The following is a 57,671-nucleotide window of genomic DNA, read 5'->3' as shown; positions in this document are numbered from 1 at the left end:
CGGTCACCGAGGCGATGGAGGCCGTCGACAACCACGCGGCAAACATCGCCGATGTCGTCTCCGCGATCACTGACATCGACGCTGACGATGACGACTTGGAGTTCCCCGCCAGCGGCACGGTCGGCCGCAAGGTGCAGATCGAATTGGCCGACATGGACGTCGAGTCATGGAGCCGCGCCCTCGTGAACGACGGCAAGGTTATACAGCAGCTCCTCGCCTCGATCGGCGGCATCACCCCCGAGCGCGATTCGAAACTCGGCGCGCTTCGCGACCTGATCGCGGGCAAGTTCGCCCAGCCGCTGAATCCCGGCAACCGCAAGGTGCTGATCTTCTCCGCTTTCGCTGACACCGCCGAGTACCTTTACAAGAACCTCGCCCCGGCCCTCAAGCAGCACGGTTACGACGCCGCCCTCGTCACCGGCCAAGGAAACCCGTCCACCACGGTCGGAAAGGGCTACGGGCTCCAGCAGATCCTGACCCTGTTCTCGCCGCGCTCGAAGCAGCGGCACATAGTCATGCCGAAAGAGAAATTCGAGATCGATGTACTGATCGGCACCGACTGTATAAGCGAGGGCCAGAACCTCCAAGACTGCGATTTCCTGGTCAACTACGACATCCACTGGAACCCAGTGCGGATCATCCAGCGGTTTGGTCGCATCGACCGCATCGGCTCGACCAACGAGCGCGTTCAGCTCGTGAACTTCTGGCCCGACATCTCACTCGACGAATACATCAACCTCAAGGAGCGCGTTGAGAACCGCATGGTCGCCGCCAACCTCGGCGGCACCGGCGACGACAACATCCTTGACCCTGATGCCAGTGACGCCGCGTTCCGCAAAGAACAGCTCCGCAAGCTCCAGGACGAGGTTATCGAACTCGAAGACGTCCGCACCGGCGTCTCGATCACCGACCTCGGCCTGAACGACTTCCGCATGGATCTGCTCGGCTACATCAAGGAGTACGGCGACCTGGCCGGCACCCCCAAGGGCCTGCACGCGGTCGTACCCGCTGACCGGGGCAGAGGCTTGAAGCCCGGCGCACTGTTCGTGCTGAGAAACATCAACTCCGACGAGCACATCAATCGCGGCAACCGGCTACATCCGCACTATCTCGTCTACCTCGATGACGAGGGCCGAGTGATCGGCGATCATACCGAGGTCAAGCAGCTGCTCGACTTGGTCCGTGCAGGTTGCCGCAACCGCGACGAACCCGCGTGGGACGTGTGCCGCGTATTCAACGACGCCACCCGTGACGGGGCAGACATGGGCCAGTACAGCCACCTGCTCACCGAGGCGATCCGCTCCATGATCGATGTCACCGAGGAACGTGACGTCGACAGCCTCTTCAGACCAGGCCACACCACCGCCCTCGTGCAGGTCATCGCCGGGCTCGACGACTTCGAGCTAATCGCGTTCCTCGCGGTCGTCGAGGAGCCTTCCAATGGGTGAGTCCGTCCTGTTCCGCTGGCCTCAGAACGCAGCGTTCGGACGTGCGGTGCCGAAGTCAAAGTTCTACGAGCGCGGCAAGGTACGCACCGCTCTGCGCGAGAAGTTCGTCGATGACATCCAGAGCATCACATGGGCCTACAAGCTTGCCGACGACACCATCCGACTGCGTGGTACGACGGCCGTGCCCGAGATCCAGGTCTTTGTGGTCGAGACCAAGGGGGCGGATGTCTCCGACGACGTGCTCACAGCCATCGACAAGACCGTGCACTTCCCGATGATCTTCGAGGTGGCGAGCCGCGACCGGGTACGCACCGTCGCTGCTCACAAGTCGCTTCACGGCAAGACTCCGACGATCGGCACGTACTTCACCACCGACTGGCAGCCCACCGGCTCGCCACGCCGTCAATTGCCCACGGCACTCGATCTGCCGAGCCTCTACGAGGCGATCCTCAGTGCCTTGTTGCCGTTGGAAACGTGGGCCGGGGAGACAGTTTCGGAGGCAGCCAACAGACTGGACCGCGCCCGAAAGATCCAGCGCGAGATCGACGCGCTGGAGAAGAAGCTGCGCACCGAACCACAGCTCAACCGCAAGTTTGAACTCCGCAGCCAGCTCAAGGAACGCGCCGCAGCGCTCACCGAGCTGACCAACTCAGTACCGAGCAAGAAGGAATGACCGTGGACAAGTTGAAGATGCACTCGACGGACCTCACCCAGCGCAATGTTGATGCGGTAGCGGAGTTGTTTCCTAGCGTCGTGACCGAGGCCTTCGACGCTAACGGCAAGCCCGTCCGTGCCGTTGATTTCGACATACTCCGCCAGGAACTCTCCGACCACATCGTCGAGGGGCCGCAAGAGCGCTACCAGCTCGACTGGCCCGGCAAGCGCGCTGCCGCGTTCGCTGCGAACACGCCGATCGCCAGGACCTTACGCCCGGTCCGCGATGAGTCGGTCGACTTCGACACGACAAGAAATCTATTCATTGAGGGAGACAACCTGGAGGCGCTCAAATTGCTCCAGGAGTCGTATCTCGGCAAGGTCAAGCTGATCTACATCGACCCGCCTTACAACACGGGCAACGACTTCGTCTACGAGGATGACTTTGCAGAGTCGACGGCTGACTACCTGGAACGATCCGGTCAGGCGACAGACTCCGGTTACCGCTTGACTGCGAATCCAGACTCAGCGGGCCGGTACCACTCCAACTGGCTCAGCATGATGTATCCGCGGCTGAAGCTGGCAAGGAACCTCCTAGCCGAGGACGGTCTGATCTTTATCAGCATTGACGCCCACGAGGTGCACAACGTGATCAAGATCTGCGACGAGATATTTGGCGCGGGCAGCCACAAGAACACGATTGCCGTTCGCCGCGGGATCAAGAACGTCCAGGCTCAGTTCGAAGACGTCAGCGCGCTATCGCAGGGGCACGAGTATGTGCTGCTTTATGCGCGCAGCGAAGCCGTCCGCCTGCCGAAGTTATCCCTCGCCCACGTGGAGTCCAAGCCAGGGAAGTGGGACACCTTCTGGCGTGGAACAGACCGTCCCACGATGCGGTACGAACTCTTTGGGTCTACTCCAGCTTCGGGGCAGTGGCGCTGGGAGGAAGGCCGTACGAAGCAGGCCGCCCAAAATTACGAGACCTATCTGGCGGAGCAATCCGACAGCACCAGCTTGGACGACTATTACCTCAACCACCTTGCCGCTACCAACGTGAAACTCAACTTCATCAGACTGAACACCGAGAACGTAGTTCAATACTACGTGCCGCCGAGCGGGGGAAAGCTGCTTAGTGACAACTGGATGGACCTCACGCTGAGTGGCAATGAGACCGACGAATTCGACACTGAAAAGAGTGTTGCGCTCCTCTCACGGATCATCGGCTGGGTCACTGGTGACGGAGACATCGTGATGGACTTCTTTGCCGGCTCCGGGACCACTGGGCAGGCGATCTTCTCCGTGAACGCTGCGGATGGTGGTAATCGCCGCTTCATCCTCGTCCAGTTGCCTGAGCGGATCGCAGGGAGAGAAGGCACATCGATCGCTGCGATCACACGCGACCGCCTGAAGAAGGCTGGAACCCGTTACGCGGCTGCCGACGCAGACACTGGACTCAGAGCGCTTCGCGTCGACTCAACAAATATGTTGGAGACTTTCGCCCCCGCGGATGCCCTCGCTCAGGGAGACCTCCTGGGAGGGATCGACAGCGTGAAGCCCGACCGCACTGACGAAGACCTTCTCTTCCAGGTACTCCTCGACTGGGGGCTCGATCTCGCCGAGCCAATCGCGGTCGAGGAGGCCGCAGGTCAGCGCATTGTTTCGGTCGCCGACGACGCTTTGATTGCATGCCTTTCGAATGAGGTCACCGGCGCAGTAGTGGCGGAGATCGCCAGACGCCACCCACTCCGTGCCGTGTTTCTCGACGCAGGGTTCGCAAGCGACGCCGCGCGTATCAACGCCGAGCAGATCTTCCGTGAGGTATCACCCGCGACACAAGTAAGGACGATCTGACCTGATGAAGCTTCAGTTCAAGGTTCAGCAGTATCAGACGAAAGCCGTCGATGCCGTGGTCGGTGCGTTTGCGGGACAGCCGTTTGCCGACGGAGTGAAGTACCGCATCGACCCTGGCAAGGACGCCGCGGCGTCCCTGCTCGAAGACGCGGGTCTGCGCAACGCCGAGATCGCGCTGACGCCGCCGCAGCTCCTGACGAACGTGCGCGGGGTGCAGCAGGCGCGAGGGCTGGAGCTGTCGAAGGACCTGAAGGATCCAGTTAAGAAGTCGGCGGCCCCGATCAATCTCGACATCGAGATGGAGACGGGAACAGGCAAGACGTACGTCTACATCAAGACGATCATGGAACTGCATAAACGGTACGGGTGGTCGAAGTACATCGTAGTTGTGCCATCGATCGCGATCCGCGAGGGCGTGAAGAAGTCGTTCGACATCACCGCCGACCACTTCCAGCAGCTCTACGGCACCAAACCCCGTACCTTCGTATACAACTCGTCACGGCTGCATGAGGTGGAGCGATTCTCGTCCGACGCCGGCGTCCAGGTTATGATCATCAACACCCAGGCGTTCAACGCTACAGGCAAGGATGCGCGCCGGATTTATGAGGAGCTTGACGACTTTCAGTCACGCCGACCGATCGACGTGATTGCTGCGAACCGTCCGATTCTGATCATCGACGAGCCACAGAAGATTGAAGGCGACGCGAAGAAGCCGTCGAAGTCGCTAGCGGCACTTGCCCGGTTCAACGCACTGTTCGCGTTGCGGTACTCAGCCACTCACAAGATCGAGCGCACTAAGGTGCATCGGCTCGACGCTGTGGATGCCTACAACCAGAAACTCGTGAAGAAGATTGCGGTGCGTGGCATCACCGTCAACCACCTAGCTGGCAGCACCGCTTACCTGTACGTTGACGGGCTGGAGGTCGGCAAGGGTGCAGACTTCCCGAAGGCGCGCGTCGAGTTGCAGGTGCAGACCGCGCAGGGGATCAAGCGGCAGGTGAAGCGGCTGAGCCAGGGCATGAACCTGCATGACATATCCGGCGGAATCGAGGCGTACAAGGGTCTGTTCATCCGTGATGTCGATGCGAACCGCGACATCATCGAGCTGAGCAATGGCCACATGATCGGTGCGGGTGAGGTGACCGAAGATGTGGCGGAGGATCAGAAGCGCCGCATCCAGATCCGCGAGGTCATCCGCGCACACCTGGACAAGGAACGCGAGCTGTTCGCACAGGGCATCAAAGCGCTCTCATTGTTCTTCATCGACGAGGTTGCCAAGTACCGTGACTACGACCGCGAGGACACCCTCGGCGAGTATGCGCTGGTGTTCGAACAGGAGTACGAGGCCGTCCTGGCTGACTACCTTGGGCAGCTCGACCTCGACGAGGCCGCCGCCCGGTACCGCAAGCACGTCGAGGCGATCCCGGTGCGCTCGACCCATGAGGGGTATTTCTCAGTCGACAAGAAGACCAGGCGGTTCGTCGATGGGAAGATCGCGGCGCGCGGAGACTTCGCGGGCCAGTCGGACGACGTCGATGCATACGACTTGATTCTCAAGGACAAGGAGAAGCTGTTGTCGTTCGAGGAACCAGTGCGGTTCATCTGGTCGCACTCGGCGCTGCGCGAAGGCTGGGATAATCCAAACGTGTTCGTGATGGGCATGCTCAAGAAGAGCGACAACACCACTACGAGGCGGCAGGAGATCGGGCGCGGCCTACGCCTGGCGGTCGACCAGCACGGCGCGCGGATGGATAACCCCGTCACCGTGCACGACATCAACGAGCTGACGGTCGTCACCGACGAGTCCTACACCGAATTCGTCACCGAGCTGCAGAAGGAGATTGTCGAGTCGTTGTCAGCCCGGCCACGCACTGCGAGCGTCGAGTACTTCGTCGGCAAGGATCTCACGTTCGGCGACGGATCGACGAGCGCCGTTGAAAAGGCGATCGCGCAGGCGCTATACAATCACCTGATCCGTCACGACTACATTGACGACGATGGCCTGGTCACCCAGGCATACAAGGACGCCCGTGCCGGCGGGACGCTCGCCCCGCCAACGTCAGAAGCGCTGAAGCCAATCATCGACTTCGTTTGGCCGCTTGTCGATGCGCTGTACCTCGACGTACCGAAGCCGACCGACGGCCGCAAGCCGAAGAAGATCCCCTTCAACGAGGCTAACTTCAAGAAGCGCGAGTTCCAGGAGCTGTGGAGACGCATCAACCATAAGGCCGTCTACCAGGTCGAGTTCGACTCGGCCGAGCTGATCACAAACTGCATCCGCGTGCTCGACATGTCGCTCAACGTCACCGTCATGCAGTACCTCGTCGAGGCCGGCAAACAGGTTGTCGGTCTCGAGGTCGAGCAACTCGAAGAGCGCACCGGCTTCAAAGTGTCCGAGACCAAGGTCGAGCACTCGGCCGTGTCCGCGGGCTCGATGGTGAAGTATGACTTGCTCGGGGAGGTTGCCGAGAAAACGCAACTCACACGCCGAACTTGTGCGGCGATCCTCACCGGCATCAACCCTGGCACGTTTGCGAAGTTCAAACAGAATCCCGAGCAGTTCATCACCGAGGCCGCCCGGCTCATCAACGAACAGAAGGCGACCGTCATCGTCGAGCACCTCAGTTACGATCCGCTCGACCATAGGTACGACTCCTCGATCTTTACCGAGAGCCAGGCCGCCCAGGATCTCTCGAAGGCGGGCGACAAGCTGAACAAGAGCGTCTACGAGTACGTTGTTACAGAGTCCAAGGTCGAGCGGTCGTTCGTCGAGAAGCTCGACATCAGCGACGAGGTCGTCGTCTACTCGAAACTGCCGCGCGGGTTCTTCATCCCTACCCCTGTTGGTGACTACAACCCGGATTGGGCTATCGCCTTCCGTGACGATGTGACGCAGATCAAGCATGTCTACTTCATCGCTGAGACCAAAGGATCGATGTCGACCCTCCAGCTTAAGGGCGTGGAGAACGCCAAGATCGAATGCGCCCGCAAATTCTTCGCCTCGGTCAGCGCGAAGGCCGAGAACGAGGCGGTGAAGTACGACGTTGTCGACTCGTACGACTCGTTGCTTCAGCTTGTGGGGGCGTGACGTCGGTTGACCGCTGCAACATCGCCTGCTCGTATAGAGCAGCCCGGGAACGTTCGAATCACGCGGCTCAAGATCGAGAAATTCCGGGCTATTAGCTCCGCCGACATAGAACTCGGCGATACGGTTGCTCTCGTCGGGCAGAACGGCTCGGGAAAGTCGTCGATTCTTCGGGCGCTCAACGCGTTCTTCAACTTCGACGATGAGAAGGCGGACTTCGAGAACGGAAACCACGCGTACAGCCGCACGGCGCAGTCCGTGATTGAGGTGACGATCGAAGGGCTGTCGAGCGACCCTGCCCTCCCGCGGTTGGAGTCAAGGAGCGACAAATTGCGTGCCCAGCTCAAGTTCCGAAAACAGCCTGTGTGGAACGTGTTCGAGGGTGGCAAGTGGCAGTCCGCAGTGCCGGGATTCCATGAAGCGCTTCGCAAGCAAGTTGCCTACGCATTGATCCCTACTCGTCGCGACCACGCCGTTGCACATGACCCCGCAACCGGGCTCCTGGAGCGTGCGGTCGATGAGTGGGTTACGTCGAATAGGCAGCGGGACCGTGTAAGCCCACAGGTGGCGAAGCTCGGCGGTCAACTGCAGAAGAATTCCCTGTCTGGTTTCGAGAAGCAACTCCGTAAGGTCGCGCCCGCCGATGGTCCGTTCAGCTTCGCACTGAGTTACTCGTCTCAGCCTGATTACAAGTTGCTCCTGACAAATCTTGCGCTAAGCGTCAACGAAGGTGGACAGTCAATCCCGTTGGCTGACAGCGGAAGTGGGACCCAGAGTATGGCGATCTTCGCGCTGTACGCATACCTCGCCGAGCTGCAAAGCAAGACGTTCGTTCTTGGTATGGAAGAACCCGAACAGAACCTGCATCCGCAGGCTCAGCGGGCACTCATTAACAGGATCATGGGCCTGGGGCTTCAGGTCTTGTTCACCACGCACTCGCCGACGGTCGTTGATTCCCTTGACCACGAGCAGGTTGTCCTGTGCCGTCGAATCAAGGGTAAGTCTCGTGGGCTGGAAGCGCAGATCCGGCAGATTCCGTCCAGCTTCTTCACGCAGCACAAGTTGGATCGCGACGCGTACTACAAGTTCCACCGGCGGCGGAACTCCGAGTTCATTTTTGCTGACTTCGTGACTGTGACAGAGAGCCCCGTCGATTCCGCGGTGATCCTGACTCTGTTGCAGGAGGCCGGGGCCGACCCAGTCGAGTTGGGAATGAGCGTGGTCGCGCTCGACGGCGTGGCTCAGATACCCCACATGTTCCACATCCTGCGCGAACTCGGCATCGCGAGCGCGTTTGTCGTCGATAAGGACTACTTCCTCCCGTACAAGAGCGGGGAGCGCAAGACTAGTCTCGACTCAAGGGGGTACCCGCAGTACAGAGCCGAAGCCAAGGCTGACTCGCTGCTGTCGGCCCTTTTCCCGGAAACCGCGGACCACAACAAGGTGGTCGGGCAGCTCGTAGGCAATCATCAGCAGGCGATGGCCAGCCTCCGTGAGGTTGGGTTCTTCTGCTTCCGTTACGCGATGGAGATTGATCTCGTTGTCGCGCAGGAGACGAGGAGGCGTCTATTTGAGCGGTTGAACCTCCCCGCCGCTGATCGAACGGAGCTGCATTTGCTCACTGCGAAGTCGAAGGTCATCAAGCGTCAGGAGACGTTGCTCCCCGTCTTGACTGGCCTGAAGTCGACGAGCCTGCCGTACTCGTACAAAGGACTCCGGAGTGAGCTTCCGAAGATGGCCAAGGATGCGCGCCAGCAACCCTGACTCGCTGCCACGCTTCTGGAAGATCGAGACTGGGCACCTCAGATCATTTCCTATACCCTAATTGCCAGGTCTGTGTCGGACTCTCCCCCTGATGCTGACGACGTGCCCATCTTCGCCGTCTTGGAGGGCTGTCTAGGGCTCCACGGCGGCGAGGCAGAGCGGCGATCGACGAATCTCACTCGACAGTCGCGAGCAGTTCGGCCGGCCTCACCGCAAGCCCGTGAGCGAGTTTCACGATGACGTCGAGGGTCGGGTTCCGACGCGATCGCTCGAGCCCACTGATGTATGTCCGGTCGAGGCCAACATGGTGCGCAAAGGCCTCTTGGGACGTCCATCCTCTAGCATGGCGCAGCTCCCGGAGGTGTTCTCCGAAAGCGATTCGGTGCGCCAGGTTATTCATATATCAAACGATTCCGCTACGCTGACAATGAGTCCACGGACTATGAGTCACATACGAATCTCCGAGTCGTAACAGCGATCGAATCCGTGTCCAGATGTTCCAAAGATGTAGGGGAGGCCCGATGCCCGAAGGCGAATGGATCGATGTCGCCGCTGCTGCCAAACGGCACCACTGCAGTACCCAGAGCATCTGGCGACGCATTCGGCAGGGGAGCCTTCCAGCACGCATTGACGAGGTGAGCGGCCGCGACGGTCGCCCGGTCATCGAGACCTTGATCCGGGTCTCTGCCTTAAACGATGCGTTCGGATGGACTGCTCACGAGGAGCATGTCCGAAGGATCCGTGCGTCGGCACCGCCGTTGACGGTCGAGCAGAAAGTCGCTATCCGCAACGTCTTCCTCGAACACCTCTTGGAACGTGAATCGAAGCGGAGGAATGGCAGGATTGCTGGCACAACGATCTAGAGGTGGCCACGACTGTCGTCTATGGGTGATTGTCTCAAGGACGGCCAGCGACGCTGATGCCCAGGATCGGTAGGGTGGTCTTCAACGTGTCCGGCATAGCACGACAGTAATGTCCGACCGCAAGGCTATGGTTGTGTTGGAGACCTAAGGACAGCAAACAATTTGCCTCAGTGACGGGCGTGGGGGAGACCAGGTTGCGGCTATGAGAATCCGTCAATTCAGCATCGAGAATTTTCGTGGCATCAAGAAGCTCGACTGGATACTGCCGGTCGGCCAACGCCTGATCACCCTTATCGGTCCGGGAGACAGCGGAAAGTCCTCGATCCTTGAGGCGATATATTTGTTGCTGGGCGACCGCTGGAGCGTCTCGTTCTCTGATGTCGATTTTTACGGAGTCGACCCCTCGGATCCGATTAGGATTCAAGCCGTGCTGACTGACGTCCCTGCGCCGCTACTCAAGGACAACACATTCGGTTTCTGGCAGAGCGGGCTGGCAGTGGACGGCCAGATTCATCAGGAGCCGGAGGATGGCCGTGAGCTGTGCCTCGTGGTTCGTCTGACCGTGGATGAGTCGCTCGAGCCATTGTGGGAGGTCGTCCGGGCGAACGGCGATGGGCGCAACATCACCTCCAGCCAGCGGCGCGAGTTCTCAACCTTTCGGGTCGATGACCGAACTGATGCACAGTTGCGCTGGACGCGTTCGTCCGCTCTCGGGCGTATGTCGGCCAAGGACGGCGCGGCGAGGGAAGCCCTGTCGGCCGCCGAGCGTGCCGCCCGTGAGGCGCTCAGCGGGCATGAAAGCTCTGCGTTGAACGATCTAGTCAAGGAGGTGCAGCACCACGCCAACGAGGTCGGGAGTAGCGACTTCAAGGCTGTTAGGGCTGGCCTTGACGCCTCACGTTCCGGTATGGGGGCCAACTTGGCGCTTTACGAAGGTGTCGTTCCGCTGACGGCCTACGGTCTGGGTAGTCGCCGCTTGGTGAGCCTGGCTGTACAGCAAATGGCGGCTGGTGAGCGGGCGATCGCTGTGATCGATGAGCTGGAGAGTGGGCTTGAACCACATCGGGCTGTTCGGTTGCTCAATTATCTGGACAGTGATCCGTACTCGCAAGTCTTCGTGACCACGCACTCGCCAGTGGTGGTCGAGCAGGCTCCGATCGAGAGCCTGTCGGCGGTCCAGACATCGAACGGCGCGGTGAAGATCACCTCGCTCGGCGATGCGGACGGAGTAATGAGGGCGCTCCGGCGAGCCGCTCCGTCGTCTCTGCTGGCTCGCAAGGTGGTTATCGGGGAGGGCAAGACTGAACATGGCGTCTTGGCCGCCTGCTTCGATGCTTGGGACCGGGAGCGCAACGCAACAGGGCATACAACCTCGGCTGGCGAAGGGTTGGCTATTCAGGATGGCAACGGTGGCGAGAAGGCCGCCAACCGAGCAGAGGCCATGGCTCCACTCGGGTGTTCAGTACTGGCCCTGATTGACAACGACGTCCGCACTGCCGACCCGCACGTGACCAAGGCCGAACGAGCGGGCGCTACGGTTATTCGTTGGGAAGAGAAGCGCTGCATCGAGTCTCAGATCTGCGCCCAGCTCGATACTGACGAACTCCAAGAATTTGTCTCTCTTGGCGTGAGCCATCGTGGTGCCGAGAGCACCGTGCTTGATGACATCAACAGTCGGGGTCGAGCGCAGGTCGGGGACCTGGTGGTGGCGGAATGGCTCGGGACCCAAAGCATCGAGGATGTTCGCGACGTTGTAGCGCTTGCGGCGAGCAAGCGCGGCTGGTTTAAGGACGTGGACTCCGGGCGTGCGCTCGGGGAATGGCTGTTGGAACGGCGCACCTCACCGAATCTTGCAGCCGTGTTCGCCCGACTCGACCAGATCAGGACGTTCGCGTACGGAGCATCGCCGATTTCTGAGGCCCCGGAGCCCACTGATACAGATGGGTAGCGACGAGCTGAGCAGGCTGGCTGCAGAGGTAGTAGCCGAAGCGCCATGCTCGCTGGAGATGCCCGCCGGGACAGGGAAGACGGAGCTCCTGGCGGCCTGCGTCGCCACGTCGGCTCAGCAAGGTGAGAGGTCGCTCGTCCTAACACACACAAACGCGGGTGTGGATGCGATCCGCAGACGCCTGAGCCGTTTTGACGTCCCATCAAGCATGGTGCGGGTCGAAACGATCACGAGTTGGGCGTTTACACTCTCACGGTCGTACCCGGGCATCGCTGGAATTAGCGTCCCTGGAATCCCCAACTGGGAAAACTCTCAGGAGTATGTCAAGGGCGCAGTTCTGGTGGCGAAGACCGCCGCGGTTCGCCAAGTACACGCCATAAGCTTCGGCTGCCTCTTTGTAGATGAGTACCAGGACTGCACGGTTGACCAGCACGAGCTTATAGTTGAGATTTCCGAAGCTATATCTCGAACGGTCATCCTGGGTGACCGTTTGCAGGCCATCTTCGGCTTCGACAAGAAGCGCCCGCTGATGGACTGGGACACCCATGTCGTGCGGCACTACCCGACCAAGATCGTCCCGCACGTGCCGCAGCGCTGGCGCGACCACAACGTCGGCCTTGGGCAGTGGCTGCTCGAAATTCGGCCATCCCTGGTCGATGGAGGCTCGTTTGACTTCTCGAAATACTCGGTCGCAGGGCTTGAGTGGAGGCAGTCTGACTTCAATACTGCTGTACAGGTCGTCAACAAGGCGGCGAACGGACTCTTGAGAACCGGGGAGTCAGTCCTCCTCCTCGACAAGTTGTCACCTCAAGTTGCCAAACACGCCAGCCGACTTGGCGGCTCCTACGCTGTGATGGAGGACGTGGCAGGCCGGTTCATGTCCAAGCAGCTCGCTGATCTCCCTGGCGAGGAGGACTTGCAACTGGCCTTATGGCTTGCTCTCATGGCCAAGAGCTGTTTCGTTGGCTTGGCTGGTCTGGACGGCACTGTACAAGGACGGCTTGAGAAGGGGCGGACCGTCTCCGACCTCAAGCGGAAGGGGTTGCTGCCGGTCCAGGCTGCCCTCGACGACCTCGTCACCCGGCCGACATATGGGCAGCTATGCATGTCGGCTGTCGCAATCCGGGCAACGCCCGGGCTAACGCTCTACAGGCAAGAGGCCTGGGACGACACGTTCCGGGCAGTTGCTAGGGGTGTCGAAGATGGGACGTCCCCGCAGGAGGCGTTGGCGGTCGTCCGTGACCGGCTACGACACGGTGGGCGAGGTGAGCGCAGGCGGATCGCCTCCAGGACCCTGCTAGTGAAAGGGCTGGAGTTCGACCACGTGATTATCGCGAACGTCCAGAACTTCACCGACCCAAGGCAGCTCTACGTTGCGCTGAGCAGGGCCCGGAAGTCGGTTACGGTGATTGGTAGAAGTCCTCGCCTCCAGCTCAGATACGAGTAGCAGCGGGTGGCGGAATCAACGCATCCGGCCCAGTCGGACTCCGAGTGCGAGTCGAGTCCCCATTGAGTCACCAGTCGACAGCGGACTCGAGTCGCTGTGCGTGAACGTATCAATAGTGTGTAGTTGGGGTACTTCGAGCGGGGGCTCAACGTCTACGGTCGGGCCGGGAAGCCGTGCAAGCGATGTGAGGCGGCGGGGCGTGACGGAGTGATCGTGCGGGAGCCTTTCATGAACCGGTCGTCCTACCGGTGCCCGCGGTGTCAACGCGCACCGAAGGGGTTTACGGCGGTCCGGTAGGTAGCCTCGACCAGCTACTTGGTCTCCTTGCGCTGAGCGGCGTGCGGGTGAGGAAGTCCCAAGTCTCCGCTCACCTGGTCGAAAGATACGAGGCACAAGACCCAGGATCATGTTCGCCAAAACCTACGACAACGGGGCAGTTATCGAAGGCCTATCCGTGCTCGTCACAGCGACTGTCTGCGGTTCCTTCGTCATTCTGGTCAGCCGTGGTACCTCCATCATCTGTGTGCATGACCCCGTTTCCCTCCGCGCGTGATGAACGTGGATTTTCCTGGCTATCGGATGCTCGAAGGATCTGAGCCACGGCCTCTGGCAGACGGGTTTGGCGAGTGAGGCGGCTTCCTAGGTCGGAAAAGGGCTTTTGAAGTGGCTCGGAGATATCTACGGAGGGATCACGATATTGACGCGTTGACTCGCTCACGGCGGTAGGCGCGAGAATATTCCTGAGATTCTGCGATATCAAGAAACTATCCAAATTGGCACGTACCGCGTCAGGAAGGCGCAGAGATTCTGAAATCCGAGCCTGAGCCTCGGCGGATAATGGGGGCCCAGAAAGCGCGTTCCGCATGACATCGGAGCGCGCAACCTCGGCCAATATGCCGTTTGTCTTGGTCCAACGTTCATGCGTCTGGCGCTGAATTTCGTCGATAACCTGGCGGTGGATCGTTTGCCAATCGGGGTCCGTGACAGTCTGAGACGCGATCCTGTGCCCGAGATCCTCAAGCTCATCGATGACAGCACCCGCGCACCAAATCTGCCGGCGTTTGCGGTCGGTCAAGGCCCTCAAAATTCCCGCCTCAGCCAGTTTCTCGATCGCACTATAGATCGACGATGTTGCACCACCCAGGACATCTTCGACGTCCTCTCTGGTAAAGAACGGCATCGTCCGAAGAACGTCGAGGATCTCGGAGGCCGCGCTACCGGCGCGCGGGGATTTGCCCGAAACACCGCGATACATGTCGATCCACAGCTGCGGTAGCTCGGCGAGGCGTTGCGCCGAAGCCACGGACTCACGCGCGGAGGTCCGAGCGGCTTGGGCGAATGCTCGGATGATGGGACCCGCATCGCCTTCCCGGTATGCGGAGAGGACGTCGAAATACGCTTCCTTCTTGGCTACAAGAGCTGAGGCAAGCGGTACCACGACCTTGGTCGTGACACCTCGGCGCCGGAGGATCGTGTTGATGAGTACTCTTCCGATGCGGCCGTTGCCGTCGGTGAAGGGATGGATAGATTCGAACTGGGCGTGTGCGACCGCGGCCTGAGCGAGGGCTGGCACATCATCGCGATTCGCAAATTCCAGAAGGTCGTCGAGATAGTCTTTCACCGTGACCGGCGGAGGCGGCACGTACATAGCGTTGCGCGGCGAATAATCCGAACCACCAATCCAATTCTGCATATCCCGTAGTCGCCCGGCGTAGCGCGCCTCCGATGTGTCATCGGCCATGAGGGTTCGGTGAGCGGTCAGGATGTTGGAAAGCGAGATCGGACAGCCATCATCAACCGAAGTAATGAGGCTGTTGAGTGCCTTGGCCGAAGCGACCATAGAAGTTGCGGAGGCGTTGGACTTTTCACCATGCGAGGCTTTTGCAAAGTCCTCCAGGGATGCCTCGATATGTTCTATCTTCGAAGAAGCCACCGATTCGGCCCGCAAAAGCAACGACGATAGAGACGCTAAATGGTGTCCATAAGACGAATCCAGCTGCGTGATCGCCGTGAGCGCTGCATCGGTCCTCATCGCTATGGACGAGGGAATCTTGGGTGAAAAGTCAGCAATCTTTGGTGGCAGGCTGACGGTCGTGTGACGCAACATCCGGTCTTCACGGCTTCCACCTCTTTGGGATTGCCGCCACTCCACGACCCGCTCGCCGTGAGCTTCGATCGGGACCGCGAGGGAGTTCTCGGCCCCGGCTGATGTCTCGTCCATGGTTGGATCCTCCGCTAACTCGGAATACGTCCTCCGCTATTCCGACTTAGCTAGTATAAGTCGGAATAACGGCGCCACCATTCCGAGTTAGCTCCTGCCTCGGTGCCTCCGTAGAGGCCGCCCGCCTCCGCTGCCGCCTCGTTGAGAGGATCGACCGGCTCCCGACGGGACTGCCCTCACACCAGCGGCTTCAGCGACGAGGTGTACTCGCCGGTGCGCGGCCGGTAATACCGCCGGAGCCGGCGCATGCCCTCGTCGATGCTGACCTCGGGCGTCCAGCCGAGAAGCTGGCGGGTCTCGCGCTGATCGAACCAATGAGACGTCGAGAGCTGTTCGGCCAGGAACCTCGTCATGGGAGGCTCATCCGAACCCGGGCGCTTCTCCCAGATCTTCTCCACGATGCTTCCGGCGACCTTGGCCAACGATGCCGGAACCCGCCGTTCGGGAGGCTGGACCCCGGCGGCGTCGCACATCATGGTCATGAGCTCGCCGACCGTTCGAGGTTCGCCATTGCTGATGACCAGCGGCTTGCCGTGGACGGTCTTGAGGCGCTTGAAGTCCCTGACGACGGCCTCGGCGGCGTTGTCCACGTAGGTCGAGTCGATGAGCGCGGCGCCGGCGTCGAGCAGCGGGATCCCGCCGCGGTGGGCCCGTTCGATGATGCGCTCGACCAGTTGGGTGTCTCCCGGGCCCCAGACCAGGTGCGGGCGGACCACCCCGACCAGGAAGTCCTCGGCATCGTAGTCGAGCGCCAGGCGCTCGGCGTAGGCCTTGGAGCGGGCGTAGTTTCCGCGCGCCGCGCTCGGGTCGGCCGGCTCATTCGCCTGCCCCATGAAGGAGGAACCCGCGTGCGAGACCGAGGGCGAGGAGACGTACACGAATCTGCGGATGCCCTCGGACCGTGCACCCTCCAGGAGCAGACGCGTGCCCGTCACGTTGGTCTCGACGTACTCTTCCCACGGCCCGGTCACGGACACCTTGGCCGCGAGGTGGATCACGGCGTCGGCGCCCTCCAGCGCCCGGGCCACGTGTCCCGGATTCGTGATGGACCCGCGGTGCTGCTCGAAGCGGCTGCTGCCTTCCTCTTGCAGCGACTCGCGCACGGCCACCGCATCACGGCGCTGGAAGCACCGGACGGTATAGCCGCGGGCGATGAGCCGCAGGGCAACCCGGGATCCGAGCAGGCCGCTAGCCCCCGTGACGACGACGGTCCGGTTCCTGGACTTGCTCAGCGAATGATCCGCCAGGATCTCGCGACGCGTACTCGGGTTGGGGGCCTTCCACGGGGTGGGCTTGCTCATGGCTTGGAGACCTTTCCACCGGACAGCACCGACGCGGCCCAAGTGGCCAGGCGCGGACGGTCGATCTTGGAATTGTGACGGATATCGGTCGGGTGTTCGCGCACCTGGAGGACCGCGGCCACACGGACACCGGTCTCGGACTCGACCGCGGAACGAACCGCCCGCACCAGGGCGGCAGGCGCCGGGCCATCCTTGATTCGCACGCGCCCGTTCGGATTCTCCGCGCTGTCCCGCTCGACGACGACCACCGGAACCTGGGCGCCCCACGGGCCGACGCCGACCACGGCGGCGCGGCGCACGCCCGTGATGCGTTCCGCCGCGGTTTCACCGGCGACCGGGGTCAGAATGCCCGTGGGCGTCGAGAGGAGATGCGACATCCGGCCTTCGACCCAGAGCCGACCGCTCGCGTCGAAGTGGCCGACGTCGCCCGTGCGGTGCCACCCGGGGATCGTGTCGGAGGCCCGTTCGGTCCACCACAGCCGGTCGTAGTGATCTTTTGAGTGGGGGGCCGCGGCGATGATCTCGCCGGTCACGTTCTGCGTATACGTCGGATTGCCGGTCGCGCGGCCATCCTCGTCGAGGGGCACCACCGCGACGCGCGCACCATAGACCGGGGTGCCCACGCAGACTCCGGTACCGGCACCGTCCACGCCGTTCTCGGGGTCGGAGTCGGCGGCCGCTTCACGGATCTGATCGAGGTTGATGTCCGTGACCGGCAAGCATTCGGTCATCCCGTAGGGGGTGTGGAGCTTCGCATTGGGGCAGATCGTGGCAACGTCCTCCAGGAGAGGGATCGTGATGGGCGCGCCCGCGGAAAGCAGACGGCCCACGCGCTTCATCGCCTCGCGCTCCCGCTCACCGAGGTCGTCCTTGGTGGCTACGACGTTCATCAACGCGGCGGGGCTCGCGAAGACCACGGTCGCCCGAATCGCCTCGACGGCCTGGGCGAGGGCACGGGCGGTCAGCGTTTTCGGCTTGGTCACGTCCATGTCGGGGGTGACCGATGTGGCGCCCAGGGCGGGGCCCAGAAGGGCGAACGGCGCGAAACCCGCCACGAGCCCGGCGCCGGCCGTCAGGTTATAGGTGTTTTGGATCGCGTCCCGCATGGCCGAGAGCTGGCGGTGGGTATAGGCCACGCCCTTGGCCGGGCCGGTCGATCCGGAGGTGTAGAGGATCGCCGCGACGTTATCCGGCTGGGGCGCGTTCCACGGCGTCGACGGCTGCGCGCGGCTGACCTGGTGGGACTCGATGCCGGCCTCGGCCCCCAGGAATTTCAGCGTGCTGGGATGCCCGGTTCCGGCCAGGACCCGTCGCCCGGGCCACCCGGCGGTCTTGGCGGCCAGCAGCGCCTGGGGGATGCCGATCAGGAATTCCGGGGAGGCGCCCTTGAGCGCCCGGGTGAGCCCACGGATGCCGAGACCGGTGTCGGCGATGACGATCACCGCGCCGATCTTAAGGCACGCGTAGATGAGCGTCGTGAGCCGTGACCCGGGCGGAACCAACAGGTTCACGCGGGTTCCGGCCTGGACGCCGAGGTCCCTGAGCACCTCGGCGGTGTGATCGACGCTTTCGGCCAGCTCCCGCCACGACAGTTGGCGACGGATCGTCGCGAGCGGTGCGGAGGCGTGCTTGCCGTTCGAGGTGGGCTTGGCCGATTTGTGGGCCGGGCCCATGTCGACGACCGCCAACGATTCGTCGTCGCGGCGCTCATCGAGTTCGGTGGTCATGGGGCGGTATTGAAGCGCCAAGGGGGAGGAGCGACGATCTTTTTCGCGGGTGATCCGATGATGGTCGATCACGGGCTTCTGCCCCAGGAGGGCCTCGTCGAGCCAGGTGAACATCACCGGGGCGATGTCCTGGTCCTCGGCCACGAGGTGGCCCGAATCGTCGAAGCGATGGAGCGTGGCCGAAGGGTTCCGCTCGAGGATGTCGTCCAGGTAGCGCTGCTGAAAGACCGGGTCCGCCGGGCCCCAGAGGACGAGGCAGGGGAGGTCGTCCTCCGCCACGGCGCGCGCGATGCGTTCCATGTGCGGGTGGGCGCGATGCGAGGGGTCCAGGGGGATGTCGGCGACGAAATTCGCGATGCCGTGGCGGTCGGCCGCCGTGCGGTAAGGCTCGCGGAAGGTCGCCTTGACCTGCGGATCCCACTCTCCCCGGTGGAGGGACAGCGTGACGTCCAAGAAGGTGGTCGTGGATTCGGTGCCGCGGCGATGGATCGCCGGATGCAGGGCCAGCCGCAGGGCGCCCGGGATCTTCTCCTCGGGCGGGTGGTGCAGGGCCGTGTTGGTGAAGATCCGTCCCCGATGCAGACCGGGATGTTCGGCTCCCCACCCCTGGGAAATGAGCCCTCCCCAGTCGTGGCTCAGCGTGACGACGCCTTCGGGGCCGGCGTTCTCGTCGAGCCCGAGCGCGCGGGTGAAATCGCCGAGGTCGTGGATGCGGTCTTCGAGGCTCCGGTCGGTCCCGGTGCGTTCGGAATATCCCATGTCGAGGTGGTCGATCGCGACCACCCGCCAGGGTCGGCTTCCGGCGGTCGCCCCCGCGGAGACCACGTCTCGCCACAGGTAAGACCAGGTCGGATTGCCGTGGACGCACAGGATGGTTCCCACGGGCTCGAGGCCGGAACGTTCCAGCTCGGCGAGGTTGTCGAGGAAGTGCCACGTCCGTTCGGTCCCGGCGTCGACGGGGGCCGTGGAAAGGACCGTGAGGCTGCGGCTTTGGTCACGGGCCACGCCGGGCCAGCGCTTGAGCGGAATCGGCCCGGGTTGCGGCGTGTGGCGTGCTGTCCGGTTCACGGCGACCAATGAATACCTCTTCTTTGCGCTAAGCGGTGGTTACCAGGCGATTTCCATGAGGGCGGTGTTCAGGCCGGAGCCGACGCCCATGCAGAGAACACGCTGGCCGGGTTTGAGGCGTTCCGCCTCGAGGGCAAGGGTCATCGGGAGGGCCGCCGCCGCGACATTGCCCCAGTAGGGGAAGGTCACGGGAATCCGGTCCCGGTCGATGCCGACCGCGTCGATGATTGCGTTGGTGTGCGACGTCGAGATCTGGTGGGTCACGTAGGCATCCATATCTGACCAGTCCCAGCCGTCCTCGTGGGCCCGGTTCCACGCGTCGGTCACCAGCTCCAGGCCGTACTTGAGCAGGCCCGTCGCGTCGGTGCTCATGCCCTGGCCGGCTTCGCCGCCGACGCAGAGATCTTTGTGCTCGGTCCCCGCGCGCGAGATCGAGCCGAGGATCCTGTGGCCTTCCGGATGGCGATCGGCGGGACCGACGACGGCCGCGGCCGCGCCGCAACCCAGGGTCAGCGTCGCGAATTGCGCCAGGACGTCGTCGCGGGTCGCCGCCGGATCGTTGAGCATCTTCAGGGCGGTCTCGTGCCAGGGCGTGGGATCCTCGCCGCAAACGATCAGCGCGTAGTCGATCGCGCCGGCGTCGATCATCGAGGACGCGACGGTGAGTCCATTGACGAAGCCCAGGCACGCGTTGGTCATATCGAAGTTCAGCGCGTGGCGGGGAAGCCCGATCTCGTGGTGGATGCCGACGGCGACGGCCGGCTCGAAATTGTCCCTGGTCACCGAGGTGTTGATGATCAGGCCGATCTGCTCGGCGCTGACGCCGGCTTCCTCCAAGGCCGCGCGCCCCGCCATGGCCGCGCCGTGTTCGAAGGAGCTCTCGGCCGACCACGCGCGGCGGGAGGAGATCCCGGCGAGGCGTTCCAGCAGTCCCTTGGGCATCTTGAGGCGCTTGTACGTGTCCGCGAGCTGCTCGTCGAAGTACGAGGAGGGCAACTCCTCTTCGGCCTCCACCTTGGTAACTGAAAGAAGCGCAGAGTTGCGGTGGTGGATAGACGAGTTAGGGATCAATGAATCGAGCCTTCATCCGGAATTGGGCGTTGTTGTGGCGAGTAACGACTTCGGCACTCGAATGCCCACTCTACAACCCGGGGCGCGCCCGACCGTCCATTTCACCAGCCACGAAACATGACACCGTGCCCGGCACGTTTCCCCGGGCGGGGCGCCGACGCGCGCGATAGAGTGGGCGGTCGGTTGCGCGTGGACGCGACCGAGACATCGCAGGGACACAGAAAACAGGGGAGAGGCATGCACCTGAAGACGCTGACCGTCAAGGGATTCAAGTCCTTCGCCTCGGCCACCTCGTTTGAGTTCGAACCCGGCGTGACCGCGGTCGTGGGGCCCAACGGCTCCGGAAAATCCAACGTGGTCGACGCCCTGTCCTGGGTCATGGGCGAGCAAGGCGCCAAGTCGTTGCGCGGCGGCAAGATGGAAGACGTGATCTTCGCCGGGACCTCCGGGCGCGCGGCCTTGGGGCGGGCCCACGTGTCCCTGACGATCGACAACACCGACGGCGCCCTGCCCATCGAATACTCCGAAGTCACGATCTCGAGGACGCTGTTCCGGACCGGCGGTTCCGAATACGCCATCAACGGCAATTCCTGCCGGTTGCTGGACATCCAGGAGCTGCTCTCGGATTCCGGCCTGGGCCGGGAGATGCACGTGATCGTCGGTCAGGGGCAGCTGGACCGTATCCTCCACGCGACCCCCGAAGAGCGGCGCGGATTCATCGAAGAGGCCTCGGGGGTGCTGAAGCACCGGCGGCGCAAAGAGAAGACTCTGCGGAAATTGGCCTCGATGGAAACCAACGTCTCTCGGTTGGAAGACCTGACCGGAGAGATCGGACGCCAGCTCACGCCGCTCGGGCGTCAGGCCAAGGTCGCGCGGCGGGCGCAACGCATTCAACACGACGTCCGCGACGCGAGGGCCCGCCTGTACGCGGACGACTGGGTTCAGGCCTCCACCGAATTGGACACCGACGCCGAAGAGCTCGAAAGGCTCGCCGAACGGCTCCGGACCCTCGAAGGCGAGCACGATCGCGCGACCGAGGCCATCGCCCGCCTCGAGGCCGACGCCGCGCGCCTGGCGCCGCGGGTCTCGCGAGCCAGAGACACCTGGTACGCGCTCTCGCAGCTGCGGGAACGCTACGAATCGTTGAGACAGCTCGCGCAAGAACGTCAGCGCACGCAGGCGACCCCCGTGGGCCGGGCGCACCTGCGGGACCCGGAACAGCTGGCGGCACACGCCGAGGGGATCTCTCGGGAGCTCGAGGAAGCGGTCGCGTCCTTGGCCGAGGCCGAAGAGGCTCACGAGAGGGCCGGTACCGTCCGCTCCGAGGCGGAAGAAGAGGCTCGGAGCGCGGAGGCGCACCACGCGCACCTGGTCGCCGCGTCCGCCGAACGTCGCGAAAACATCGCGTCCCTGCGCGGGGCCATGGCGACCGCCCGATCCCAACACGAATCCCTTCAGGCCCGCCGCCGCGAGCAGGAAGACGAGGTGGCCGCCATCCAGCGACGCCTGGACGACTACCGTGCCGACCTCGAACGGATGGCGGACAGCTCGGGGCCGACCGACGAGGACACCGCCGCGGCCTCCACGGCCTCGGAGGAGGCCCACGCCGCGACCGAGACGACCCAGGCGGCCCTCGACGAGTCCGCGGCCAAGCTCAACGAGTCCCGCCGGGACATGGACGCGGCCTCTGCCCGGGTCGCGGCCCTCAAGGAATCGCTCCCGGCGGCCGACGCGACCGAGGCCATCGCCACGGAATTCCGCGATCACACGCACCGGGTGCGTGATCGGCTCACCGTGGACCCCCGCTATGCCGCCGCCCTGTCCGCGGGCCTGGGGCCCGTGGCCGATGGGCTGTCGGTCGGGGACCCGGCTCACCTGCAACGGATCTTGACGCACGCCCAGGACAAAGAGCTCGGCGTCGTCAGCCTCCTCCTGGGCGACCACGGTTCCCAGTTCTCCTCGCTCACGGACCAAGGCGATTGGGAGGCCCTCCTCCGCGAACTCGACGAGACGGCGTATCGGGACGTGGTCTGGGCCCCGCGCGCGGTGACCGGGGGAGAGCTCGCCGACCACGTGCGGCATCTGGCGAGGCACTGCCTGATCGCCCCCACCCTGGAGATCGCGTGCGCGCTTCGGGACCGACTCGTCGAGGAGTCGGCCACGCGGCCCATCCCGCCGGACTGGGCGATCGTGCTCCAGGACGGGACGATCCTCCAGGGCCTGCAGGCCCGGGGCGGCAGCGCAGCGGGGGCCACCGGCCTGGAAATCAGTGCCAGGATCGACGCCGCGGAACAGGCCGTCGAGACGATGCGGGAACGGTACAGCCTCGCCGAGGCCGAGCACGAGAAGGCCGCCCAGGACCACCGCAGGACCCGCGACGCGGCCAGGACCGCCCGGGAAGAATTCACCCGGATCAGCCGGCTCTCCAGCGCGAACGCGGCCGCCCTGGCCAAGGCGCGAACCCTGGTGACCTCGACCGAGGAAGAGCTCGACGGGGCCCGCACCCGTCTCGAGGACCTGGTGGGGCGGGAACCCGAACTCGCCGAGAAGCTGGATCACGCGGTCGGCGCGGTCTCCGCGGCGCTCGAACTTCAGGACGAAGACGGCGGGGAGGCCCTCGAACGGGCCGACCAGGCGCGGACGAAAGCCGCCGAGGCCGCGGCGGCCGCCCGATCCCGGGAAACCGAGGCGTTGCTCACGGTGCGCGGAATCCAGGGGCAGATCGACCAATTCCGGCAGCGCAGGGACTCCGCCCGACGTGCCGTAGCCGCCGAGAAGGCCGCGCACGCCGAGGTCGAGCGGCAAGAAAAGCGACGTCGCGCCCAATACGCTGCCACCAGCCGGGTCCTGTCCATGATCGGCACCGTCTGCGAGCGCCTCGAAAACTCGCTCGCCGTCGCCGAGGCGGAACGGGAGCGGCTCCAGACCGGCCGCGCGGCGCTGGAGACCCGGCTCGCCGAGGCCCGAGAACACGAGAAAACCCAGCGGGATTCCTTGGACGCGCACCGGGCCAAGGCGCATTCGGGCGAGTTGGAGCGGGCCACGAGGGAGGCCAAGCTCGAATCCCTCCGGGAGGCCATCTTCGAGGAACTGAGCCTCACGACGGACCACCTCATCGCCGACTACGGCCCCCACCTGCCCATTCCGGTTTTGGACGAGGCCGGGGAGACCACGGGCGAGGAACATTTCGTCCGGGAGGTCCAGGAGCGCAGGCTTCAGCGGGCACGCAAAGACCTCAAAGCCTTGGGCAAGGTCAATCCGCTGGCCCTCGAGGAATTCGCCGCCCTGGAGGAACGGCACACCTACCTGGTGCAACAGCTCGAGGACCTCAAGGCCTCCCGGGAAGACCTCGAGGAGATCATCCGCGACGTCGACGAGCACGTCCGCCAGGTCTTCACCCAGGCCTTCCACGACACCCAGGAACAATTTGTGAGGGTCTTCGCGACGCTCTTTCCCGGCGGGGAAGGCAAGCTGGTCCTCACGGATCCCCACGACATGCTCACGACCGGCATCGAAGTCCACGCCAAACCGGCGGGCAAGAAGGTTAAACGTCTCTCGTTGCTCTCGGGCGGCGAACGATCGCTGACCGCCATTGCGATGCTGGTCGCGATCTTCAAGGCCCGCCCCTCGCCGTTCTACGTGATGGACGAGGTCGAAGCCGCGCTGGACGACCGAAACCTGGGTCGGCTCCTCAAGATCCTCAAGGAACTTCAGGAAAGCTCCCAGCTGATCATCATCACCCACCAAAAGCGGACCATGGAGATCTCCGACGCCCTCTACGGGGTCTCGATGCGCGGCGACGGCATCACGCAGGTCATTTCGCAGAAACTGGCCGACCTCCGCTGAGCCGATCCGGGGGTCGACCTCTCCGGGGCCTCACCGCGACGCGGGAACGAGGCCTCAGGCGCTCTGCCGGAACGCGGAGCGCGGGGTCAACCACATGACCAGGCCCGCGACGCCGAGCATGCCACCCGAGATGAGAAAAGCCGGGCCAAAGCCGAAGCCGTCGATCACGCTTCCCAAAACGATCGGGGCGATGATCTGCCCCACGTCGGCGAAGGCCTGATACGCCGACATCACGTTGCCGCCGGAACGCCGGGACCCGACGATATCCGTCAGCGTGGCCTGCATCGACGGCGTATACAAACCCGTGCTCAGGCCAGCGGCCAAACACAGTGCCCAGAAGGACCACGGATGCTGTGCCCCGCCGACCACGCCCGTGAGCACGGCCGCCAGAAGCAGGCCGACCACCAGGAAGGGTCGCCGCCCGAACCGGTCCGACAGCCCGCCCAAGACGATCTGGGCGAGCGCGGAACCGCCGGCGAAGATGCCCAAGGCGATGCCCGCGATGCTCGCGCCCGAACCGAAGCCCGAGCTCGGGGCACCGGCGGCCCCCGCGATCGACGCGGCGAACAGCGGAATGATCGCCACGCGCGCGCCCAGATTCGCCCAGCCGTGCGCGAAGCTCGCGACCAGCAACGAGCGGTAACTGCCCACGGACCAGGCCTGCCTGAACGTCATCGGCAACAAAACCGAGCCCGTGTCGGTGCGCGCCTCGACCGGCCGAAGCTTCCAGGCGGCCACACCGATCGCGAACATCAGGGCCAGCGCGTAGATCACGAAGGGCGCTCGCATCCCCCAGGCCGCGGTCAGGCTCCCGATCACCGGTCCCATGATGCTGCCCAGCATGAACGACGTCGCGTAGTACCCGGAGACCTTCGCCCGGATGGTCGGGGGAGCGAGCCTGGCGATCAGCCCCATCGCCGAGACGGTGAACATGACCGAACCGATGCCGCCCAATCCCCGCAGCACCACCAGCAGCGCGTAGGACGGTGCGAACGCCGTCGCGGCCGAGGACAGCGCGACCACCGCCAACCCGATCAGGTAGGTCCGACGTTCGCCCACGCGCGACATGATGGGGCCGGCGACCGGGGCCCAGGCCACGCGCATCAGCGCGAACGCGGACATCACCGCGCCGGCCGCCGTGGCCCCCACGCCGAAGGACGTGGCGAATTGCGGCAATACCGGGGCGACCACGCCGTACCCGGCCGCGATCACAAACGCGGCGACGACCAAAACCCGAAGATCGGTCGGCACGCGTACCCGTCCGTTCGACCGGCCGCTCGTCTCAGGGGGCTCCCGGCGACCCGCCGTCCCAGCCTTCGGGGGATTCTCAGAATTCACTCATCGAACCCTACCCGCGAGAGCCGATAGCGGCGATAGACCGCGCAGCGCGGATCGGTGTCGGGAGCACCCACCGTGTGGCAAGCTGGAAGCGTGAACGACACCCTCATCTTGATCCTGTACATCCTTGCCGGCGTCGTGGTCCTCGGAGGCCTCGCCTTCGTCTTCCTCAAGGGCCCGAAGGCGCCCAAGGGAGGCTACCCGGAAACCCGGGACGAAGACGACACAGAGGCAGCCACCTCGGCGCCGACCAAACCCGCCTACGATCGGCCAGCTCCTGTCGCTGGTCGCCTCCAACGCCTCCGCGCCCGCCTGGCCAAGTCCAATTCGATGCTCGGAAAGGGCCTGCTGGCCCTGCTCTCGAGCGAAAAGATCGACCAAGACGTGTGGGACCAGATCGAAGAGACGCTGCTCATGGCGGACCTCGGTTCCGAACCGTCCCAGCGCCTCGTCGAGGCTCTGCAAACCCGCGTCAAGGTCGAAGGCACCGACGACCCGGCCCGGGTCAAGACCATGCTCCGGGAAGAATTGCTCACGATCGTCGACCCCACGATGGATCGACAGCTTGGTCTCGAGGGCGAAGCCGACAACCCCGGGGTCGTCCTGGTCGTCGGCGTCAACGGCGTCGGCAAGACGACGACCGTCGGCAAACTGGCCCGAGTCATGGTCGCCGAAGACAAGAGCCTCCTCCTCGGTGCCGCCGACACGTTCCGCGCCGCGGCGGCCGACCAACTGCAAACCTGGGGCAACCGCGTGGGCGTCGAAACCGTCCGCTCCGAGAAAGAAGGGGCCGACCCCGCGTCGGTCGCCTACGAGGCCGCCGACAAGGCCAAGAAGGACGGCGTCGACACCCTCATGATCGACACCGCGGGCCGTTTGCAAAATAAGGCCGGCCTCATGGACCAGCTCGGCAAGGTCAAGCGCGTGGTCGAAAAGGTATCCCCGGTAACCGAGGTCCTGCTGGTCATCGACGCGACCACGGGCCAGAACGGCATGGTCCAGGCGAAGGTCTTTGCGGAGGTCGTCAACATCACCGGCATCGTCCTGACCAAACTCGACGGGACCGCCAAGGGCGGCATCGTGGTGGCCATCCAGAACGAGCTCGGCGTGCCCGTCAAACTGGTCGGACTCGGCGAGGGCCCCGATGACCTGGCCCCCTTCGACCCCGAAGGATTCGTCGACGCCATCATCGACTAGCCCCACGATCGGCAACCGGCGGCACCGCGAAGTTCCTTCGCCCGCCGCAAAGAAACAGGCCCGGTTCTCCGCAACGGCGGGGACCGGGCCTCTTTGCGCCCACGACGCAGCGGCGACACACGCCCGTAACGAAAGATCGGGCTCCGTTACACCCCCGAAACCTGGGCCGCTGCTCGCGGAAACACCCGAGGACAAGACTGAGCCCAACAGCTACTGTGGGCCGGCCAGGGCCGACCCCTCGGGAAAGGGAAACGATCGTGGATCAATTGACCGCCGGTGACGTCTGGACCATCGTCGCCGCATCACTCGTCCTGTTCATGACGCCCGGCCTGGCGTTCTTCTACGGGGGAATGACGAGGGTCCACGCGGCCCTGAACATGATCCTCATGAGCTTCGTGTCGATCGGCCTCGTCGGCGTGGTGTGGGTCTTGTGGGGCAGCTCCATGGCGACCACCCCGTCGGTGATCCCGGGCATCGTCGGCAACCCCGCCGGCGACTTCGGCCTCGTTTCCTCGCTGAAGACGGGCGACCTGCTGTCGGTCGGCTTCTCCGCAACCTTCGCGATCATCACGGTCTCGCTGATCTCCGGATCCATCGCCGACCGCACCAAATTCGGCACGTGGTGCGCCTTCGTGCCCCTCTGGATCACCCTCGTCTACGCGCCCCTGGCCTTCATGGTGTGGGCCGACGGCGGCGTCTTCACCGAACACGGGGTCATCGGCTCGGTGCTGGGGGAGGCCATCGACTTCGCCGGCGGACTCGTGGTCCACATCAACGCCGGCGTCGCCGGGCTCGTCCTGTGCCTGATGCTCGGCGTCCGTAAGGGATTCGGAACCGACCCGCAGCAACGCCCGCATAACCTCCCGTTCGTCATGCTCGGCGCAGCGATCCTCTGGTTCGGCTGGTTCGGATTCAACGCCGGTGCCGCGACCGACGCCGCACAAGCCGGTCGCATCTGGGTCAACACCCTCGTCTGCCCGGCGGCCGCGATGCTCGGATGGCTCCTGACCGAGCGCCTCCGTGACAAGCACCCGACCACCCTCGGCGCCGCCTCCGGAATCGTGGCGGGACTCGTGGCCATCACACCGGCCTGCGCCAACGTGGACCCGGGCTGGGCGATCGTCCTCGGCTTCGTCTCGGGAGCCGCGTGCGCGCTCGCGGTCGGCCTGAAATACCGGTGGGGCTACGACGATTCCCTCGACGTCGTCGGCGTGCACCTCGTCGCGGGCATCATCGGCACGGTCGCCCTGGGATTCATCGCGACGCCGGAGACCGGGCAGGCCGGCCTCTTCTACGGCGGAGGCTTTCACCAGCTGCTGGCCCAAACCGTCGCGACGGTGCTGACCATGGCCTACACGGCGATCATGACCTTCGTGCTGGCCTGGGTCCTCAAAAAGGTGATGGGCTTCCGCATCAGCGACCGCGAGGAGCTCATGGGCATCGACGTATCGGCTCACCAGGAATCGGCCTACGCCTTCCTGGCAGGCATGGCGGAGACCCACGAATCGGAGACGGCTCCGGAGGCCGCGGGGCCGAACTCGGCGGGCAGGAGCGAGCTTTCCGGCGTGGCCGGTCCGGCGACTCGACCCGCGGATCGCGAACCGGTCGGGTGAGGAAATCCCGGCCGGCGGCGCGGTGAGATCGTCGCGAACGGGTAGCCGCATTCGTGTCTGTCCGGGGAATCTGCGAGCCAAGCTCTGATCCTCCGGCGGACCGTGACGCGGCTACCCGTTCGCGGCGTGGAAAAAATGCCGGGTGCCGCGACGGCCGGTGCTAGTCTTGTAAGCCGACCGACCACCCGCGGCGACCGGCGAAAATCTTCGTCGCGCCCGGAGACCTCTGCACTGAAAGTAGACCACGTCACGTGTTCAATTCCCTCTCCGACCGTCTAGCTTCGACCTTCAAGAACCTCCGCGGCAAGGGCCGGCTCTCGGAGGCAGACGTTGACGCGACCGTTCGCGAGATTCGTCGTGCCTTGCTGGACGCCGACGTCGCCGTGCCGGTCGTCCGTGCCTTCACCGCCTCGATCAAGGAACGCGCCACCGGGAGCGAGGTCTCCGAGGCCCTGAACCCGGCCCAGCAGGTCGTCAAGATCGTCAACGAAGAGCTTCAGGGAATCCTCGGCGGCGAGACCCGCCGCATCAACATGGCCAAGACCGGCCCCACGATCATCATGCTGGCCGGTCTGCAGGGTTCGGGTAAGACCACCTTCGCGGGCAAGCTCGGCCGGTGGCTCGCGGGCCAGGGCCATAAGCCGTTGCTGGTCGCCTCCGACCTTCAGCGCCCCAACGCCGTGACGCAGCTCCAGGTGGTCGGTGAGCGTGCCGGCGTGCCGGTCTACGCGCCGCACCCGGGCACCACGAGCGAATTCGACGACCCCACCGGCGACCCCGTGCAGGTCGCCCGGGACGGCGTCACGACCGCCCGAGCCAAGCTCCACGACGTCGTGATCGTCGACACCGCGGGCCGTCTGGGCGTTGACCAGGAACTCATGAAGCAGGCGCGGGACATCCGCGACGCGATCGTTCCCGACGAAGTCCTGTTCGTCATCGACGCCATGATCGGCCAGGATGCCGTCAACACGGCTCTGGCCTTCAACGAGGGCGTCGACTTCACCGGCGTCGTGCTGTCGAAACTCGACGGTGACGCCCGCGGCGGTGCCGCGCTGTCGGTGGCCTCCGTGACCGGCAAACCGATCATGTTCGCCTCGACCGGTGAGAACGTCACCGACATCGAACAGTTCCACCCGGACCGCATGGCCAGCCGAATCCTGGACATGGGCGACGTCCTGACCCTCATCGAGCAGGCGGAAGCCAGCTGGGACAAGGCCGAAGCCGATCGCATGGCCAAGAAGTTCCAGGATCGTGAGGACTTCACCTTCGAGGACTTCCTCGCCCAGATGCAGCAGATCCGCAAAATGGGCTCGATGAAGAAGATGCTCATGATGATGCCGGGCGCCGCGCAGATGCGCCAGCAGCTGGAGAACTTCGACGACAAAGAGATCGACCGGATCGAGGCGATCGTCCGCTCGATGACCCCGCACGAGAGGGTCGCCCCGAAGATCATCAACGGTTCCCGCAGGGCACGCATCGCGCGGGGCTCCGGCGTCACGGTATCCGAGGTGAATCAGCTGATGGAGCGCTTCGCACAAGCCCAGAAGATGATGAAGCGCATGGCCTCCGGCCAGGGAGTTCCGGGTATGCCCGGTGGAATGCCCGGCATGGGCGGGGCCGGCGGCGCCAAAAAGAACCGCAAGAACGTCAAGGCCAAGGGCGGCAAGAAGGGCCGTTCGGGCAACCCCGCCAAGCGCGAGGCGGAGCTCAAGGGCCAGACGCAGAAGCCGGCCCAGAAGAACGGCTCGAGCTTTGGAAAGAGCCAAGACTTCGATATGGATTCGATGAACCTGCCGAAGGGCTTTGAGAAATTCCTCGGGGACAAGTAGACCTGTCAGTATGGTTGATACTTACCTCTCCGAAGAGGACTTCAAGGCATTCGTCGAGTCCCTCCCGCGACGCCGCCTCGCCGCGGGCGCGCTGATCACCGACGAATCCGACCGCCTGCTCATCGTCAAGCCCAATTACAAGGACGGCTGGTCCCTTCCCGGTGGCACCGTCGAGGCCGGCGAGGCGCCCCAGGAAGGGTGTTTCCGCGAGGTCCTCGAGGAAGTCGGCCTGGACCTGCCCCGGGGGCGCATGTTGCTGGTCTTCCACGGCCTGAATATGGGCGGCTGGGGAGACTCCGCGTATTTCATCTACGACGGCGGAACGATCTCCTCGGAGGCTCCGATCGTGCTTCAAGAAGAGGAACTGACCGAATACCGATTCGTCCCGTTCGCGGACGTGGACGGATTCCTGAGCCCGGGATTCTCGGCACGCCTGCGTCAGGCGCACGAGGTTCGCGGGTCGGATCGGGTCATCGAACTCAGCTCTCACGGCTGATTCGCAGAAACTGAGCGCCGGGTGCGCACGCCCGTCACGGGCGAGCGCGGGTACCGTGAGGATCATAGAGACCGCCGAACAGGGAAGGGGAGAATCATGACGTCACAGCGTCCTGCCGACAAGGCGCCGGAGCCGGGAGGCATTTCCTGGCAGTGGGTCCCCGTTCGCCTGGATCTGCATCGTCAACTCAGCGAGACCACCGATGGCGGGGTCGTCGTGACCGGCGCCGGGGTCGACGCCGAACGCGAGCGCATCCTGAAACTCATCCGGGAGCAGGCGGTTCCGGCCCTGTACACGATGGGCGAGCACAACCTGCGGCTCATGGTCCCCGTGCACATCCGCAACGAGGTCACGCACGTGGCGCGGGCGGATGAAGACGGTGGTCTCAGCCTCGGGGGAGAGCTCGGCGAGTTCATGGAGACCATACTGGCCTTTCCCGGCCTCGAATACGCCTCGTGGCAGACCGGCGACGGCATCTCGGGCAATCCCAGCGCCGTCGGGATGTTCGAGGCCTCGTCTCGCCAGGTGCAGCGCGCCGTGGCCCACGCGGGTCCGGAAGGCTGGATGGATCTGGCCTCGGCGGGAGACCGGTGGGTCATCGTGACCTCCGAGCATTACGAAGACCTTTTGGCCCTGGTCGATGAGCTGCCCCACCGCGCCGTCGTCCTCGACACGGACGGCGAGCACCGCGCCGCCACGTTCTGCCCCACGGTCGGGGATCCCCTGACCCTGTCCTGGGGCCCGGTGCGCGGAGCCGTCGTGACCTATCCGAGCGACTCGCCCGCCGGTGCCCTCCAGTCCGAGATCGCCGGCCAGGAGGAGATCGACGTCCGTGACGCGGCCCGTTCCCAAGCGGTCGAAAATCTCACGGAAGCGTTCGGGCTGGACGACGTCGGCGCCCGTCGCCTGGCCCAATATGCCGCGGACGACCACGGACGGTTCGCCCCCGAATCCGTGCTGCAACTACTGGGCCTGAGCGACATGCCGGCCAAGATCATCGATGGACGCAAGGCGATGTCTGACCAACCGGGATACGAGCGCATCGAGCCTCAGGGGCAGGCCATGACCGCCGACCAGGGGCGTGAAGCCCTCGAGGCCGCCCAGCAGATGGGGGCGGCGGCCCGCCGAAGCGGCTGGGTCATGGCGGCCGCGGCGGGTGCCGGCATCGGCGCGTGGCTGCTGCGTCGAAAGCGGTAGGCGTGGGGCGCGGCTCGCGGTGGGCGGCCCTTGGCGGGTGGCTCAACGATGCGGAAGCGCCGCATTGGGTGCGACCGCGCCCGAAGGCTTCCTCCCAGCGCGCCGACGTCCTCCTGGCGCTGGCCCTCAGCGTGTTGAGCGTGTTGCTGACCGGCCTGATGCAGTCCTTCGGTGGTCCGCTGGGAGAGAGCACCTATTCCGGCATCGACTACGCCTCCGCGGCGTTGATGCCCCTGAGCCTGCTGGCACGTCGGCGATACCCCCTGTGGACTCTGGTGATCGCCACGATTCTTTTTCTGGTGCTCTCGAGCCTCTCCCCGCCGGTCGCGACCTCGTGGGTGTTCCAGGCCTGCTATTTCTCGGCGATCTATACCGCCGTGGCCTGGTCGCCGACGCGTCGGCGCACGTGGATCGTCGTCGGCCTGGTCATCGCGGGGTTCTTGGCCATGATTGCCCTGCCCTGGTTCCTCTCGTCTCCGGTTGAGTCCGAGCTACAGGAGAAGTTCCACGGTGCGCAAGGGCCGCTGGATCCGCTGCTGGCCTACGGGCTCTTCTCGGCCCTGGTCAATATCGCCTACGTCTGCGGCGCGGCCGCCTTCGGGAGGAGTTCCTGGAAGGGCGCGTTGCGTCGCACGCGTCTGGCGGGGCAGGCTCGCACGATCGAGAGCCAAGCGAAGATGCTGACGCGCCAGGCGGTCGTCGAGGAGCGGTTGCGGCTGGCTCGCGACCTGCACGATTCGGTGGGGCATCACTTCACCGGCGTTGGTCTCCAGGCCGCGGGTGTGCGAAGGATCTTGGAACGTTCGGTGCAGGACGGGCGCATCGCGGTGGACGAAGAACACGCGAGCCTGGTCCGCGAGTCCCTGCGAGCGGTGGAGGACAGCACCCGCGAAGGCATCGGCGAGCTGCAGACGGTCCTGGGCGTCCTCCGCGCCGAAGACGAAGGATGGGAACCGGAGGCCACGCGCCCCGAGGCATTCCGCGATCTCCCCGCCCTGGTGGCCCGCTTCGAGGACCTTGGCCTCACGATCCGGGTGTGGGTCAGCGGAGAAGGCGGTACGGCGTACGGCGAGGTCGAGGACCATCCCTTGGACAATGTCCGGCAGGCCCTGTACCTGATGATCCAGGAAGCGTTGAATAACGTGTTGAAGCATTCCACGGCCCGGGAGGCCAAGCTGGAGATCGTATCCCGGTCCGCCGCCGAGGAGCTCGAGGTCCGCGTGACCGATCCCGGTCCGGCCCGGCTGGACACCGACCCGCGGCTCGTCTCGAGCAACGGGGTGGGCCTCCGCGGAGTGGAGGAACGGGTCGTCGCGTTGGGCGGTCACTGCAGTTATGGCCCCAGGGAAAAGCACTCCGGCTGGACGACGTCGTTCACGATCCCCTGGCCGATCATGTCGGAACTCGACGGGGAGGACTCACCGTGACGCGACCCTTGAAGGTTTTTCTCGTCGATGACCAGAAGCTGGTTCGCTCGGGCTTCTCCCTCGTGCTCTCGGTCGAACCGGGCATCGAGATCATCGGCGCCGCCGCCAACGGACAATCCGCGCTGGACCAGTTGCGCCACGAACCGGCCGACGTCGTGCTGATGGACATCCAGATGCCGGGGATGGATGGGCTCGAGGCCACCCGGCACATCGTCGCCGAGGGACTCGGACGAGTCATCATGTTGACCACGTTCAACCGGTCCGACTACCTGTTCGGGGCCCTGGAGGCGGGCGCCAGCGGCTTCCTGCTGAAGACGGCCGGCGCGGAAGAGGTGGTCGCGGCGATCGAGGCGGTCGCGGACGGACACGCCCTGCTGAGCCCCGAGGTGACGCTTCCGCTGATTCGTCGCATCGTCGATCCCGCCGAGCCCCCGGGGCAGGACGGCGAGAACCGGGCCTCGGAACTCAACGGGTGCGATTCGCCCGACGATGCCAGGGCGCTGGCCGAGCTGTCCGACCGCGAGAAAGACGTCCTCGTCCTCATGGCGAAGGGGAAATCCAACGGCGAAATCGCCGAGGAACTGTTTCTGGGGCTGGCGACGGTCAAGACGCACGTGTCCCGCATCTTTGCCAAGACCGGCAGCCGGGATCGGGTCCAGGCGGTGATCTTCGCGTTGCGGACGCGGTTGGCCGGTCTGGAACGGCCCCACGAGACGTGATGCACTCGACCACGCCGGGGCCGAGAACATGCTGGTCTTGCCTCGTCAGGTCTGGCATACTTGTCGGGTACTCAATGCGCGCGGCCCCTCTCACCGTGTGACATTAGGTCCGCAGGATTCAGATCGACGACCCCGCCCCACGGGTGTGTGTGGCTGAATCCGACCTTGTAAAGATACAGGAGAGTCCACACAAGTGGCTGTTAAAATTCGTTTGAAGCGTCTGGGCAAAATCCGCGATCCTCGCTACCGCGTGGTCGTGGCCGATTCCCGCACCAAGCGCGATGGTCGTGCCATCGAGGAGATCGGCATCTACCAGCCGACCGAAAACCCCTCGTTGGTTCGGATCGACTCGGAGCGTGCCCAGTACTGGCTGTCCGTCGGCGCTCAGCCGACCGAGCAGGTTCTGGCATTGCTCAAGCTGACCGGCGACTGGGCCAAGTTCAAGGGCGAGGGCGCCGCAGAATCGACCGTCAAGCCGGTCGATCCCAAGCCCGAGTTCCAGGTTCCTCAGAAGGATTCGGTCATCATCACCGAGGCCATCACCAAGAAGGGTGATGCCAAGGCTGAGCAGACCGAGGCTTCCGAAGAGTCGGCCGAAACCGCCGAAGAGTCTGCCGAATAATCATGTTGTCCGAAGCCTTGAAGCACCTCGTGCAGGGGATCGTTGAGCACCCCGAGGACGTCGAAGTTCGTTCGCGTTCCGGCCGGAGAGGGCAGACCCTTGAGGTCCGCACCAACCCGGAGGATCTCGGCCGGGTTATCGGCCGAGGGGGACGGACCGCCAAGTCGGTTCGTACCGTGATCAACGCCCTGGCCGACGGCGAACAGGTTCGGGTGGACGTCGTCGATACCGATCGACGTCACTCATAGCATGAACGGCACAACGCCGTGACGACGGGCCCGCGTCCACCCCTGTGGTGGAGGCGGGCCTGTTATATTTCCGGGAGTACCCCGTGGCCACACGGCCACACGAATGAAGGAGACCACCGCGGTGAAGGTGCACGTTGCCCGTATCGGCAAACCCCACGGGATCAAGGGGGAGGTCACGGTTCAGCTGTACACCGACACCCCGGAATCTCGTCTGGTCAAGGGCGCGACCTTCGCGGTCGAGCCGGCGCATCCGCTCGCGCCCCGAGGGACGCTGACCGTCTCGAGCGCGCGGTGGAATAAATCCATCATGGTTTTGGGCTTTGACGAGGTCCGTACCCGCAATGACGCCGAGTCGTTGCGGGACCATCGCCTGGTCATGGACACCGAGGTCGAAGACGACGAGACCGACGGCTATTACGAACACGAGCTCGAAGGATTGGACGTCTACGTCGTCGACACCCCCGAACAGACCGAACTGACCGAGCCGGTGGGAGTGGTGGCGGGCCTCCAGACGATGCCCACGCAGGATCTGCTGCTGGTCACGCTGCAGGACGGCACCGAGGCCCTCGTTCCGTTCGTCGAAGACATCGTTCCCGACGTCGACCTCGACCAGGGGTTTGTGGTGTTGTGCCCGCCTCCGGGCCTGCTCAGCCTGAATTCCGACGAGGAGGACGGCTCGCCGCGATGAATCCCCGGTACGACGTCGTGTCCATCTTTCCCGAATACCTCCAGCCGCTCGAGCTTTCCCTCATCGGAAAGGCGCGTCGGGCAGGCCTGCTCGAGCTGACGATTCGTGACCTCCGCGAGTTCACGACGGATCGGCACCGCACGGTGGACGACACCCCCTATGGCGGCGGGGCCGGAATGGTCATGAAGGCCGAGCCTTGGGCCCAAGCCCTGGAGGCCATCCAACCCTCCGAGGCGGAGGACCCCGAGGCGAGGCCCGTTCTGGTGGTTCCCTCGCCGGCCGGCGAGGTCTTCACGCAACGCACGGCCGAGGACTTCGCCCGCGAGGAGCACATCGTCTTCGCGTGTGGGCGGTACGAAGGGATTGACGAGCGGGTCCTCGAATGGGCCGCCGACCGCTTCCGTGTTCGCCCCGTGAGCCTCGGCGACTACGTCCTGAACGGGGGAGAGGTCGCCGTCATGGCCATGGTCGAGGCCACGGCCAGGCTCCTGCCCGGCGTGATCGGGAATCCCGAGTCTCTCATCGAGGAATCCCACGCGGATGGACTGCTGGAGTACCCCGTGTACACCAAGCCCTCCGTCTGGCGAGACCGCCCCGTTCCCGAGGTCCTTCTCTCCGGGAACCACGCGGCGATCGCCAGGGCGCGACGCGACTGGCAGCTGGAACGCACGTCCCGCCGACGTCCCGACCTCATCAAGGACCTGCCGGAGGATGCCTTGGACCGACGCGATCGAACCCTGCTCGACGAATGGGCCCGGGAACGTGAGCAGGACGACACGGTCTAATCCACAACGAGCCCGGTCAGCGTGGATCTTCCGCGACCCGTGTGGCAAAATGGTGGATTGCGCCGTCTCCGGGCACGCCCCTGCCGCAGGGGGAAGAGCGACCTGACGGAAGACGGCACTCGATCGCCAATCGCGATGGGGTGAAACATCTCTTCGGAAGCATTCGCGCCACGAGCGCGGAAGCCTCCGTCGTATCAATCAGTTGGTGGCCTGCGGCATTGACTGAGGAGAAAATATCTCATGCAGACTCTGGATTTCATTGACCAGAAGAACCTCCGCACGGACATCCCGGAGTTCGGCCCCGGCGATACCCTCGATGTTCACGTCAACATCACCGAGGGTAACCGCTCCCGTGTCCAGGTGTTCCGTGGCTACGTCGTCGGCCGTCAGGGCGCCGGCGTGCGCGAGACCTTCACCGTCCGCAAGGTTTCCTTCGGCGTCGGTGTCGAGCGTACGTTCCCCCTGCACTCCCCGATCTTCGACAAGATCGAGGTGCTGACCCGCGGTGACGTTCGTCGCGCCAAGCTGTACTACATGCGTGACCGCCACGGTAAGGCAGCCCGCATTCGTGAGAAGCGCGAGTCCAAGTAAGGCTCGACGCGATCATGATGTCGGCCGACTCATCGGCCCACGCCGCCAAGCGCCGGTTCCCCCTGGGGAACCGGCGCTTGGTCGTGGTGGCGCTGGCCATCGCCATCCTGGTGATCGTTCTGGTCCGTGGATTCCTCGTGGATGTCTTCTACATTCCCTCCGGATCCATGGAGCCCACCCTGGAACAAGGGGACCGGGTCGCGGTGTGGAGGGTCGGCGCGGGGGATCCTCACCGGGGTGACGTCGTCGTCTTCGACGGGTCCGGATCCCTCTGGCCCTATGACTCCGGGGCGAACCCCCTGACGCGGTTCGTCGATGAAGTGGGCTCGTGGGCGGGTATGAGCCAGCGAGACGGCATCTACGTCAAGCGCGTCATCGGTGTCGCCGGGGACCACGTGCAGTGTTGCGGGACCGACGGCAAGGTGACGGTCAACGGCCAGCCGCTAGACGAGTCCTACGTGATGCCCGGCGACAAGCCCTCCGAGACCCCGTTCGACGTCGTGGTTCCGGAAGGCCGCATGTGGGTCATGGGGGATCATCGATCGGATTCGCGGGACTCCCGTGCCCTGATCGGCGCGCCCGGCGGGGGACTGATCAGAACCGATAAAATCGTCGGACGCCCCGTCGCCGTGTTGTGGCCCTTCGAATCCATTCACCGAATTCGACGCTGACCGCGCTCGACGAAAGTAGACTTGGCTCAGACTTGAGCACGTGAGCAAAGGACACCTCCATGGCATCTGACCAGAACGCCGCATCCGACGATTCATTGAACGGGTCGTCGGTCGACGATTCCCGGCCCGCCCGTCGCCGGGCGTCCAAGAGTCAGAAGAAGGAACAGCCCGAGGGCATGTGGCCGAAGATCAAGGAAGTTCTTCTGGTCATTGTCTACGCGCTCATCATTGCGTTCATCGTCAAGACCTTCATCATCCGTGGCTTCTATATTCCGTCGGGATCGATGGAGAATACCCTTCAGCTCAACGACAGGATTTTCGTCAACGTCGCCGGCAACTACTTGTCGGATCCCGACCGCGGCGACATCGTCGTCTTCAAGGACAGCCAGCACTGGATCCCCGAGAGCCAGGCGCCCACCTCGTCGAACCCCGTGCGCGACGCGTTGTCCTTTGTGGGTGTCCTGCCGGATTCATCTCAGAACTACCTGATCAAGAGGGTCATCGGTAAGGGCGGCGACCACGTGACGTGTTGCTCCTCCGACGGCAAGGTCGAGGTCAATGGCAAGGCCCTCGACGAGTCCTCCTACCTGTACCCGGGCGCGAAGCCCTCGGACTTTCCCTTCGATGTGACGGTTCCCGACGGCGAGTACTTCGTGATGGGCGACCACCGCAATGCCTCCGCCGACTCCCGCTACCACATCCAGCAAGGGACGGAATTCGTCAAGCGCGACGACATCGAGGGTCGGGCCTTCGTCACGGCCTGGCCCATCAGCCGGTGGACCTGGTTGGATTCCGCGGACGGGGTCTTTGCCGACATCCCCGGCCCAAAGTCGAGCGATAGCGGCGAATAGTGACCCTTCGGCACGACGCCCGGGATCGCCGCTCGGGGCCGGATCTTGCGGTCGAGCAGGAGCTCTTTGCGCAGGGATACGCCGGGGTCATCGGCATGGACGAGGTCGGGCGCGGCGCCCTGGCCGGCCCGGTGATGGTGGGTGCCACGTGGGCGTCTCCGGAGATCGTCCTGGCCGTTGACGGACTCACCGACAGCAAAGCGCTCAGCGACGCCCGACGCCGGAGCATGGTCTCCGAGATCCTCGGCTGGGTCGCGGCCGCGACCGGTAGCGCGTCCCCGCGGGAGATCGACGAGCTCGGGATCACCCAGGCCCTGCGCCTGGCGGGCATGCGGGCGCTTGACGCGCTGTCGGCCCGCGTCGGGGAACGGACGATGCTCGCCTCCGCGGTTCTCCTCGATGGCCGCGACGACTGGCTGACCCGCACCAGGGACCTCTTTGCCGAGATGGAACCGGATATCCTCCGGGACTATCGCGCTGGGGGCCCCTTGTGGGATCTGCCGGTTCGCACCGAGATCAAGGGCGACTTCCGATGCGCCACAATCTCCGCGGCGAGCGTGGTCGCGAAGGTCGAGCGTGACGACCTCATGATTTCCTGGGCCGAGACGCATCCGGCATACGGGTGGGAGCGCAATAAGGGCTACGGGGCCGAGATCCATCGGCTCGGTATCGAAAGATGGGGTCCTTGCCCCGAGCACAGGCTGTCGTGGTCTTTAGGGGCCACGGAAGACCAGGTGGCCAGGGCGCGGAGGCATCGGGCGTCCTGAGAGATGGGCTTCGCGCAGCCCATCACGTTTCCCACGACGCCCGTTGATCGGGCACACGGCATCGACCGCGTCCGTGTCGGGAGCGGCTCTCCGGTCAGCTCACGCGTCGCGCCCGCAGGACGACGTCGTGGACGTGGTGGGCCGAGACCGCACCGGCGGGACGCTGCCGACGCTCGTTAACCTCGATCTCCCAGTCCGGCGAGGCGGAGAGCGCCTTCGCGAAGTCGTAGGTGCCGACGAAGGCCTCGTGGTCGAAGGGCCTGGTGGCATCCTGCTCCGCGTGGGACAGGGTCTCCCGGATATCGCTGACGTCGTGGTTGATGATCAGCAGGCATCCGCCGGGGGCCACCGCGTCGAGGAAATTCGCCGTCCCGCGTGCGTCCGGGGTCCGGGGGATCGAGGCGTAGGCGGCGGTGACCAGGTCATACTTGGCCCCGGCGAAGGGGTCGGCCGCGTTGGCGTCGGCCTGCAGCGTTTCCACCGGCACCGAACGGCGCTGTGCCTCGGCGCGGATGCGTTCGATGGCCCGGCTCGAGATATCGCTCGCGGTCACCCGCCAGCCCTGTTCGGCGAGCCAGAGGGCATCACCGCCTTCGCCGGCGCCGATGTCCAGAGCCGTGCCCGGGGTCAGGCCCGTGACCTCGGCAACGAGGGAGCCGTTGGGGTTTCCGCTCCACTGGAGATCTCCGCTGTAGCGGCCGTCCCAATCGGCGGCGTGGGCGACGGGACGTGCTGCGGCCTCGAGATCCTCCTGGGCCAGATCGAAGCTGACCATCGCCCCGACCCGCGTGCCGGCGGCGGCGGTGGGGAGCACCTGAAGCATGGGTTCGGCAAGGGTTCCGGCCGCGTAGAGGCCAGGCACGGCCGTTGCGCCGGTCATCGGATCCGCCTCGACGTAGGTCGCGACGCCGCTGGGATGCTCACTAGCCGTCAGGCCCAAGCCGGCGAAGGGGGAAACATGCGCGTGTGGACGGGTGCTGACGAGGACGGTGTCGGCGGCGATCTCGGAACCGTCTGCCAGCTCCACGGCACGTAGCTGCCCCGCCTCGTCGTCGAGGATTCGCTCGACGGGCCCCTGGGTCACCGTCACTCCCGCGGACCGGAGGGTCTCCAGTTGCGGGTCGTCGGCGGGGACGCCCGCGTGCACCACGACGGTGAGCTGGTCCGTGAGCTGGCGTAGCAGCGGCAGGGCGTGCAGGCCAACGGGCGAGGTCACGAGCGCGACGATGCGTCCATCCCGTGATTCGTAGCCGTGGCAGAAGGGGCAGTGGATGACCGACGTGCCCCAGTGCTCGGCGAGACCGGGGATGTCCGGAAGCTCATCGGTCAGGCCGGTGGCGGCGACGACGCGGCGTGCACGGAGTACATGACCGCCGCTCAGATCGATGCGGAAGCCCTCGGGATCGCGGGCGACGTCGAGGGCTCGCCCGGTCAACACCTCTGCGCCGTAGGAGCGCACCTCTTCGCGGGCGATCCGCAGGAATTCCTCCGGCGAGCGTCCTTCGTGGCCGAGGTAGCTGTGCATCGCCTCGGCCGGAGCGTTGCGCGGTTCGGCGGAGTCGACCACGATCACGGACCGACGCTGTCGCGAGAGCTGCAAGGCGGCCGCGAGGCCGGCGGCGGATCCGCCGATGATCGCGACATCGGCGTGCCGGGTGATGGTGGGAGGGATGGAGTGTGAGGCGCCGCCGTGGTGGTGGGCCTGGTCGGCGCCGGGCTGGTTTTCGTGGTGCTGTTCGCTGGAGGTCATGGATCAACCATAGCGATTCTCACGGATATAGAATAGGCTCTTGCAGTATTCGCAAGGATCGCCAGAATCGCAGGAGGAGCCCCGTGTCCGAGATCGAACAGGTCGTGCGCACCCGGCTGCGCAGCCTCCGCCACGCGCAGTCGCTCTCGCTCGACGAGCTGGCCGAGCGCTCCAACCTCAGCCCCTCGACGATCAGTCGGATCGAGACCGGCAAGCGCGCGATCAGCCTGGATGTTCTTCTCCCGTTGGCCCGGGCCCTGCGCACCGACGTCGAGACCCTGCTCGAGAACGAGACCGACGACGACGTCGTCATCAGGCCCGTGGCGAGCCAGGAGGGCTCCCGGACCACGTGGATGCTCTCCAAGGCGACGGGCAACATCAAGGCCCTCAAGGTCCGGCTCGAGCCCGCCACCGCGGCCCCGGAGCAGCGGGTGCACCCGGGTCACGACTGGTTCTTCGTGCTGGAAGGCAGGGTCCGCCTTTTCTTGGGGGAGCGTGCGGTCGTCGTCGAGGCGGGCGAGGCGGCCGAATTCGGCACGATGACCCCGCATGCCTTCGTCGCGGAAGGGGGCCCTGCGGAGGTGATCATGGTCTTCGACCAGGAGGGCCACGTCGTGCATCGCCATGACGGCGAGGAATGAAGGGGACGATTTCGGGCGCAACCATCGTGTCGCGTCCCCGACCGGATCAGGGACAATGCGTCGAGGGTTTGGCCGTGCAGGGCGCTAGGCGGCGATCATCCACACGAGGGCGGCGAGATTGGCAACCGCGGTCAGTGCTGGCCCGTACGTTTTGAGAGGGTCGCGGATACGCGCCCCGATGCCGGCGTCTATCGCTTGCACGAGTACCATCGCTACCGCCACCGCGGCGGCAAACCCCGCCGAATTCACGAAGAACGCCGCCAGCGCTACCGCGAGCAACGCGGTACTCCGCGCGAGGGCGTCATCGGACGCGTTCTTCGATGCCGGAACGGCGGTGTGGAACGCCGCCACCGCGTATCCGAAACTCACGGCCGCACTGATCACGGTGATGGCTACACAAACCCAGTACGAAAGACTCATTATTTGAGGCTACAGCGGCTCCGCATCCGGTAGGCGCCTCCTGACACGAATTTCCCGCGGGGAATCAACCGGGTCTTCCAACCGCGTCCAGAGGCGCTGGACGGCGGGCATGGCCGGAGGCGCCGTACACAGGCCATCTCGGCTTGGGGAATCGGCTGTCTTGTCCACCATCACGCGATGTTTGCGCCGGTTCTCGATGGGGCCGAGCCCCGGACGGGGCATCGTGGGCGCATGAATCATTGCAGCAGTGAACGGATGAAAGTAGGCCTGTGGGGAGAAGAAACGGCCGCGGCCGTTCTTCGGGCTAAGGGATGGTCCATCCTCGACCGCAACTGGCGGCCGCAGCGCGCCGGATCGGGTGTGCGCGGGGAGATCGACATCATCGCCCGACGCGGCCCGCAAATCATCGTGTGCGAAGTCAAAACCCGGTCGAGCCTGAGCTTCGGGCATCCGTGCGAGGCGGTGGATGCCGCGAAGGCCGCCCGATTGTGCCAGCTGGCGGGGGCCTGGTGTTCCGCTACCGGCCAGCGTCGGGACCAGGTTCGCATCGACGTCATCGCGATCGTCGGCCATGAGCGGCGCTTTTCCGTGGAGCACCTGGAGGGGGTGCTCTGATGGGGTACGCGCGGACCTTCACGGTGGCCCTGTTGGGGCTTTCGGGTCACCTGATTGAGGTCGAGGCCGATATCGGGCAGACCCTTCCCGCTTTTGTCCTGTTGGGTTTACCCGATACGTCGCTCAAGGAGTCGCGGGAGCGGATTCGATCCGCGGCGAAGAATTCTGGTGTTCCATTGGTGCCCCGAAAGCTCACGGTGAGCCTGACGCCGGCGAGCCTGCCGAAGGCGGGCACGGCCTTCGACCTGGCGATTGTGGTGGCCGCGATCCAGGCCGCAGGTCAGGCACGCCCCACCGATCGGTGCGTGTTCCTTGCCGAGGCCGGCCTCGATGGCTCTCTTCGGCCGGTTCAGGGTGTGTATCCGGCGGTCAGCGCGGCGGTCGAGGCGGGCCATCGAACGGTGGTCGTCGCCGCCGAGAATGGCTCTGAGGCCAGGCTGGTCGAGGGGGCCGAGGTGGTGGCCTTCGAATCCCTGGCGGACGTGCTGAGATGGTGCGGTGCGGAGGATTCTCGACTCCGTTGGCCCGGCGAGCGGACCGTGTCCCTGACGAACCCGACCCCGGCGCGTCCGCTTCCTGATCTCTGTGATGTGGTGGGGCAGGAGCAAGGGCGTTGGGCCCTGGAGATCGCCGCGGCGGGAAACCACCATCTGGCCATGTTCGGCCCACCGGGAACCGGTAAAACGATGCTGGCCGAGAGGCTGCCCGGAATTCTTCCCGTCCTCGACGAGAGCGCTTCGCACGAAGTGACGTCGATTCATTCGATAGGCTCACCGGGGGCCCGGCTCAATCGGCTCATGACCGAGCCTCCCTGGGAGGCCCCCCACCACACCGCCTCGACCACGGCGATCGTTGGAGGCGGAAGCGGCCTTCCCCAACCGGGCGCCGTCTCTCGGGCCCATCACGGCGTGTTGTTCCTGGACGAGGCCCCGGAGTTCCGCCGCGGGGTGTTGGACGCGCTGCGCCAACCCCTCGAATCAGGGTCCGTGACACTGAGCCGCGCCAAGGGCAGCGCGAAATATCCGGCCAAGTTTCAGCTGGTCATTGCCGCGAACCCGTGTCCCTGCGGTCGGTCGATGAGCATAGGGGAGACCTGCACGTGCGCGCCCAGGGAGAAACGCTCCTACCTGGGAAAGATCTCGGGGCCGCTACTGGATCGGATCGACCTGCAACTGAGGGTTCCAAAGTTGTCGTGGAGCGAGATCAACGCGGGCACCGCCCCGGAATCCTCCGCGACCGTGGCGGCCAGGGTCGCTCAGGCCAGGGCTCGTGCCAGGGAAAGGCTTCGCAAATTGGGCATATCGTCGAATTCGGAAATCCGGGGCAGCCACCTCCGGGACCAGCTTCGCCTGCCTCCGAAGGTCCTCACGGGCCTCAAACGGTTGCAGGAACGAGGAGACCTGACGTTGCGCGGATGCCATCGCATCGAGCGCGTGGCCTGGACCCTGGCTGACCTCGACGGCGCCGAGTCGCCCCGCCGGGATCACATCGACGCCGCCATCGGATTGCGCACCGGAAGGGGATGGGAAGCATGACGCGCTCCTACGAGACGGACGAACACACGGCGCCCCGGGCCGTTACGAAGGCGTCGACATCCGTGAACCGTGGGTCGGGGGCCGTCGGTCGGGCGGACGAGGCCCGGGAGGCCCGTATCCAGCTCATGCATGTGCTCGAGCCGCAGGACTACCTCGGCATGGCCCTGATCGGCGCGCTGGGCCCGGTCCCCGCCGCGGAGATCGTCTGCGGGCGGAAGCCCTCGCCAGCGGAGATCGACAAGGTTCGGATGACATCTCCGGAACTATCGGACAAGGCGGAGCCGGAAGGCCTCGATAAGGCCTGGGAACGGTGGAGGCACCGAAAGCCGCTTCGGAACCCGCTGGCGACGGAGCGCACCATGAACGGGCGCGGCGCATGGCTGGCAACCCCGGAGGACCCGGACTGGCCCTCTGCGCTGCGGGACTTGGGGCACCTTGCGCCCATAGGACTGTGGGGCCGCGGGGACCGGGCCGGGCTGTCCGCGCCGAGGTCCCGCAACCTTTCGGTCGTCGGTTGCCGGGACGCCACGGCCTACGGCGTGGAGGTCACGAACCATCTCGTCAGTTCCGTGGCGGGCGACGGTTATGCGATCCTCTCCGGCGCGGCATTCGGCATCGACGCCGCGGCCCATCGCACCGCACTGGCGGTCGGCACGTCGTCACCGACCACCATCGCCTTCCTGGCCTGTGGCATCGACCGGTCCTATCCTCGTGCCCACCACGGTTTGCTGGAAGACATCGAATCAGCGGGCCTGATCCTCACCGAACTGAATCCGGGGGCCAGCCCCATGCGACATCGGTTCCTCCAGCGCAATCGACTGATCGCCGCGCTGTCCGAGGTCATCGTGGTGGTCGAGGCCCGGTTCCGTTCGGGGGCGCTGAACACGGCGCGTCACGGCCTGGAACTCGGCAGAACGGTCGGCGTCGTCCCCGGGCCGGTCTTCAGCGATCAGTCGGCCGGCTGCCACCGTATGGTCTCCGAGGCCCCGGTGGAACTGATCACGTGCGCGGAAGACCTGCGCGCCCTGCTGCCGGCCATACCGGGCGGCGATGGAGCCTCGGGCCGGGAAGCCGGGTCAACGAGCGGTCCTGAAACCAACGACCCCGTCTTAAGCCAGGAACAGGCCCTGGTCCGAGACGCCCTGCCCGCGGGGCGTGGTGTGGCGCCGGAACGTCTCTGTTCGGTGGCTTCGCTGCCCATCCGCACGGTCATGGCGTCGCTGGCACACCTCGAGATGGTGGGCTTGGCACGGTGTGAGGGTGGGCTGTGGCGCATCACGAGATGAAGCATTCGCCCTGATCGCCCTGAGGCGACGGTACAGTGAGGAGACCACGCAGCCCATGGCTGCCGAATCATCGTGGAGGAGACCAACCGGTGCTGGTGAAGACCGACGAACACGACGTGCACGTCTACGTGACCGCCCAGCGAAAAGCCGAGGACATTCAACGCGCGCTCCAGCGAAAGGGAGTGCGGGTGGAACACTGCCCGGCTTTGGTCACCACGGAGGTGGACCGCGACGAGGATCTCATTCGTGCCAGTAGGCGGATCGCCACTTCACACCCTGACATCGTGGTCGTGACCACCGGCGTTGGGTTGAGGGGTTGGCTTACCGCGGCCGATCGTCACGAGTTCGGGGTCGAGCTGCGCGAATCGGTGGGGCAGGCCCGGGTGCTGGCCCGCGGGGCCAAGGCCCTCGGCGCGCTCCGGGCGGAGGGCATCCCGGTGGATTGGGTCTCGGAGGAAGAGACCGCCGACGACGTCGCCCGGCACCTGTCCGGGATGGAGCTGACCGGACGCCACGTGGTCGTCCAACATCATGGCACCGGAGCCGACGGTCTCGATGAACTCATCGAATCCCGCGGCGCCGTCGTGGAACCCATCGTGGCCTATAAATCCGTGCCGCCCACCGACCCCGCGCCGCTGAGGCGGAGCATCGAGGCCGCCGCGCAAGGCTCCGGCACCGGGGTCCTCTTTACCTCGGCGGGTGGGGCCGAGCAATGGCTGGCCCACATGAGCGACGCCGAGCTGTCGGCTGTCGGCCGTCGCATCGACGAAAGGGAGACGGCCTTGCTCGCGGTGGGGGACGTGACGGCCCAACCCCTGAAAGAGGCGGGTCTTTCGGTTCGAGTGCCGCCGCGCTTCCGGCTCGGAGCCCTGCTTAAGCTCGCGTCCGCATGGGCCGCCGAGTATTCCTCGCGCGGCCAGGACCGGGGGTAATCAGTGCGCGAAGAACATCGCCACGATCTCGGAGAACTCGGGGAGGCCTTTGCCGAGGCGCTCGGCGAGTACGAGGACTATCTCCGATACGAAAAGGCACGCAGCCCCGAGACGCTTCGGGCCTACACTTCGGATCTCACCGAGCTCTTTCGTTTCGCGCAGTCATCCGGCTTGGGCTCGCCCTGGGAGATTGAGCTCGATCATCTCCGGGAATGGCTCGGCCGCGGATTCGAGCGTCGAGAGGCCCGAACCACGTTGTCGCGCAAGGCCTCGAGCGCTCGGTCGTTCTATGCGTGGGGGCATGGCCGAGGAAAACTCGCCACCAACCCCGCCCTGAGGATCCAGTCCCCTCGGGGCCACCGAAGCCTGCCCAAGGTCCTGAGCTCACAGGACATGGAGAATCTTCTGGGCCTGCTGGAAGAGGACCTGCGGGAAGATCCCGATAACGCCTTGGCATTGCGCACGAACGCGGTCATCGAGCTCCTCTACGGATCCGGGGTCCGCGTGGCGGAGCTGTGCGGCCTCAACCTGTCGGACGTTAATACCGAGCGTCGAACGATCACAGTCACGGGCAAAGGCAATAAGCAAAGAACGATTCCCGTGGGCGCCCCGGCGATCCGCGCGATCGACCGGTGGGTCAGGCACGGACGAATCCAATGGGTCAAGACCGCCGAAAACGCCCTTTTCGTGGGGGTTCGCGGAAAACGGGCGGGCTCCCGGCAAATCCGGGAAGACCTCAACACGGTATTGGATCGCGCGACGAGTTCGGGGGCCACGGGCGCGCATGTTTTCCGGCACACGGCGGCCACCCACATGGTCGACGGCGGGGCCGACATCAGGGCCGTGCAGGAAATGCTGGGCCACTCGACCCTGGCCACCACCCAGATCTATACGCACGTCTCCGTCGAGCGACTATCCAAGACCTATCGTCAGGCACATCCCCGCGCATAGTTCGGCACGGGTTCACGACGGATCCGGATCGGCCCGGTCCATCCCGTGTGGGCCCTTTGCGAGATGAGCTTTATGGGGCAGAATACTAACCATTGAGTCGAGGTTGCTACGCCGATGCTCATCACGCAGATCGTAGGGGAAGACGTATCTGTCGATGACATGGGAGCTATCGTGAACACGACATCAACCCGAGGGGTTTTGCACGTACACGCAACCCCTCAGGCGCTGTGCCCGCACATCCGTTGGGCGCTGGAGTCCGTGGCCGGCCGGTCGGCGGACCTTGAGTGGTACCCGCAGGAGGCCTTGCCGGGCACCGTGAGGACCACCCTGGAATGGCACGGACCGCAGGGGACCGGCGCTCTCCTCGCCTCGGCCCTTCAACGGCTCAGGAACCTCCGTTTCGAGGTGACCGAGGAAGCTAGCCCCGGTGCAGACGCCGGGCGTTGGGCCTATACCCCGGAGCTCGGAATCTTCTACGGCATGACGGATTCCCTCGGCAACACAGTCATCACCGAAGACCGCGTGCGATACGCCTACGAAATGGCCAAGGGCGACCCCGCGGCGCTCCTGGGGCAGTTCTCGCTGGCGTTGGGAGAAGCCTGGGACACCGAGCTGGAGCCCCTGCGGGAAACCACCATCACGCCCAGCAACGTCCGTTTCCTTCACCGCGTCGGTTGATTCCTCTCGGCGCCCGCCGCACACGGACCCGGTGACCCGACCGCAGCGGTGTCGAGCCCTTTGACTCTCCGCGAGAGATTCCGCGCATGGAAAAGCCCCGGTGGCCAAATGGCTCACCGGGGCTTTTCCGCGTCACCCGATACGTCGTTCCTCCAACGACGAGCGTCGGTTCGAGTGCCTAGCTGACGCTTCGGAAAGCTGCCACGGCGTTGTGCCCGCCGAAGCCGAAGGAGTTGGACAGCGCCACGATATCGCCGGACGGCAACTCGCGCGCCGTCGTGACGACGTCGAGGTCGATCTCGGGATCCTTATTTTCCAGATTGACCGTGGACGGGGCCTTGCGATCGCGCACCGACAAGACCGTCATGACGGCCTCGAGAGCGCCCGCGGCGCCCAAGAGGTGACCGGTCATCGACTTGGTCGCAGACACCGCGATGTTGTCCGTGTGATCGCCGAAGGCCACGCGCAACGCAACCGCCTCGGCCGGGTCGCCCACGGGGGTAGAGGTCGCGTGCGCATTGACGTGGACGACGTCGTTGACCGCGATGTCGCCGGCCTCGAGGGCCTCGCGGATGCTGCGTGCGGCACCGGTCCCCTCGGGATCGTTGGCGGTGATGTGATGGGCGTCCGACGAGACCCCGGTTCCCGCGAGCTCCGCGTAGACGGTGGCTCCACGGGCCTTGGCGTGCTCCTCCGATTCCAGGATGAGCGCCGCGGCGCCCTCGCCCATGACGAAACCGTCACGGTCGACATCGTACGGACGCGAAGCCGCCTCGGGATCGTCGTTCCTCTTGGAGAGCGCCTGCATCTTGGCGAAGGAAGCGAGAGTCATGGGATGGATGGCCGACTCCGTCCCGCCGGTGATGACGACGTCGGCCTTTCCGCTACGAATGAGCTCGAGCCCCACGTGGAGGGACTCGGTGCTCGAGGCGCACGCGGAGACGACGGTCTGCGCGGCGGCACGAGCCTTGTGATTCAGCGAGATGGCCGCGGCGGCGCCATTGGGCATCAGCATGGGAACGGTCATGGGCAAAATGCGTCGCGGACCGCGTTCGCGCAGGGTGTCCCAGCTGTTCAGCAAGGTCCACACGCCGCCGATGCCCGTTCCGAAGGAGACGGCTAGCCGTTCGGGATCCAACTCGTCGGCCTGGTCGGCGTCACCTGCGCTGAACCCGGCATCCTTCCAAGCCTCCCGGGCCGCGATGACGGCGAATTGTCCGGACGGATCGAGGCGTTTGGTCTCGACCTTCGAGATGAACTCGGACTCCTCGACAGGTTGGCTGACCCGTCCAGCGATATATACCGGGATGTCGTACTCTGCGACCCAGTCTTCGGTGATGGCCTTGACGCCGGACACACCCTTCAGAGCGTTGTCCCACGTTTCGGAAACGGTGCCACCGATGGGGGAAAACGCACCCAGTCCGGTGACTACTACTTTCTGACTCATCTCACGTCTTTCTTGTCTCCGCCCACATCGATGGGCTGGGTCCGCACCGGACGACCTGTTCGTGGGCGGAAATGAACGGTTGGGGAGAAGTCAGGGCGCGGTACCGGGGGCACCGCGCCCATCACACGACTACTCGGAGGCGTTCGCGATGAAGTCTACGGCGTCGCCGACGGTGGTCAGGTTCTTGACCTCTTCGTCCGGAATGGTCACGCCGAACTTTTCCTCGGCGTTGACGACGATAGTCATCATCGAGATCGAATCGATATCGAGGTCCTCGGTGAAGGACTTCTCGAGCTGAACATCGGCGGTCTCAACGCCGGTCTCTTCGTTGACGATCTCTGCGAGGCCGGAGAGGATCTCGTTCTTATCAGCCATGATGTACTCCTTAATTGTGTGATCACGCACCGGATCAACGATGCGCGCGTTGTCATGCGGTTTCGTGAAAACCGTTGTATCCCGATCGAACGGGCATGAACCATTTCTTACTTTATCGTTTTGACGCCGAACGCGCCGGTAGCTGGGCCTTCTCACACGGGGCAAATTCTAGGACCCGGAGGAATCGTGGCCCTCCACGTCACGGAAGGATGACGACCTGAGCGGCAAAGACCAGCCCCGCACCGAATCCGATCTGCAGGGCGGGCTTTCCCGACAATTCGGGCTGCTCGTCCAGGAGCCGCCGCGTGGCCAGGGGGATGGACGCGGCCGAGGTATTGCCCATCTCGGCGATATCTCGCGCCACCGAGACATGCTCCGGGACCTTGAGGGTCTTGACCATCTGATCGATGATTCGCATATTCGCCTGGTGGGGAATGAAGGCGCCGAGAGCCTCGGCCGAGATTCCCGCGCGGTCGAGCGCCTCCTTGGCAACCTTCGCCATTTCCCAGACGGCCCAGCGAAATACCGAGGGGCCGTCCTGGTACAGGGTCGGCCAGACCTTTTCCTCGGCCTCGACGGGGTTGGCGACCCAATCCCTATTTCGCAGTTCGAGCATGGAATGCGTCATATTGATGGTTTCCCATTTGGAACCGTCGGAACCCCACACGGTGGGGGAGATTCCGGGCTCGTCCGAAGGGCCGACGACGGCCGCACCCGCGCCGTCCCCCAGCAGGAACGATATGGAGCGTTCGCCATTGTCGATAAAGTCCGAGAGCTTTTCGGCCCCAATGACCAAGACGTGCCTGGCCGCCCCGGCCTTGACCAAGGCGTCGGCCTGGGCGATTCCGTAGCAGTAACCGGCGCACGCCGCCGAGATATCGTACGCGGGGGCTGGCGTCGCACCGATCGCATCGGCGAGCTTGGCCGCGAGTGACGGCGTGGCATAGGGATGGGAGACGGTCGAAACCACCACCGCGTCGATCTGTTCGCCGGTCACACCGGCATGTTCCATGCCGTCCTTGGCCGCCTCAAGGGCAAGGTCGAATACCGACGTGTCGGCGTCCGCGCGACGGCGGGTGCTGATTCCGGTGCGTGAGCGAATCCACTCGTCCGACGAGTCGATCCACTGGCAGACGTCGTCATTGGTGACGACCACGTCGGGCCGGGCGGCACCGACTCCGAGGATGCGGGTGTACTTCTCGACGGGAGCCGACTTCAAGGTGACCACGATTATCTCTTTTCCATCGGTTCGAGCTACTTGCCGAACGCGTCTTCCAGTTGCTCGGGTGTATTCAGCGCCGTGCCGGGGACGCCCTTCATGCCGCGCTTCGCGAGGCCGATCAGGGTTCCGGCGGGCGTCAGCTCGACGAGCTGATCCACGCCGGCATCCAGCATGGTCTGCATGCACAGATCCCAACGGACCGGACGGGTCACCTGGTCGACGAGGCTCTGCACGGCGGCCGCACCGGACGTCACGGGCTTGCCGTCCTTATTGGACAGCAGGGTGGTCACGGGCTCGTCCGGGGCCAGGTCGTGGGCGAGTTCCTGAAGTTCGGCGACGGCCGGACGCATGTAGGAGGTGTGGAAGGCACCGGCCACCTTGAGGGGAATGACCCGGGTCTTGGCGGGGGGATTCTCGGCGAATGCCTCGAGATCCGCGATGGCTCCCGCCGCCACGATCTGCCCGCCGCCATTGGCGTTGGCCGCGGTGAGACCCGCGGCGTCGATCGCCGCGCGGACCTCATCCTCGGAGCCGCCGATCACGGCCGACATTCCGGTCGGCTCGGCGGCGGCGGCCTTGGCCATTCCGGACGCGCGGACCTTGATGAAGCGCATGGCATCCTCGGGGGTCAGGACGCCCGAGAGGGCCGCGGCGGTGATCTCACCGACCGAATGACCGGCCCAGAGCACGCGCTCTTCGCGTACCCGCTCGGTCAGCAACTCTCCGGCCACGATTCCCGCGGCCACGATGAGCGGTTGGGCAATCGCGGTGTCCTTGATGGTTTCTTCGTCGGCCTCGGTTCCATAGTGGATCAGGTCGAGGTCGGCGGCCGTGCCGAGGGCCGTGAGACGTTCGGTCACTCCTTCGACCTCGAGCCAGGGAGTGAGAAAACCGGGTTTTTGGGAGCCCTGTCCTGGGCAGAGAATTGCTAACACGCTGTACAGCTTTCCAGAATCGTAGGTTTCAGTCACATTCAAAGACAAAAGGCGCCGCGGCCGAATCGGGAGGATTCGGCCGCGGCGCCTTCACGGCAACTCAGGAGTCGCCGCCGGCATTTCCGCTGGTGCCAGCGTTGACGTCGAGCAGATCGTACTTTTCGATCGCCTGGGACGGAACGTCCTTGTCGACCTCTCCGCGGCGGGCGAGCATTTCGAGCGCGCGCACGACCATGGAGTGGGCATCGATCTTGAAGAACCGGCGTGCGCCCGCACGGGTATCGGAGAAACCGAATCCGTCGGCGCCCAGGCTGGCAAATTCGTTGGGCACGAACTGGCGAATCTGGTCCGGAACCTCCGAGACGAAGTCGGAGGTGGCCACGATCGGGCCGACCGCGCCTTCGAGCTGCTGGGTCACGAAAGGAACGCGGGGTTCGGCATCCGGGTGCAGCATGGACTCGCGCTCGGCGGCCAGGCCGTCGCGTCGCAGTTCGTTCCACGAGGTCACCGACCAGACATCGGCCGAGACGTTCCAGTCCTTGGCGAGGAGCTCCTGGGCCTCGAGGGCCCACGGAACACCGACGCCGGAGGCGAGCAGCTGGGCTCGGGGACCGTCGACCTCGGCGGGCTTGAGCAGGTAAATGCCCTTCAGCAGCCCCTCGACGTCCAGTCCCTCGGGCTCGGCCGGCTGGATGATCGGCTCGTTGTAGACCGTCATGTAGTACATGACGTTGTGGTCCTCGTCGCCGGTCCCGTACATGTGCTCGAGACCGCGCTTGACGATATGGCCGATCTCGTAGCCGTAAGCCGGGTCGTAGTGAATCACGGCGGGGTTCTGCGAGGCCAAGATGGGGGAGTGACCGTCCATGTGCTGGAGGCCCTCGCCCGTCAGGGTCGTGCGGCCGGCCGTGGCGCCCACGATGAAACCGCGGGCCAACTGGTCGGCGGCGGCCCAGAAGGCGTCACCCGTGCGCTGGAAACCGAACATCGAGTAGAAGATGTAGATCGGAATCATCGGCACGCCGTGCGTGGAGTACGAGGATCCGACGGCGGTGAATGCCGCGGTGGCACCGGCCTCATTGATGCCCACGTGCAGGAGCTGGCCCTGGGCCGACTCCTTGTAGGCGAGCATCAGCTCGCGGTCCACCGACAGGTAATTCTGACCGTTCGGGTTGTAGATCTTCTGCGACGGGAAGAACGAATCCATGCCGAAGGTTCGTGCCTCGTCGGGAATGATCGGCACGAGGTGCTGACCAAATTCCTTGTCGCGCATGAGGTCCTTGAGCAAGCGGACGAAGGCCATGGTCGTGGCCGCCATCTGCTTTCCGGAGCCCTTCTTCGCGACCGCGTAGGCCTTATCCGAGGGCAGGACCAGTTCGCGCTGCGAACCGTCGCGGTAGGGCAGGAATCCGCCGAGTTCCTTGCGACGCTCGAGCATGTACTTGATCTCCGGGGCGTCCTTGCCCGGGTGGTAGTACGGCGCTCCGTAGAGATCCTTCTCGAGCTCTTCGTCGGTGATCGGGATGCGCAGGCGATCGCGGAAGATCTTGAGATCCTCCAGGGTCAGCTTCTTCATCTGGTGGGTCGCGTTGCGGCCCTCGAAGTGGCTGCCCAGCCCGTAGCCCTTAATGCCTTGGGCCAGGATGACGGTCGGGCGTCCCTTGGTCTCCATGGCCTGCTTGTACGCGGCGTAGACCTTGCGGTAGTCGTGGGCGCCGCGCTTCAGGGCCCAGATCTCTTCGTCGGACATGTCCGCGACCATTTCCTTGGTCTCGGGGGACTTGCCGAAGAAGTGCTCACGGACGAATCCGCCGGATTCTGCCTTGTAGGTCTGGTAGTCGCCATCGGGGGTCTCGTTCATGATCCGAACGAGCTCGCCGTTCTGGTCCTTTTCGAGCAGGTCGTCCCACTCGCGGCCCCAGAGAACCTTGATGACGTGCCAACCGGCACCGCGGAAGAACGCTTCAAGTTCCTGAACGATCTTGCCGTTGCCGCGAACGGGGCCGTCGAGGCGCTGAAGGTTGCAGTTGACCACGAACGTCAGGTTGTCGAGCTTGTCGTTGGCGGCCAGCTGCAATGCGCCGCGTGACTCCGGCTCGTCCATCTCGCCGTCGCCGAGGAATGCCCACACGTGCTGCTGCGAGGTGTCCTTGATGCCGCGGTTATCCAGGTACTTATTGAACTGGGCCTGATGGATGGCGTTCAGCGGGCCGATGCCCATGGACACGGTCGGGAACTGCCAGAAATTGGGCTGGCATCGGGGGTGCGGGTACGACGGGAGGCCGTTGGCCCCCTTGGTCTTCTCCTGGCGGAAACCGTCGAGCTGGTCTTCCGTGAGGCGACCTTCGAGGTACGCGCGGGCGTAGTTGCCGGGGGAGGAGTGGCCCTGGAAGAAGACCTGGTCTCCTCCGCCGGGGTGATCCTGTCCGCGGAAGAAGTGGTTCATGCCCACTTCGTAGAGCGTCGCCACGCCGGCGAAGCTCGAAATGTGTCCGCCAACGCCGATCTCTGGGCGCTGTGCGCGGTGCACCATGACGGCCGCGTTCCAGCGCATCAGTGCGCGGTAGCGGCGCTCGATCTCTTCGTCACCGGGGAACTCGGGTTCCTGGTCGACGGGGATCGTGTTGACGTAGTCGGTGGTGGTGACGGTGGGGACCTGAATGCTCTTCGCGCCAGCGCGTTGGAGCAGTCGCCGAATGATGAACTGAGCACGTTCGGTGCCCTGAGCTTCAACCAAGGCGTCAAAGGCCTCGATCCATTCGGAGGTCTCTTCATGATCCTGGTCCGACAGGCCCAAGGTGAGGGCGCTGAGGATGTGGTCATTCGTCTCTGAGGGAGCCACGTGGAACCTCTCTTTGTCGATGTGAGGAGAAAGCTCGCACCCCGAGATTGGGGTGAATAGGGCAGGCACAACTCGTCCCACTCTGGGCTTTACCCAACCTATGGTGTCACACCGGCATGGTGATTGATGAACTTTTCCGGTCTCCACCATGGTACTTGCCCCGGCACGCGGGGCGCGTTACCGCCTTCGACCAGTCACCATTCTTCGCCTAAGTGTCAGGAATCACGAGGAATTGGACGCCACTTGATAGAGTGAGTCTCACGCGGTGGCCTCGGGTCAACGCGGCGCTGGCGAGTCGCCGGCGTGGACGACCTCGGGAACGCCCGGGGCAAACCAACATCAGGAGGCAAATACGTGAGCGAGACCAAGACCGCCGGCGATCGTCCGGCTGTCCTGCTTGGTTTCAAGGATGGGGATCTCATCCAAGAGTTCGGCTACGAGGACGATGTCGATTTCGTCCTTCGGGAGGACCTGGAAGACGTCACCGGTTCTGAACTTCTCGACGAAGAAGACCAGGAAGTGGTGGACGCCGTCCTCTTCTGGTGGCGCGAAGGAGACGGAGATCTCGTCGACGCCCTGGTCGATTCCCTCACGACGCTCGACGAAAACGGCGTGGTGTGGGTTCTTACCCCGAAAGCCGGCCGCGACGGCCACGTGCCCCCGGCGGAAATCCAAGAGGCCGCCCCGGTGGCCGGACTGAAGCTCACGACGAGCGCTCAAGCCTCCGAAGACTGGGCGGCCACGCGGCTCGTGACGACGCGATTCTGAGCCTTTCCCCGGCGCTGTGGTGAACTTCACTGGCTGGGGAACCGCCTGAATTGTTGCCGGACTTTCCGTTGCATGTACTGTAATCAATCAGATCGGGTGCTGGCTGCTGAATAAGTGGCCCACTCGGTTGTCAAGGGTCTTTAGCTCAGCTGGTAGAGCGCCACGTTTACACCGTGGATGTCATCGGTTCGATCCCGGTAGGACCCACCATTGTTGTCCGCCCTCTGCGATCGTCGGCGAAATCTTGAGGTTCTGTGTCCGAGGTGCCCGCGCGACGGCGTAACCTGGAGTGCATGGCAGTTGATAGCACTTCTCCCCAGAATCCCGCGGAAAACGTTGGCAAGGCCCAGATCGGTGTGACCGGTTTGGCCGTGATGGGCGCAAATTTGGCCCGCAACTTGGCTCGGAACGGGTACACCGTTGCCCTCCACAACCGGACGTCGGCAAAGACCGATGACCTCCTGGCCAAGCACGGCGGTGACGGAAACTTCGTTCGGACCGAAACGTTGAAGGAGCTGGTCTCGTCCCTCGAGCGGCCGCGACGCATCCTCATCATGGTCAAGGCCGGCGCGCCCGTCGACTCGGTGATCGAGTCCCTGATTCCGCTCCTCGACAAGGACGACATCATCATCGATGGTGGCAACTCGTACTTCAAGGACACCATCCGCCGTGAGAAGGAATGCGCCGAGCACGGCCTGCATTTTGTCGGTGTGGGAGTCTCGGGCGGCGAGGAGGGGGCCCTCAACGGCCCGTCGATCATGCCCGGCGGCTCGAAGCAGTCTTACCAGTCCCTCGGCCCCATGTTGGAAAAGATCTCCGCCAAGGCGGACGACGGCGCTCCCTGCTGCGCCTGGATCGACACCGATGGCGCCGGCCACTTCGTCAAGATGGTCCACAACGGCATCGAGTACGCGGACATGCAGGTCATCGGTGAGGCCTACGACCTCCTGCGTTCCGTAGCGGGCCTCGAGCCCCAGGAACAGGCCGAAGTCTTCAAGAAGTGGAATGAGACCGATCTCAATTCCTACCTGATCGAGATCACCTCCGAGGTGCTCTCTCAGGTGGACCAGAAAACCGGCAAGCCACTGGTGGACGTCGTCGTCGATCAGGCCGGTCAGAAGGGCACCGGCCGGTGGACCGTTCAGTCGGCCCTAGACCTCGGCTCGCCGGTCTCCGGGATCGCCGAGTCGGTCTTCGCCCGGGCGCTGTCCTCCTCCAATACCCAGGCCCGCGAGGAAGCCCAGGACAAGCTGTCTGCGGGTCTCATCGCCTCGACGGGCGTGGCGCAGGGCGACCCGGAGTTCATCGAGGACGTTCGCAAGGCGCTGTACGCGTCGAAGCTCGTCTCCTACGCCCAGGGGCTCGACATGCTGTCCTCCGCAGGCGAGGAATTCGGGTGGGACCTGAAGCTCGACACCATCGCCTCCCTGTGGCGCAACGGTTGCATCATCCGCGCCGAACTCCTCGGTGAAATCATGGCGGCCTACAAGGGCGAGAACGCTCCCGTGAACATGCTGCTGGCCCCCGGGTTCGTGAAGATCCTGGAAGACCTCCTCCCGTCGTGGCGTCGCGTGGTCTCTAAGGCGACGGCTCTCGGCGTGCCGGTGCCTGTCTTCGCTTCGTCGCTGTCGTACTACGACGGTCTTCGCCGGAAGCGCCTTCCCGCGGCCCTAATCCAGGGGCAGCGTGACTTCTTCGGCGCGCACACCTATCAGCGGGTCGATGAGCCCGGAACCTTCCACACGCTGTGGTCCGAGGACCGGTCGGAAATCCAGACGGACTAAGACCGGCCGCCGGCCACGGCGACGCCGGTGACATACACACATGCCGGTGCCCCTCGCGATCGCGAGGGGCACCGGCATGTGTGATTTTTCGTGGGCCTAGATCCACATGGCCGGATCGATGTAGGTCACCGGGTCGACCAAGGGGGCTTTCTTCTCC

The 57,671-nt window shown here is 64.7% G+C and carries 47 protein-coding genes, 1 tRNA gene and 1 pseudogene (2 of these 49 cut by a window edge); 35 read left to right on the top strand and 14 right to left on the bottom strand.

The window, feature by feature from the left end:
• The 5 genes in view from CURSPS6_RS04805 to CURSPS6_RS04785 are tightly spaced (at most 6 nt apart) and all read left to right on the top strand, a layout consistent with a single transcriptional unit that may run on beyond the window.
• Positions 1–1,448, top strand: partial view of a helicase-related protein gene (locus tag CURSPS6_RS04805; protein WP_030014526.1) — the 3' portion only. Its footprint begins 1,825 nt before the window's first position; the window shows 1,448 of its 3,273 coding nt (coding positions 1,826–3,273); the start codon falls outside the window, past its left edge; the stop codon is at positions 1,446–1,448.
• The gene (locus CURSPS6_RS04800; protein WP_030014524.1) at positions 1,441–2,121 is read left to right on the top strand and encodes a DUF4391 domain-containing protein; all 681 of its coding nucleotides are present in this window, start codon (positions 1,441–1,443) and stop codon (positions 2,119–2,121) included. The genes CURSPS6_RS04805 and CURSPS6_RS04800 overlap by 8 nt, the downstream gene beginning before the upstream one ends.
• Positions 2,122–2,123: 2 nt before the next feature.
• Complete coding sequence (locus tag CURSPS6_RS04795) at positions 2,124–3,953, top strand: site-specific DNA-methyltransferase (RefSeq protein ID WP_051687639.1); 1,830 nt, start codon at positions 2,124–2,126, stop codon at positions 3,951–3,953.
• A gap of 4 nt (positions 3,954–3,957) precedes the next feature.
• Positions 3,958–7,041, top strand: a complete 3,084-nt coding sequence (locus tag CURSPS6_RS04790; protein WP_030014522.1) for a type III restriction-modification system endonuclease — start codon at positions 3,958–3,960, stop codon at positions 7,039–7,041.
• A gap of 6 nt (positions 7,042–7,047) precedes the next feature.
• Complete coding sequence (locus CURSPS6_RS04785) at positions 7,048–8,802, top strand: ATP-dependent nuclease (RefSeq protein ID WP_030014521.1); 1,755 nt, start codon at positions 7,048–7,050, stop codon at positions 8,800–8,802.
• Positions 8,803–8,977: 175 nt separating this feature from the next.
• On the opposite strand, the gene CURSPS6_RS12940 is transcribed toward CURSPS6_RS04785, so the two are convergent.
• A complete protein-coding gene (locus CURSPS6_RS12940) occupies positions 8,978–9,202 on the bottom strand; it encodes a helix-turn-helix domain-containing protein (RefSeq protein WP_030014520.1) in 225 nt (74 codons plus the stop codon).
• Positions 9,203–9,323: 121 nt separating this feature from the next.
• Between CURSPS6_RS12940 and CURSPS6_RS04775 the strand changes: the two genes are divergently transcribed.
• The 4 genes and pseudogenes from CURSPS6_RS04775 to CURSPS6_RS12775 all read left to right on the top strand — a co-directional run.
• A complete protein-coding gene (locus CURSPS6_RS04775) occupies positions 9,324–9,665 on the top strand; it encodes a hypothetical protein (protein ID WP_030014518.1) in 342 nt (113 codons plus the stop codon).
• Between the two features lie 202 nt (positions 9,666–9,867).
• Positions 9,868–11,613 carry an ATP-dependent nuclease gene (locus CURSPS6_RS04770; RefSeq protein ID WP_030014516.1) on the top strand — a complete coding sequence of 582 codons (1,746 nt, stop codon included), beginning with the start codon at positions 9,868–9,870 and terminating at the stop codon, positions 11,611–11,613.
• Positions 11,606–13,060 carry a UvrD-helicase domain-containing protein gene (locus CURSPS6_RS04765; protein WP_051687638.1) on the top strand — a complete coding sequence of 485 codons (1,455 nt, stop codon included), beginning with the start codon at positions 11,606–11,608 and terminating at the stop codon, positions 13,058–13,060. The genes CURSPS6_RS04770 and CURSPS6_RS04765 overlap by 8 nt, the downstream gene beginning before the upstream one ends.
• 126 nt (positions 13,061–13,186) lie before the next feature.
• A pseudogene (locus CURSPS6_RS12775) lies at positions 13,187–13,357 on the top strand (DNA-formamidopyrimidine glycosylase); the annotation flags it as partial.
• A gap of 151 nt (positions 13,358–13,508) precedes the next feature.
• On the opposite strand, the gene CURSPS6_RS04760 reads toward CURSPS6_RS12775, so the two are convergent.
• The 4 genes from CURSPS6_RS04760 to CURSPS6_RS04745 all read right to left on the bottom strand — a co-directional run bounded on the left by CURSPS6_RS04760 (position 13,509) and on the right by CURSPS6_RS04745 (position 20,448).
• Positions 13,509–15,281 carry a Fic family protein gene (locus CURSPS6_RS04760; RefSeq protein WP_082470083.1) on the bottom strand — a complete coding sequence of 591 codons (1,773 nt, stop codon included), beginning with the start codon at positions 15,279–15,281 and terminating at the stop codon, positions 13,509–13,511.
• Between the two features lie 176 nt (positions 15,282–15,457).
• Positions 15,458–16,582 (bottom strand): NAD-dependent epimerase/dehydratase family protein, encoded by a 1,125-nt coding sequence (locus CURSPS6_RS04755; RefSeq protein ID WP_082470082.1) that lies wholly within the window; start codon positions 16,580–16,582, stop codon positions 15,458–15,460.
• The gene (locus tag CURSPS6_RS04750) at positions 16,579–19,377 is read right to left on the bottom strand and encodes an alpha/beta fold hydrolase (RefSeq protein WP_235503672.1); all 2,799 of its coding nucleotides are present in this window, start codon (positions 19,375–19,377) and stop codon (positions 16,579–16,581) included. The genes CURSPS6_RS04755 and CURSPS6_RS04750 overlap by 4 nt, the downstream gene beginning before the upstream one ends.
• Positions 19,378–19,416: 39 nt before the next feature.
• Positions 19,417–20,448, bottom strand: coding sequence for a 3-oxoacyl-ACP synthase III (locus CURSPS6_RS04745; RefSeq protein WP_030014507.1), 1,032 nt, complete (start codon positions 20,446–20,448; stop codon positions 19,417–19,419).
• A gap of 237 nt (positions 20,449–20,685) precedes the next feature.
• On the opposite strand from CURSPS6_RS04745, the gene smc reads away from it, so the two are divergent.
• A complete protein-coding gene (gene smc, locus CURSPS6_RS04740; RefSeq protein ID WP_030014506.1) occupies positions 20,686–24,294 on the top strand; it encodes a chromosome segregation protein SMC in 3,609 nt (1,202 codons plus the stop codon).
• 54 nt (positions 24,295–24,348) lie between these two features.
• On the opposite strand, the gene CURSPS6_RS04735 is transcribed toward smc, so the two are convergent.
• Positions 24,349–25,545, bottom strand: a complete 1,197-nt coding sequence (locus tag CURSPS6_RS04735) for an MFS transporter (protein WP_152978057.1) — start codon at positions 25,543–25,545, stop codon at positions 24,349–24,351.
• A 180-nt stretch (positions 25,546–25,725) separates the two neighbouring features.
• Here CURSPS6_RS04735 and ftsY point away from each other — a divergent pair, with 180 nt between their 5' ends.
• The 15 genes from ftsY (at position 25,726) to CURSPS6_RS04660 (ending at position 39,333) form a co-directional block, all read left to right on the top strand.
• Positions 25,726–26,829 carry a signal recognition particle-docking protein FtsY gene (gene ftsY / locus CURSPS6_RS04730; protein ID WP_030014503.1) on the top strand — a complete coding sequence of 368 codons (1,104 nt, stop codon included), beginning with the start codon at positions 25,726–25,728 and terminating at the stop codon, positions 26,827–26,829.
• Positions 26,830–27,086: 257 nt separating this feature from the next.
• Positions 27,087–28,442: an ammonium transporter gene (locus CURSPS6_RS04725; protein WP_268750747.1), complete on the top strand. Its 1,356-nt coding sequence runs from the start codon at positions 27,087–27,089 to the stop codon at positions 28,440–28,442.
• A gap of 251 nt (positions 28,443–28,693) precedes the next feature.
• Positions 28,694–30,271, top strand: a complete 1,578-nt coding sequence (ffh, locus tag CURSPS6_RS04720) for a signal recognition particle protein (protein WP_030014499.1) — start codon at positions 28,694–28,696, stop codon at positions 30,269–30,271.
• 10 nt (positions 30,272–30,281) lie between these two features.
• Entirely contained in the window at positions 30,282–30,767 is a 486-nt protein-coding gene (locus CURSPS6_RS04715; RefSeq protein ID WP_030014498.1) for an NUDIX domain-containing protein, read from the top strand.
• Positions 30,768–30,863: 96 nt separating this feature from the next.
• A complete protein-coding gene (locus tag CURSPS6_RS04710; protein ID WP_030014497.1) occupies positions 30,864–31,964 on the top strand; it encodes a hypothetical protein in 1,101 nt (366 codons plus the stop codon).
• Positions 31,940–33,391, top strand: a complete 1,452-nt coding sequence (locus tag CURSPS6_RS04705) for a sensor histidine kinase (protein WP_152978056.1) — start codon at positions 31,940–31,942, stop codon at positions 33,389–33,391. The genes CURSPS6_RS04710 and CURSPS6_RS04705 overlap by 25 nt, the downstream gene beginning before the upstream one ends.
• Entirely contained in the window at positions 33,388–34,110 is a 723-nt protein-coding gene (locus tag CURSPS6_RS04700; RefSeq protein WP_030014494.1) for a response regulator, read from the top strand. Before CURSPS6_RS04705 ends, CURSPS6_RS04700 begins: the two co-directional genes overlap by 4 nt.
• Positions 34,111–34,303: 193 nt before the next feature.
• A complete protein-coding gene (rpsP, locus tag CURSPS6_RS04695; protein WP_030014493.1) occupies positions 34,304–34,732 on the top strand; it encodes a 30S ribosomal protein S16 in 429 nt (142 codons plus the stop codon).
• 2 nt (positions 34,733–34,734) lie between these two features.
• Positions 34,735–34,980, top strand: a complete 246-nt coding sequence (locus tag CURSPS6_RS04690; RefSeq protein ID WP_030014491.1) for an RNA-binding protein — start codon at positions 34,735–34,737, stop codon at positions 34,978–34,980.
• Positions 34,981–35,101: 121 nt separating this feature from the next.
• On the top strand, positions 35,102–35,668 hold the full coding sequence (gene rimM / locus CURSPS6_RS04685; RefSeq protein WP_030014490.1) for a ribosome maturation factor RimM: 567 nt from the start codon (positions 35,102–35,104) through the stop codon (positions 35,666–35,668).
• Entirely contained in the window at positions 35,665–36,453 is a 789-nt protein-coding gene (gene trmD / locus CURSPS6_RS04680) for a tRNA (guanosine(37)-N1)-methyltransferase TrmD (RefSeq protein WP_051687636.1), read from the top strand. Before rimM ends, trmD begins: the two co-directional genes overlap by 4 nt.
• Positions 36,454–36,693: 240 nt before the next feature.
• Entirely contained in the window at positions 36,694–37,044 is a 351-nt protein-coding gene (gene rplS, locus CURSPS6_RS04675; RefSeq protein WP_030014487.1) for a 50S ribosomal protein L19, read from the top strand.
• A gap of 14 nt (positions 37,045–37,058) precedes the next feature.
• On the top strand, positions 37,059–37,715 hold the full coding sequence (gene lepB / locus CURSPS6_RS04670; protein WP_051687635.1) for a signal peptidase I: 657 nt from the start codon (positions 37,059–37,061) through the stop codon (positions 37,713–37,715).
• Between the two features lie 59 nt (positions 37,716–37,774).
• On the top strand, positions 37,775–38,566 hold the full coding sequence (lepB, locus tag CURSPS6_RS04665) for a signal peptidase I (protein WP_035810194.1): 792 nt from the start codon (positions 37,775–37,777) through the stop codon (positions 38,564–38,566).
• Entirely contained in the window at positions 38,566–39,333 is a 768-nt protein-coding gene (locus CURSPS6_RS04660; protein ID WP_035810192.1) for a ribonuclease HII, read from the top strand. The genes lepB (CURSPS6_RS04665) and CURSPS6_RS04660 overlap by 1 nt, the downstream gene beginning before the upstream one ends.
• A 94-nt stretch (positions 39,334–39,427) precedes the next feature.
• Here the strand turns inward: CURSPS6_RS04660 and CURSPS6_RS04655 are convergent, their stop codons facing one another.
• Positions 39,428–41,083: a bifunctional NAD(P)/FAD-dependent oxidoreductase/class I SAM-dependent methyltransferase gene (locus tag CURSPS6_RS04655; protein ID WP_082470078.1), complete on the bottom strand. Its 1,656-nt coding sequence runs from the start codon at positions 41,081–41,083 to the stop codon at positions 39,428–39,430.
• 83 nt (positions 41,084–41,166) lie between these two features.
• Here CURSPS6_RS04655 and CURSPS6_RS04650 point away from each other — a divergent pair, with 83 nt between their 5' ends.
• Complete coding sequence (locus tag CURSPS6_RS04650) at positions 41,167–41,724, top strand: helix-turn-helix domain-containing protein (protein WP_030014481.1); 558 nt, start codon at positions 41,167–41,169, stop codon at positions 41,722–41,724.
• An 84-nt stretch (positions 41,725–41,808) separates the two neighbouring features.
• Here the strand turns inward: CURSPS6_RS04650 and CURSPS6_RS04645 are convergent, their stop codons facing one another.
• Positions 41,809–42,144: a hypothetical protein gene (locus CURSPS6_RS04645; RefSeq protein WP_235503671.1), complete on the bottom strand. Its 336-nt coding sequence runs from the start codon at positions 42,142–42,144 to the stop codon at positions 41,809–41,811.
• Positions 42,145–42,375: 231 nt separating this feature from the next.
• Here CURSPS6_RS04645 and CURSPS6_RS04640 point away from each other — a divergent pair, with 231 nt between their 5' ends.
• The 6 genes from CURSPS6_RS04640 to CURSPS6_RS04615 all read left to right on the top strand — a co-directional run bounded on the left by CURSPS6_RS04640 (position 42,376) and on the right by CURSPS6_RS04615 (position 48,141).
• Entirely contained in the window at positions 42,376–42,759 is a 384-nt protein-coding gene (locus CURSPS6_RS04640; RefSeq protein ID WP_030014478.1) for a YraN family protein, read from the top strand.
• Positions 42,759–44,294 (top strand): YifB family Mg chelatase-like AAA ATPase, encoded by a 1,536-nt coding sequence (locus CURSPS6_RS04635; protein ID WP_030014476.1) that lies wholly within the window; start codon positions 42,759–42,761, stop codon positions 44,292–44,294. The genes CURSPS6_RS04640 and CURSPS6_RS04635 overlap by 1 nt, the downstream gene beginning before the upstream one ends.
• Positions 44,291–45,580, top strand: a complete 1,290-nt coding sequence (gene dprA, locus CURSPS6_RS04630; protein ID WP_160319773.1) for a DNA-processing protein DprA — start codon at positions 44,291–44,293, stop codon at positions 45,578–45,580. Before CURSPS6_RS04635 ends, dprA begins: the two co-directional genes overlap by 4 nt.
• Positions 45,581–45,669: 89 nt before the next feature.
• Entirely contained in the window at positions 45,670–46,512 is an 843-nt protein-coding gene (locus CURSPS6_RS04625; RefSeq protein WP_051687632.1) for a uroporphyrinogen-III synthase, read from the top strand.
• A 3-nt stretch (positions 46,513–46,515) separates the two neighbouring features.
• A complete protein-coding gene (locus CURSPS6_RS04620; protein WP_030014472.1) occupies positions 46,516–47,463 on the top strand; it encodes a tyrosine recombinase XerC in 948 nt (315 codons plus the stop codon).
• A gap of 171 nt (positions 47,464–47,634) precedes the next feature.
• Positions 47,635–48,141, top strand: coding sequence for a DUF3145 family protein (locus CURSPS6_RS04615; protein WP_030014470.1), 507 nt, complete (start codon positions 47,635–47,637; stop codon positions 48,139–48,141).
• Between the two features lie 178 nt (positions 48,142–48,319).
• On the opposite strand, the gene fabF is transcribed toward CURSPS6_RS04615, so the two are convergent.
• From fabF to aceE, 5 genes are all read right to left on the bottom strand, one after another.
• Positions 48,320–49,588, bottom strand: a complete 1,269-nt coding sequence (fabF, locus tag CURSPS6_RS04610; RefSeq protein WP_030014469.1) for a beta-ketoacyl-ACP synthase II — start codon at positions 49,586–49,588, stop codon at positions 48,320–48,322.
• Between the two features lie 129 nt (positions 49,589–49,717).
• Positions 49,718–49,963: an acyl carrier protein gene (locus CURSPS6_RS04605; RefSeq protein ID WP_030014467.1), complete on the bottom strand. Its 246-nt coding sequence runs from the start codon at positions 49,961–49,963 to the stop codon at positions 49,718–49,720.
• A 199-nt stretch (positions 49,964–50,162) separates the two neighbouring features.
• Positions 50,163–51,197 carry a beta-ketoacyl-ACP synthase III gene (locus CURSPS6_RS04600; RefSeq protein ID WP_030014466.1) on the bottom strand — a complete coding sequence of 345 codons (1,035 nt, stop codon included), beginning with the start codon at positions 51,195–51,197 and terminating at the stop codon, positions 50,163–50,165.
• A gap of 20 nt (positions 51,198–51,217) precedes the next feature.
• On the bottom strand, positions 51,218–52,120 hold the full coding sequence (locus CURSPS6_RS04595; protein ID WP_030014465.1) for an ACP S-malonyltransferase: 903 nt from the start codon (positions 52,118–52,120) through the stop codon (positions 51,218–51,220).
• Positions 52,121–52,220: 100 nt separating this feature from the next.
• Positions 52,221–54,962, bottom strand: a complete 2,742-nt coding sequence (gene aceE, locus CURSPS6_RS04590; RefSeq protein WP_030014463.1) for a pyruvate dehydrogenase (acetyl-transferring), homodimeric type — start codon at positions 54,960–54,962, stop codon at positions 52,221–52,223.
• 354 nt (positions 54,963–55,316) lie between these two features.
• On the opposite strand from aceE, the gene CURSPS6_RS04585 reads away from it, so the two are divergent.
• From CURSPS6_RS04585 to gndA, 3 genes are all read left to right on the top strand, one after another.
• Entirely contained in the window at positions 55,317–55,730 is a 414-nt protein-coding gene (locus tag CURSPS6_RS04585) for a DUF3052 domain-containing protein (protein ID WP_030014462.1), read from the top strand.
• 134 nt (positions 55,731–55,864) lie between these two features.
• Positions 55,865–55,940, top strand: a tRNA-Val gene (locus tag CURSPS6_RS04580).
• An 83-nt stretch (positions 55,941–56,023) separates the two neighbouring features.
• Positions 56,024–57,514 (top strand): NADP-dependent phosphogluconate dehydrogenase, encoded by a 1,491-nt coding sequence (gene gndA, locus CURSPS6_RS04575; protein WP_051687631.1) that lies wholly within the window; start codon positions 56,024–56,026, stop codon positions 57,512–57,514.
• Positions 57,515–57,610: 96 nt separating this feature from the next.
• Here the strand turns inward: gndA and epsC are convergent, their stop codons facing one another.
• A protein-coding gene (gene epsC / locus CURSPS6_RS04570) for a serine O-acetyltransferase EpsC (RefSeq protein WP_030014458.1) crosses the window boundary here: on the bottom strand, positions 57,611–57,671 show its end. It continues 524 nt past the right edge of the window; the window shows 61 of its 585 coding nt (coding positions 525–585); its start codon lies beyond the right edge, outside the window; the stop codon is at positions 57,611–57,613.

This window comes from Curtobacterium sp. S6, assembly GCF_000710345.2.
GTDB lineage: Bacteria > Actinomycetota > Actinomycetes > Actinomycetales > Micrococcaceae > Rothia.
This window is presented reverse-complemented; position numbering and strand designations above follow the sequence as displayed.

Bases quoted from the DNA above. Each gene is read 5' to 3' on its own strand.
- CURSPS6_RS04800 (WP_030014524.1), top strand. From the start codon at position 1,441: ATGGGTGAGTCCGTCCTGTTCCGCTGGCCTCAGAACGCAGCGTTCGGA.
- CURSPS6_RS04790 (WP_030014522.1), top strand. From the start codon at position 3,958: ATGAAGCTTCAGTTCAAGGTTCAGCAGTATCAGACGAAAGCCGTCGAT.
- CURSPS6_RS12940 (WP_030014520.1), bottom strand. From the start codon at position 9,202: ATGAATAACCTGGCGCACCGAATCGCTTTCGGAGAACACCTCCGGGAG.
- CURSPS6_RS04775 (WP_030014518.1), top strand. From the start codon at position 9,324: ATGCCCGAAGGCGAATGGATCGATGTCGCCGCTGCTGCCAAACGGCAC.
- CURSPS6_RS04770 (WP_030014516.1), top strand. From the start codon at position 9,868: ATGAGAATCCGTCAATTCAGCATCGAGAATTTTCGTGGCATCAAGAAG.
- CURSPS6_RS04765 (WP_051687638.1), top strand. From the start codon at position 11,606: ATGGGTAGCGACGAGCTGAGCAGGCTGGCTGCAGAGGTAGTAGCCGAA.
- CURSPS6_RS04760 (WP_082470083.1), bottom strand. From the start codon at position 15,281: ATGGACGAGACATCAGCCGGGGCCGAGAACTCCCTCGCGGTCCCGATC.
- CURSPS6_RS04755 (WP_082470082.1), bottom strand. From the start codon at position 16,582: ATGAGCAAGCCCACCCCGTGGAAGGCCCCCAACCCGAGTACGCGTCGC.
- smc (WP_030014506.1), top strand. From the start codon at position 20,686: ATGCACCTGAAGACGCTGACCGTCAAGGGATTCAAGTCCTTCGCCTCG.
- CURSPS6_RS04715 (WP_030014498.1), top strand. From the start codon at position 30,282: ATGGTTGATACTTACCTCTCCGAAGAGGACTTCAAGGCATTCGTCGAG.
- CURSPS6_RS04710 (WP_030014497.1), top strand. From the start codon at position 30,864: ATGACGTCACAGCGTCCTGCCGACAAGGCGCCGGAGCCGGGAGGCATT.
- CURSPS6_RS04690 (WP_030014491.1), top strand. From the start codon at position 34,735: ATGTTGTCCGAAGCCTTGAAGCACCTCGTGCAGGGGATCGTTGAGCAC.
- trmD (WP_051687636.1), top strand. From the start codon at position 35,665: ATGAATCCCCGGTACGACGTCGTGTCCATCTTTCCCGAATACCTCCAG.
- rplS (WP_030014487.1), top strand. From the start codon at position 36,694: ATGCAGACTCTGGATTTCATTGACCAGAAGAACCTCCGCACGGACATC.
- lepB (WP_051687635.1), top strand. From the start codon at position 37,059: ATGATGTCGGCCGACTCATCGGCCCACGCCGCCAAGCGCCGGTTCCCC.
- lepB (WP_035810194.1), top strand. From the start codon at position 37,775: ATGGCATCTGACCAGAACGCCGCATCCGACGATTCATTGAACGGGTCG.
- CURSPS6_RS04655 (WP_082470078.1), bottom strand. From the start codon at position 41,083: ATGACCTCCAGCGAACAGCACCACGAAAACCAGCCCGGCGCCGACCAG.
- CURSPS6_RS04645 (WP_235503671.1), bottom strand. From the start codon at position 42,144: ATGAGTCTTTCGTACTGGGTTTGTGTAGCCATCACCGTGATCAGTGCG.
- CURSPS6_RS04640 (WP_030014478.1), top strand. From the start codon at position 42,376: ATGAATCATTGCAGCAGTGAACGGATGAAAGTAGGCCTGTGGGGAGAA.
- CURSPS6_RS04635 (WP_030014476.1), top strand. From the start codon at position 42,759: ATGGGGTACGCGCGGACCTTCACGGTGGCCCTGTTGGGGCTTTCGGGT.
- dprA (WP_160319773.1), top strand. From the start codon at position 44,291: ATGACGCGCTCCTACGAGACGGACGAACACACGGCGCCCCGGGCCGTT.
- fabF (WP_030014469.1), bottom strand. From the start codon at position 49,588: ATGAGTCAGAAAGTAGTAGTCACCGGACTGGGTGCGTTTTCCCCCATC.
- CURSPS6_RS04605 (WP_030014467.1), bottom strand. From the start codon at position 49,963: ATGGCTGATAAGAACGAGATCCTCTCCGGCCTCGCAGAGATCGTCAAC.
- gndA (WP_051687631.1), top strand. From the start codon at position 56,024: ATGGCAGTTGATAGCACTTCTCCCCAGAATCCCGCGGAAAACGTTGGC.